The organism is Cutibacterium sp. 37298 (genome assembly GCF_023838685.1).
GTDB classification, from domain to species: Bacteria; Actinomycetota; Actinomycetes; order Propionibacteriales; family Propionibacteriaceae; genus Cutibacterium; species Cutibacterium acnes.
Genome location: NZ_JAJNRJ010000002.1, coordinates 744,294 through 801,964 on the forward strand (window position 1 = coordinate 744,294; position 57,671 = coordinate 801,964).

The window sequence follows — 57,671 nt, forward strand, 5'->3', positions numbered from 1 at the left end:
TGATCATGCCGAGCCCCATCGACCTGAAGATTTACCGCGACTGTGTACGTGCCATGTTGGATGACCCGAGAACGTTGTACACCGCATCGTCGGTAAGTGGCCTGGGGTTCACCTACCCTCCCTTCGCGGCAATCGCCCTCATTCCTTTAGCCTTAATCCCGTCCCTTACGGTAACAGTCCTCCACTATGCCGTCAGTGCGATCGCCCTCGTCGTCATGATTGACCTGATCTGGCAACGCTGCGGGCACACGTCTCGCCCATTCCTGACGGCCGTCCTCGTCGGAGTCTTGAACTTCAGCGAGCCCATCGGGAAAACTTTTGTCTATGGGCAGGTTAACCTCCAGCTAGCCCTTCTCGTCATTGTTGACGTCTTCCTTCTACCCCGAAAGTGGCGCGGAGTGGGGATTGGAGTGGCCACCGGGTTCAAGCTCACTCCGGGCATCTTCGCCCTCTGGTACCTCGTTACAGGTCAGTTTAAAGCAGCACTTCGAGCCGCCGCAGCTGGTCTGGCCACGATCGCCATCGGGTTCGCGGCGATGCCTACAGCATCCTGGGAGTACTGGACCCACTACATGGTCACACCTAACCGTCTGGGCGGGCTCACCTGGGCGGGCAATCAATCGCTTTCGGGCCTGTTGCTGCGCTTAGGACACGGCAATCACACCCTCGTATGGCTAGTTCTGGTTGCGCTGTGCTGCGTACTCGCCGGGGTCGCATCGCGACGGTTGTGGCAAGGAGGCGGAGCTGACCACGTGTGGTCCCTGCTATGCGCCGGACTGTGCGGATGTCTGGTGAGCCCCGTGTCGTGGTCGCACCACTGGGTATGGGGGTCCTTAATCATCGTCGCCGGACTAGCCGACCGTCGTCGTTGCCGGCAGGTTCTAGCCCTCATCTGGGCTTTAGCCACACTGACATGGATGGTCTGGTGGTTCCCTGCCGGCCATAACCGAGAACTCGCCGCGACATGGTGGCAGAAGATTCTCACGGACGCCTACGAACTCGTCGGCGTCGCCACCCTCGTCGTCCTGGCGTGGAATCGTCGTCGATGTGAGTCGGGCGTGTTAGCCCCACGCGCATAAACAGGCAGAAGACGAACAGATGGAATCCACGACGCCTCCATCCCGGGCCAGGAACATACCCATGGCATCGAACGCGTGGGAATCACCCGACGGACGCTGTCCCCACGCCATCCCGGTTTCCGACGATCGGACTTCGCCTCGTCGACGCCTCAGGCATGTGACGACCTCGCTTGGCTAACCTCTGGACTCAAGCCGCCATACCCGAAGAGAATGTGGTATCGAAAAGCAATGGCTGGCAGTAGCGGAGACCGTGGAGCAATGTGTGAAAGCGTTACCCGTCTAGATCGCCATAAGCCTTGCCGTTCAGAAATCCGGTGACGTCGTCCAGCATGGCCTGTTGCCACCATGCCCAGTCGTGTCCTCCTTCGTGGATGACTAGCGGCACCGTCCAGTTCGCGACATCGTGCAACGCTCGCGTGAGAGTGGCCGCATCGGAGGCCATGTCGCCCTCGTACCGTCCAGCGTGAAGTCGTACCCGTGCGTTGTGGACACCGACGCGGGACGCTGCTGCAGCCAAGGACTCAGTGAAGGCACCTGTCTGGTAACGCCACAAGGATACCGACTGCGCTGAGACCGAACTGCACAGTTCTGGAGCTTCAGCGAAGGCGAACAACGCGGTCAGACCACCAAAACTGGCTCCAGTGAGAATCGTCCGACGCGGATCCGGGTCGATCCGCCAGTACTCCCCCGTCGTGGGGTCGGTCAATCCTTGACGATGCAGGGTCGGTAACAGCTTCTCAACTATCCATGCCGCCTGGCCCCCGGGGACACCAAGTTGTTCAGCCCGGTTGGGCCAAGCGTCGATAAAAACTGCGATGACCGGGGGCAGACGCCCCTCGCGTGTGGCCGTGGCCAGCAGACCCGGTGTGTCGAGCACGTCGAGATGAGCCTGCGCGTCAGTGAGGACCACCAAGGGCATGTGGCTCGCCTCAGGGCGGCCCTCGTCGGGTTGGAACCCGACCGCACACCACCGTGCTCGCGGCGAATCCTTAGTCAGCCGTATCTCGTGCAGGACAGAGGTTGCTGAGCGCTGACGTGATCGGATATGACGTGCGGACGCGTCGACGATATGACCGCAGCAAGTTGATAGCCCTTTCAATCCCCGTGTCCACCATGGTGGCGGACCGGGCACACGATGTTCGACAAAGGCCGCCGTAGCACACAACTCCGAAGGCACCCATAGGGCGCCGGAAAACCAACCGTCTCCCTCCGGTACCAGATCGAGACCATCATGGGGCACGGGATACCACCAGCCATTGATCTGCACCGCGACAGCGTGAGCCGTGGGAGCTCGATGCTGCCAGTGGACGAGGACGACATCACCTTGCTCGGCGACGATCCGAGCACCTTCGTGACGGGGCCGCCGACCCAGTACTGGATGGTCGTCATCACGCTGGACGCGGATCTCCTGACGTGGCGCAGCAGGTTTGGGTCGCGGGAACCACTGTTGATCAGTCATAGTGGCACCACCAGGGGACGACCCGTCACCGGGTGATTGATCACGACGACGTCATGGTGGTACACCTGCCCGACAAGGCTGGGGGTGAGGACATCGTGCGGAGTCCCTTCTGCATAAAGACGCCCGTGGTGGAACACGACCACCCGGTCACTGTAGCGAGCCGCGAGCGACAGGTCGTGCAGGACGACGAGGACCAACGAACCCTGCCTAGCGAGCCGCAAGGCACATGCCATGATGGCTTCCTGGTGGCGCAGGTCGAGCGCCGCCGTTGGCTCATCCAGTAACACGACCTGCGTGGTTTGAGCCAGGACACGGGCGAAGACGGTACGGGCCAGTTCACCACCGGACAAGGTGGTGACGTCTCGTTGCGCAAGCCCGTCAACAGCAACCTGCTGCATGCACTGTTCGATGAGCGGTTCGTCGTCGCCGACGGGATACGGAGCCCGTCCCATGCCAACGACCTCTCGTACGGTGAACGCGAACGCCTGCTCGTGATGTTGGGTCATGACTGCGCGCCGCTGTGCGAGCTGACGAGCCGGCCAGTACGCGACAGCCCGACCATCAAGGAGTACCCGGCCGCTAGTGGGCTGCTGGTCGCCCGCCACGAGCGAGAGAAAAGTGGACTTACCCGCCCCATTCGGGCCGACCAAGGCCACGAGCTCGCCACCGTGAGCCGTGAAGTCGATGTCGTGGAGGAGAGTGGTTGAGCCGATCATGAACGTGGCTGCCTCCACGCGCAGGCACGGATCGTGGGGATTTCGATCGTTCACGACTGTGCCTCCTTGGTACGCAACACCACGATCAGGAAGAACGGCGCCCCCAATGCCGCAGTGAACAGACCAATGGGCACCTCGTCAGGAGGAGCGATGGTGCGCGACAGGGTGTCAGCAAACACAATCAACAGCGCTCCCAGGACGGCCGAGACCGGCAACACTCTGCGGTGCGGGGGGCCGCAGAGCAGTCTCGCCAAGTGCGGCACGACAAGACCAATGAACCCGATAGTTCCTGTGAATGCAACGCTGGTACCAGTCAACAAGGCTGTCATCGCGATGACGATCTTGCGTGTCCTGGCCACGTCCAGCCCGAGATGGCGCGCCTGTCGATCCCCCAAGGACAACAGGTCAAGGTGTCTGGCCAACAGCGTCAGGACGATGCAGCAGCCAATGATGACCGGGGCAGCAACCGCGAGTTTGATCCAATCGAGGTGTCCCAATGACCCCATCTGCCAGAAGACCACGGTCTGAAGTTCGTCGTCGTCGGCCGCATACGTGAGAAAGCCGGTAACGGCTGCGGCAGCCGAGCCAATAGCGATACCGACTAACAACAGTCGAGCCGTCCCAGAACCCGCGCGCGGACGTGCCAGTGCATAGATCACAGATGTCACGAGAAGTCCTCCGAGGAAAGCAGCCGCCGGCACCACCCACGCCACGGCGATTCCCGACAGCGACAGCAGCAGGACGATCGCGGCCACAGCTCCCATCGACGCTCCCCCGCTCACCCCGATTATCCCGGGGCCGGCCAGTGGATTGCGTAACAGACTCTGCAACGACGCACCGGAAACGGCCAGTGCGGCGCCAACCAGTACGCCGAAGAGCACACGTGGCAAGCGCAGTGTCATCACCACCGTGGTCTCCAACTGCGGTTGAGGTTGCCCCACACCGAGGACCTCATGGACGATGACCCGCATAATCGCCCCTACCCCCAGGCCGACGGGTCCGGTACCCACGGAGACGATCATCATGACCACCAACAGTGCTACCCCGATGGGGATGACAACCCGCAGCGGGACACGGCTCACCCGACCCATCACCTTTTCAGACGGGCCCTTGCCGTCCCTCACCGCGACAACGCATCCAGTGCACGGGCCAAGGCGATGGCCCCGGCGCCAACCCCTACCCCACTGACCTTGATCTGCTCGCTGGGCATCACGAAAACATGGTTCTTTCTACCTGCCGGCGTTTGCGCCAAAGTGGGGAACGCCTTCAGATAACCTTCCAACCCACCCCACCGCTTAAGATCACCGTCACCTGTGAGGATGACGTCAGGCTTCATGGAGAGCAGTCCTTCGTCGGTGAATTTCACCGAGTACCCACGCAGTCCTGCTCTGACTCCGACACTCGTGGCACCACAGGCCGCAATCATCTCCGCCGATGCCGTCCCCATCCCCATCACCGCATTGGCACCACCTGCCCCACTCGCGGTGACTGCCAGGATTCGCAGCCGGTGTCCCTGGCGAGCACGGGTAATGGCGGCGGCCTCAGCCAGCTGTCGCTCGACAGCACCGGCAAGCTTGTCACCGGCCTTCGGGTCGCCCAGGAAAGTTGCGACGGCACGGATCTTTCCACCGATTGGCTGCCGATCATTGACGACCGCTGCATCGACTCCAGCCTCACGGAACTTGGCGGCAGCCCTGCCATGCCGCATTGGGTTGTTGCCGATGAACAAGGTCCCATCGATCGACAGGAGTCCCTCCATCCCCGTTTTCTTGCTAAAACCGTAATGCTTGGGCGCATTGACGGCGGCCTCGGCGACGCTATTGGTGGGGGCCGCATAGATCAACTTCCGCCACCCAAGTGCAGCGAGAATGTCGGCCACGTCCTCGCCTCCGACAATGATTCTGTTCGCATTCTTGATGGTCACTCGTCGACCTGTTCCATCGGTCGTGGTGACTGGCAACCTGAGCGTAGCTTTTGCCACAGGGATGTCCGATCCCGCGACCCAGGTCCAACCTTGCGGAAGGCGCATCGCAGCGGGCGCCGAGAGGTTCCCGTGGCTGGATGAGGAAGATTCGCGCACTGCAGATTGCCTTTGGGACCTGCAACCGGCTAGACATGAGGAAATCAAGGCGACAGGCAAGCCCGCGACAAGCGTCCGACGAGCAATTGCAGGGTCCATGTGGGGCACGAGCAATCTCCCTTTCATAACAATATAACTATGGTTAGCCTAAACTTATATTAGAGAGGATTAGGGTGGCCAACACACCAATGACGAGGTGAACCCCCACTCGACTCTCCGCAATCTCAGCGAGTCGGTAGAGCAACGAGCTAGGACGAATCCGAGGGCCCTGAACCGACCTAACAACGTCGCGCTCACAAGGACATGACCCGCATCGAAGGCCAGATGAATCGTCAAGGCACCCTGTACGCATAAGTAACCGAGACCACCTAGGAGTGAGCGCGTCCCACGTACAATCATCAACAACATCTCGCGGACACCCATCCGATCGATGTGATCGGACGAATGCCCGCGAGAACTCGGCTCAGGTTCGGCGAAACCCGTCAGACTCCCGTACTCGGCAGCGCCGGACGTGGCCCGTGCGACGGGGTCGACGTGGGCGTGGGATACCCCGGACGCCCGTGATCGTCACCCGTGCTCGATCCAGACGTCGGTGCAGCCGTGAACGTAGGAGTCGGCGTCGGGACCGGTTTGAGCTCCCGATCGACCACCGTCATCTCGCGAATGACCGGAGCCGGTGAGCCGGCGGCCAGCATGAGACGCACTTCCTCAACGTTCGTACCTGCCGGCACCGCGAAGGCGTGGAAAGGCGCGCCGTCACTGATCGTCCCGATGGTCGTCCAGGTCTGGCCAGAGCGCACCTGGATCTCACCGCGGGCGGTCCCCACGACGATGGCCTGACGCGGGGTGACCCCTTTGGCGGGCACGAAGCTCACGAAGTCGCCAGCTTTGACGGGAGTAGCGGCACGGAAAGCTGTCGAAACGTCTCCATCGAAGGCCAGAGCCACGCTCGAACCCTCAGCGGCTTTAACGTTGGTTGAGTACACGCCGACAGGCGGGGTCACCTCGAACTCGCGAATCTTGACCCACTGAGCCCCTGGGTTGGCGTCGGTGGCCCGGACTCGAACATAGCGAGCCTGGACCGGCGCCTCGAAGGTGTGCTTGATGAGCGGGGCCGAGTCGAAGTTCCCGGCGGCCGTCCACGTCGATCCGTCCACCGAGTACTCCAGGGCGGCATGGTAGAACATGTCACCGGTCGCCGTGTCATCATCGGCCTGGTGGACGGCGACCTGACCGATCGGCTTGACCGATCCCAGGTCAACCTGGACGTAACTTCCCTTCTCCGGCGAGACGTTGGTCCAGTAAAGAGTCGACAGGTTTCCATCAACCATCCGGCTCGGGGAATTGGCCTCCCACTGTCCCATGGACGAGGACGCGGTGCCGCTGTAGGCCTTCGCTGAAGCCGGACGAGCCCCGATGAACGCGGCGAACTGCGCGCTGGCTTTCTTAGCGAAAGCGTCGAAGACACCGTCCCCCACCGAGGGAACGATAACGGCCTTGTGAAGGACCCCGTCGCTACCCTGATCATCGACGGTGGGTCGCTTGGCCAGGTCAACCTGTTTCTGCGCCGCGAGGTACTCGTTCGTTGCCTTAGCACCGTCACCAGCATCTATAGCGTCGAGCATCGTCACGAAGTGCTGGCCGGCACGCGCCCACTGCGAGGCCGCGTTGATCCACGGTCTGGTGTCCTGGAAGAACCCCTGCTGCCTCATACCCGCCAGAGCTTCGGGCAACCTGACGATCGCAGCCAAGCGGTCCTTGAGGGAGCTATCCACGGAACCCTTATCGCGGACAGCCCAGAAGGCGTCGATCGCAGCGGTCAAGGCAGGAGCGTGGGTGTCGGGGGTACGGTAAGGCCAACTCTGGTTGAGATCAGCGAAAACGCGCAGCGCAGCACGGGTAGCCTTGTCACCGCCGGCGAGTTCGTCAAGTACCGCTGACATCGACGCCTTGGCATCGTAGGTGGTCGGATTCCACGTGTAGTCGCCATAGTTAGCCAGAGCGGGCATCGAAGCATAGGGCTCAATCATGGGGTTCGAGGTGATGCCGTCGATGTGCTTGTACAGGTTAGGATCGCGATTGGTGAGCGGATTGAGGAAGAGCCGGTTGCGCCGCCCATCATTGACTGGGAAGTTGTCCCAGATGTACAGGTGCTTGGTGTGGTAGGACTGCGCCGCACGCGCCACCGAAGACTCAGTGATGGACGGCGAAAACACCCCCTCACCAGTCCACTGGACGCGAATGTCCTTGTCTAGGCGAGTGCCAAACTCAGCCTTGTAGGGATCCTCCCCCGAACCACTGTAGTTCGTGGGCACCGTCTGGAGTGGGGGCAGACCATTCTTCTTGACGTACTCAGTCTCGAGCCGGTTGAGGTAATCAGCCTGGGCGTCGGCGATCCACTTCCCGTCACCATTGTTGGGATACTTCTGCCGGTCGGCGTCGCAGTGGAACTTAGGTTCGATGTCGTCCAGGGCAATGTAGAAGGACCTCACACCCAAGGAACGGAGCTGGTCGAACTTGGCAATCGTAGCCTTGAAGTCGGCATCCGAGGAGTAGCAGATGTCGTTGCCCGGCGACAGTGCGAAGGTAAAGTCAACGTGATTGGCATTGGCCCCCTCGACGAGTTCCTTCATACGCGCGAGGTCGTCGCCACTGTAGAGGGTGCGCCACTTAGCGCGCAGCAGCAGGTCGTCCTTGGGCGTGTAGATGTAGGTGTTCATCTTATGGCGGCCGTAGAAGGTGAACTGGTCCAGCCTCGCCTGGTGCGACCATGGGATGCCGTAGAAGCCTTCGATGCCACCACGGATCGGCATGAGCGGCCAGTCACGCACCGTTACCGAGGCCACTTTGTCATGACGCACGAGCTGGCGCAGGGTCTGTACAGCATAGAAAGTGCCCCGAGCGTCCTTGCCCTGAAGGGCAATGACGTTATGACCGGAACGGCGCCCGGAGGCAATGACGTAGCCGTCAGCTGGCAGAGTGGCGGCCTTGCTGCCCCCGAGGGAGGCAACGAGCCCGTCGATGCCCGGTGTCGTCTCGGCCGTGCCGACCCACACCTGGTCACCAGAGGCGTCCGGGGTTCGGGACACGCTCACCTGCGCTCCTGGTAGGTCGCGTAGAACACTCACCACCTGCTCGACGGCCTTCGCGTCTGCGTCAGCCCCGGCAACCACCGTAACCTTCCCCGACAACGACATGTCGGCACCAGCCGAAGTCATCTCCTGTGGGTTGGGCAGGACGGAAGGTAGAGTCGAGGCTGTCGGTTGGGCACCGTCGGCAGCCCGAGCCTGAGGAGTAGTCACTACAGCCATGGATCCCACCACCAAGGCAGTGAAGCAGACCGCGATCCTCCGGGCGAGCCTGGGCCGGCCGACGCCGCCGGGTGTCGATCTCAACATGGGTGATCCCTTTCATGAGGTGGTGCCGTCATTGGCACCTTGGGTTAAGTCGGACGTCCTATGTCCGATGACGAGCGACTGGCCCTTGACTTGGCTCATCGCCAATGTGAACGTGTACAGCACTGTTGCGACCCCTCCCCGCAAGCGAGAGGAGGTTCGAAATGCCCCGAGGTGGGCCGCCCGAGGGCGGCCCCGTCCGTCACTGGACGTTGAGCAGGGCGGCCCCCGGTTCGACGGTCTGGACCTCGACCGGCGTCACCGACTCCGGTGCTACGTCAAGGACGACAACAGGACACATGGCCGAGCGGCCTCCGGCGACGACCTCGCTCGGGTTCCAGGAGATGAGGGGGGTACCGACAGCAACCTGGTCACCTTCAGTGGCGTGGAGAAGGAAACCACGACCGTCGAGCTGCACGGTGTCGATGCCCAGGTGGACGAGCACACCGAATCCCTCGGCCTGGATGACGAAAGCGTGTGGATGGAGCTTGACGATCCGTCCGGCGATGGGGGCGACGACCGTCACCTCAGCCTCACCGATCGGGACAATGGCGACCCCGGGACCGACGAGTCCCTGGGCGAAGACCGGGTCCGGCACGTCCGCGAGAGGATGGACATCCCCGGCCATGGGCGAGGAGATCGGCGTCATCAGCGCAGGTCCTCGATATCCTCGACGAGGGTGTCGGCCTCAGGACCGACGACGACCTGAACGGAGGTGCCCTGCTGAACCACCCCGAAGGCACCAGCGGCCTTGAGCGCAGACTCGTCAACGAGGCTCGGATCGTCCACCTCGACGCGCAGTCGGGTAATGCAAGCCTCAAGGTCGTCAATATTGTCGTCCCCGCCGAGGGCTGCCAGGATTTGTTCTGCCTTGCTCATGATGTCTCCTTATTCTGGTTCGAGATGAGCTCCGCCATGGAGGACCTTCGAACGGATACTGACCCACGTCCCAAGTGGTCCAGACAACTAACACTGAACTCCATCAGACGTCCGAATGTCAAGATTCGGTCAGGATTCGCGATCTTCTTCCCATAAGTCCTCCAGGTCTGAAGCCAGCAGGTCGGCGTCCGGGCCGACGATAACCTGAACGCTATGTCCTTGCACGGTGACCCCGTGCGCTCCAGCCCGGCGCAAAGCTTGCTCATCGACCTGCTCGCAACGATGAACCTGACACCGTAGCCGGGTTACGCATGGCTCGATCGACACGACATTGTCGACTCCGCCCAAGGCCGCCAAGATGTGCTCGACACGCTTCATCGTGAACCTCCTCGAGGTGGATACAGGGTTCTGTGTGGACCAGAGATCGGAACCCATAGTTTGTAACGATCCCCTCGGTACCAAGATCGGGAATAAGAGATCGCGGTGTCATCGGCGTAGGTACGACGGTTGATAGCCAATACAGCCGACCCGACGGGAATCTGCAGGTGCTCGCAGACCAGCGCGTCACCGCTGACAGCCTCGATCGCGTCCTCGCCCCACGTAGGAACTAGCCCAGCTGCCGCCATCGCCCCATAAATACTCGTCGGAACGCCGTGTGTCAGCAGATCTGGCATCACTCGGACAGCGATCCAGGTCTTCTCAACCGCCATCGGAACGCCATCAGCCAACCGCACACGGTAGACGTAATAGACTGGCTCCCCCGACTCGATCCCCAACCACACAGCGACATCAGGAGTAGCCGACAGCTCTTCACCGCGCAGCACCCTGGTGCCTGGAATCATGCCGCGCTGACGCATCTCCTCACTAAAGGACGAGATGCGCGACTGCACATCCACTTTGGGAGCCCTGACATAGGTACCGCTGCCGCGACGACGCTCCAGCATCCCGCTGCTCACCAGCGAATCAACGGCCTGACGAACCGTCATGCGCGAGATACCGAAACGCTCGGCAAGCTCGCGCTCACTAGGCACGACATCTCCGACCGACAAGCGGGTGTCGATAAGCTCGACGAGGTAGTCCCGCACGGTCACGTATTTCATGTGTGAATTATGCCCCGAGCACAGTGCCACCTAACACCGATCAGGGCGAAAGCCTCGCAATAGTGACGTTCACAAACTCTGCACGTTGTCTTGACATGGCCGCCTCAGTGGTCTGTACTTCGGCGAGTGGTCCATACCACCCCTTGGACATGAGCACTCACTGCGGAGGAACTCCTATGGCGAAAGACGCTGTTGCCACCAGCACCAAGAAAAAACGGCAGATACCCGGGTTCTCCCAGATGCAGCGCATCGGGCGCTCCCTCATGCTCCCGATCGCGTCCCTGCCGGTTGCCGCGCTGCTAATGCGGTTCGGGTCTGCTGACGTTCTCGGAGCGGACGGACTCGCCAAGCACGCATCATGGATGCAGCCGGTCGCTGACGTGTTAGCCGGTGCAGGCGGCGCAATCTTCGACAACCTGCCTCTCATCTTTGCTCTGGGTGTGGCCGTCGGGTACGCCAAGAAGGCCGACGGATCGACCGCCTTGGCAGCCCTCGTCGGCTACCTCACCTTCACCGGTGCAGGCACCTCGGACAAGACCCAAGGAGGCGTGCTGCACGCCCTCGCTCCGTACTTCTCGCAAAAGACCGGAGTCATCAATTACGGCGTCCTCGGCGGCATCGTCATCGGTCTCATCGCGGCCAAGATGTACGAGAAATACCGCCGTACCAAGCTGCCAACGTACCTAGCCTTCTTTGGCGGCCGCCGCTTCGTGCCAATTGTCACCGCCGCCGCTTCCGTCGTCGCCGGCGTCATCATGGCTATCATTTACCCGGCCTTCGACTGGCTGTTCAATAAGCAGGTCGGCGGTTTCATCATGGCCCACGGGTCCAACCCAGGAACGGGATTCGTATTCGGCACCATCAACCGTCTCCTCATCCCCTTCGGCCTGCACCACCTGCTCAATTCGCTGCCGTGGTTCCAGCTCGGCAATTGCACCAACGCCGCCGGCGAGACTCTGCACGGTGACATCACCTGCTTCTTCAGTGGTGCGTCCGGCACGAATGCCTGGACCGGTTCTTGCATGACTGGCTTCTTCCCGATCATGATGTTCGCCCTGCCGGGAGCCGCCCTCGCGATCTACCACACGGCCAAGCCAGAGCGTAAGAAGCTCACTGGTGGCGTCATGATCTCAGTAGCGCTGACGGCCTTCCTCACCGGTATCACCGAGCCCCTCGAGTATGCCTTCGCCTACGTCGCCTTCCCGCTGTACCTGGTGCACGCTCTACTCACCGGGTCCTCCCTGGCGCTGTGCAACGCCTTGGGCATCAAGGACGGATTCGGTTTCTCGGCAGGTCTGACTGACTACATCATCAACTTCGGACGAGCCTCGGAGCTTTCTGGTGGCCCCGGCAAAGTGCTCCTGCTCATCCTCATCGGTGTGGTCTACGCCGTCATCTACTACGTCGTCTTCCGCTTCGCCATCACCAAGTGGAACCTGCGCACTCCCGGTCGCGAAGACGAGGGTGACGACACCACCGGTAGGGCCAGTGTCTTCGATGAGGCCCAACTAGCTGCCAGTGAGTCCACCGGTAAGGCAGACGCCCAAAAAGAGGGACGAATCTGATCCCTTCGAGTTCCCTACTCTCATGATGGCGCCCCTGGTTGAATACTGAGGGCGCCATCATAATGCGTCATAAACCACTCAGTCACTCTGCGGAGCTGGCATTAAACGCCGAAATATTTGATCGAGGATGACGCCGATGATAATCGCCCCAATAATCCCCACAGTGGCAGCAAGAATGTGATTGTTGCCCAAGAAACTGGCTGCTCCAGCACCAATGGCGGTGGCATAGCTGGCCCATAACACTCCGGCTAGGGCGTCGATAGGTAGGAAAACCCGATACGAAAAACGAGTGGCCCCAGCCATCGTATTGACGACGACGCGGCCCCCAGGGATGTATCGGGCTACCAAGATGCACAGCGGACCTCGAACCCTCAATTGATGGGTCGCCCATGCAACCGTCTTCTGCCGCTTCGGCCCACCGGTAAAGAGCTTAGTGTGGCCGAGCTGGCGTCCCACCCAATATGCAATATTGTCTCCGCAGATCGCGCCCGCAGCAGCTACCGGGATGATGAGCCACCGCGACGGATGACCAATTGCTGCCAAGGCGACGACGAGAGATTCGCTAGGAACCGGCGGGAAAAACCCATCGACGACGCATAGCCCCCACAACGCCCCAATAACCCAAGGATGTGGGGCACTGGCCGCAATGACGCCGTTGATACTCGCCATCCATGCGGTCAGATTCATGTCTGCCAGTCTTCCACCCGGACTCAACCAGCCATATCGTGGTCGGCAACCGCCTTTCGGTAAACCGTCTCCAACTGATCAACGACCGGAGCGGCCGCGAATCGGGAGCGGGCGTACCCAGCGATCTGTTCGTGATCCCATGACCTAGCCAATACCTGACGCAGCCCTTCCGTCAGGGCGTCAACGTCACTGATTGGGACTACCACGCCGTTGGAACCGTCAATGAACTCTTGAGGTCCACCGCAAGCCGTCGTCAGGACAGGCAAGCCGGCTGCCAGGGCCTCGGCGCAAGCGACACCGAAGGTCTCAGCATGGGAAGCCAAAGCAAAGGCGTCAGCCCCGGCGAGCTCCTCAGCGATACGGTCCCGCGATTGGGGACCCAGTAGGACGACGCGTGGATTATCGGCGGCAATGGCCTCCAGTTGGTGCCGCTGCGGTCCATCTCCGATGATTCTCAACTGAACCTCGGGAAGACGCTCAACAGCCTGAGCTAACTCAATCATGCCCTTTCCCGGGTTGAGGGTGGCGACGCTGACGACGATCGTCCCCTCATGTCGTCGATCAGGACGGTCAAACAGCTCGACGTCAACGATGTTGGGAACCACCGTTGAGGTCACGCCATGTCCAGCCAGCCTGTCGCAGAGCCCCTGGGATACGCTAATCACCGCGTCTGCCCGGTCACCCGCGATAATGATGTCTTCGTTGAGACGCTGATCCGGGTGAGCTAGGTGAGAATCGTGCTCGGTCCACACCAGCGGTTCCGGAAAGCCAGCCCGGGCGGCAGCAGCGGCAAATCTGGCGAAATGGGCATGGACGACGTCAGGGATGCCCCATTCTGAGGTCACAACGCGGTGCAGGTGCCGGGCCGCAATGGCATGGACTCGGTGATCTATGCGCGCAGAGGCCGCTCCCAAGGGCACGTCCAGCCTCACCACCGTCATACCGTCATTGCGATCTACGGCATGCTCTACCCGTGTCCCAAACTTCCGCCAGTGACGAACCGAACGGGCATCAAGAACGGCCAGGATGACCTCGTGACCTTGCTGATGTAGAGCTACGGCCTGGTCATACTCGAAGATCCCCCGCAACGGAGCCTCGGGGCTCGGAATCCCCCGAGACAAAACCATGACGCGCATATATCTCACTTGCGATTGACGACAACAGTACCGAGCACGAGATCGTCCAGTCCGCGACGTTCGGCACCAATAACAACAGCGGGAATGACGAGGCATTTCATGGCGGTCCGAGCGACTGCTCGCCACCACCCTACCGGGCCGAGATCGTCGAGGCGGACGACCGCCACACGGGCCGCGATCTGGCCGAAGGAACCGCCTGTCATGGCGGTAAGTAGGACGGACTCGACGAAGAACACCGCCATCGGCATCCACATAGGCCAGCCTCCGCCCCGGATGACTACTGGGCCAAAGATGGCGCTGGCCAGTACCATAGAAGCGCCCCAGTCGATGATGAGGGCACCGATGCGTTTGCCCCAACTGGCCAGCGAACCGCGCCCCTCAGCGGGCAGCCCGATCGAGACTCCTGGGGCTGCCTCGGTTCCACTCACCCGGTGAATCCTACCGGCACGACCTGTTACACGCTCGAAACACAACAGTGACGGTCGAGCAACCCATACGAACTACCGTAAGCACATCACCAGTCATGTTGATGGAGGAAAGATGTTCGAAGGTCCCGACGACCTGCTTGCCTATGTCAAGAAGGAGGGCATCGAGATGATCGATGTCCGCTTCTGTGACCTTATCGGTATCATGCAGCACTTCACCGTTCCCGCCCGAGAGTTCGACAAGGACCAGTACGAGAACGGTCTGGCCTTCGACGGATCCTCTATTCGGGGTTTCCAGAAGATTAACGAGTCGGACATGGCCCTACTACCCGATCCAACGACCGCCTGGGTCGACCCTTTCCGCGAGCGCAAAACCCTTATCGTGAATTTCAACGTCCATGACCCCATTACGAAGGAGGCCTACAGCCGCGATCCGCGCAACATCGCGCGCAAGGCCGAGGCTTACCTCGCATCCACCGGGCTCGGCGATACTGCCTTCTTCGCCCCTGAAGCTGAGTTTTACGTCTTCGACGACATTCGCTTCGACACCCGTCAGAACACCTCGTACTACTCCATCGATTCCGAGGCTGGAGCGTGGAACACTGGACGTACCGAAGATGGCGGCAACCGCGGATACAAGGTGAAATACAAGGGCGGATATTTCCCGGTCGCCCCGACCGACCACTTTGGTGATCTGCGTGACGAAATCGTCACCATCATGGAGAGCCTTGGCATGAAGGTCGAGCGTGCCCACCATGAGGTCGGCACAGCAGGTCAGGCCGAGATCAATTGGCGTTTCGACACTCTGTCGCGCAGCGCTGACGATGTCATGAAGTTTAAGTACATCGTCAAGAATGTCGCCTGGCAGCACGGCAAGACGGCCACTTTCATGCCGAAGCCGATCTTCGGAGACAACGGCTCGGGCATGCATGTTCACTCTTCGATCTGGAAGGGCGGCGAACCGCTGTTCTTCGACGAGTCCGGATACGCCCAACTCTCTGACATGGCCCGGTACTACATCGGCGGCATCCTCAAGCACGCACCGTCGCTGCTGGCGTTCACTAACCCCTCAGCCAACTCGTACCACCGTCTGGTACCGGGCTTCGAGGCCCCAGTCAATCTGGTGTACTCGCAGCGCAACCGCTCCGCCTGCATGCGTATCCCGATCACCGGCCCGAACCCGAAAGCCAAGCGCGTCGAATTCCGTTGCCCAGATCCGTCTGCCAACCCTTACATGGCCTTCGCCGCCCTGCTACTGGCCGGCCTGGACGGCATCCAGAACAAGATCGAGCCTCCTGCGCCGGTCGACAAGGACATCTACGAGCTCCCTCCCGAGGAGCATGCCGCCATGGATCACGTGCCGGGCAGCCTGGGAGCGGTCCTCGACAATCTCGAGGCCGACCACGAGTTTCTTCTTGCCGGTGATGTGTTCACCCCGGATCTCATCGAGACCTGGGTCGAACTCAAGCGTGGCGACCTGGCTGCCCTGCAACAACGTCCGCACCCCTACGAGTTCGACCTGTACTACGACATCTGAGTCGATCCACTCGCCAGGGGCGCAACTACGGTTGCGCCCCTGGCGACGTAGTAAAACAAGCCTCGAATTACACACCCGTAATTCAGTCCGGCCACCTCACTGCGGCTTCAGGCACTAGAACGGCGTCGGAGCCACCGGGTCCTGTCGAAGATTCTCCACTTAAAGCGTAGGAGCTCCCTAAGTCTAGACATCCCACCAGCATCGCCGTTGTCGCCCCCACTTTAGCTTCCAGCCGCCATGCTCCGCGGTGCTCACAGTCGCCATTGGAATGCCAGGACAACTCCCAACTCGTGACCTTCCCGGGAGCTACTCGCTTTGTCCTGGCCTTGGGGTCATAAGGTTGCCACGCCACTGGCACTCGGACTCCAGCCTCGGTGGTCTGGCGAAGTTGTGGCATGACAGGCAGGGTCATCACTGAAGACCCACAATTACGGATCGTCAGCATCGTTATCCGTGCGCCCAGAGCCACATCGACATCACTAAACGCCATAGCGGCCTTCTCACCTCGGCGACACGTCAACGCTCCTTGCGCTCCACCAACGCTGGTCACTCGTTGCGCCGTGGCACTGATCATCCGTTGCGGCAGAGTGCTGGTCTGTGGACGCGGTGAATACCTCGGCGTCGACATCACTGATGAGGTGGGCACAACGGCCTCAGGCACCGCAGGGGTAGTTCTGGAGCACCCAGCTATGGCTGCTACGGCTGCGACAACCGCCACCACACGCCTCATCTTCATCGCAGCGCCATAGTCACGATAGGCCAGAAAAACCGATACAAGAACCAGCATGATGCCGTTGATCCATGGCCGCGACACTAGCATGGCGATGTGTTCTCGCAGCATCGCGCTAGGCAGGAAGTAGGTCGCCGTCGATGCACCAAGAACTCGTGACTCAAAAAGATGTTCTCGCCGGTATTCGTAGCTTAGTTCTCCACAACGACACACTCGCGAGAAATTCCGTGCTCGACCAAATACTCAGCCATTGCTTCACGCATCGGGACGTCGATCGACCAGCCAGGCATAAAACGCGAGGAGAACCACGCACAGGGCAAGCCCAATCACCATCTCACCCCGCCCCATCGCGTTAACAACTCGCCTATCATCCCGAAACCCTGCCACGCACCGACTGCGAAGGGACCGAGCTGACATCTAGTTGCCTGGCTATATCGGACACGATTGGGAGCCTTCTTGCAACAGTCATGCACACCATCATCGTCACGGGTCGGCGAACGGCCATAGCCTCAGCTACCGTGAAGCTATGGCAGACCATTCCTCTCGCACCTCTATCCCGCAATTCTGCAGCGACCAGATCACTGTCAGCCAGGTACGCGCCACTCTGGATCAGTGGTATCCGCCATCCCTGGCAGAATCGTGGGACTCCCCCGGTCTGGTATGCGGAGATCCCGACGACACCGTCAAGCGGATCGTTTGCGCCCTGGAAGCCACTGACACCGTCGTTGATGCCGCCATCGAGGCCCACGCCGATATGCTTGTCGTTCACCATCCTCTTCTGATGCGGGGCACCACGTCGGTGGCAGCGGATACCCCCAAGGGACGCATCGTTCACCGGCTTATTCGCCACCGCATTGCCCTCATGAGTGCCCATACCAACGCCGACGCCGCAGTCGGCGGGGTCAATGACGTGCTCGCTCGGTTGTTGGGGGTGACCGTCGAGCGTCCCCTGGAACCGGCAGCACAGCCAGTCGACCTGTGGGGAGTCCAAGTACCAGTCGATGCCGCTGAGGCACTGCGCAATGCCCTCTTCGGGGCGGGGGCGGGGCAATTTGACGGCTACGACCTGTGCAGTTTCGAAACAGTGGGGCGTGGCCAGTTCCGCCCCCTCAACGGGTCTCATCCGGCCCTCGGCACCACCAACCAGATTGAAACCGTCGAGGAAGTACGCATCCATGTCGTCGCGCCGACCGTCATACGCTCCACGGTACGCAAGGCCCTTGTTGATGCTCACCCCTATGAGGTGCCCGCCTACGATGTGAAAACCATCGACTCTGGATCCCGCCCTGGCGCTGCCACGCCAGGAATCGGGCGCGTCGGGCACCTCGACGAGCCAATGACCCTCCGCAGTTTTACCCAGCGCGTATCCGAACGGCTCCCCCGCACTGTGTGGGGGGTGCGAGCCGCAGGTAACCCGGATCAGCTCGTTACCACAATCGCTCTATGTTCTGGTGCCGGAGACTCTCTCCTCGACGCCGCGGCAGCCAGCGGTGCTGACGTCTACCTCACTAGCGACCTGCGTCACCACCCGGCTGACGAGCATCTTCGCGCCAACGGCCCTGCCCTCATCGACACCGCCCACTGGGCATCTGAGTCTCCCTGGTGCGCCGACGTTGCACGCCGCCTCCATGACGAACTAGGGCTCCCCTGCCAGGATCTAGGTATCCGAACTGACCCGTGGACCATTGGAACGACAGTGGCACAATAGAGGGACGTGACAAGCACTGATCCCCACGACTACCGAGACGACATTCGTCATGACCGCGAATTCGTTAACGACACCGAAGCGGTCATCCGGTTGGGATCAATGTTGCTGTCTTCCGGCACCGGCTCCTATCGAGTAAAGAGAGCCATGTCCGATGCCGGGCTTGCCCTGGGCATTGACCGACTTGATGCCAGCGTCAGCCTTACCGAGATCACCGCAACTGCCCACCGCGGGGACAACTTCCGCACTGTCGCACGCGAGGTCTACCGGGTGCGCGTCGACTCCTCGCGTATCGCCGCCCTTGAGGATCTTGCCCATAACCTGCCGGCTGGCACGACCGGGCGCGAGCTGGAATCACGATTGGATGACATTTCACGTACGGTGCGTCCCAAGTGGGCAGAATGGCAAACGGTTCTCGCTGGTGGCGTCGCATGCGCTGGATTCGCCATCCTCAATAAGTTCTCTCTTGCTGACTCTCTCGTAGTACTCGCGGCGGCGTCAGTCGGCCAGTTCGTGCGCGGCCGGCTCAACCGTCGTTGGCTCAATCAATTCGGAATCGCAGCTCTGGCCTCGGCCGCAGCCTGTTTGATCTACCTCATGTTGTCAGATCTGCTGACTAATACTGGCCTGCATACCATCCACGGCCCGGGCTACGTCGCCTCTCTACTGTTCCTCGTACCAGGCTTCCCCATGATCACTTCGATCCTTGACATGGTTCGTATGGACTTCACGGCGGGTTTAAGTCGGGCAACCTATTCCGTCGGTCTTATCCTTGCCGCGACTATGTCTGCCTGGGTATTCTCAGCGGCTACTGGCCTGCAACCGCTGCCTGCTCAGACGGTTTTCCCGTACCCCTGGGCGTGGTTTGCCTATGCGGTAGCGACAGCATGCGGAGTCGCCGGATTCGCCATCCTCTTCAATTCCTCACCGTGCACGGTGGCATGGGCTGCAGCTCTAGGAGCTTGTGGGAACCTCTGCCGCCTCGCCCTTGTCGGCGTCAACCTTCCGGCCCAGTTGGCGGCTGGAGTTGGTGGCATAGTCATTGGTTTTCTCGCAAGCCCGCTATCGGTCCGAACCAAGTTGCCACGCATTACATTGACAGTTCCGGCCTGCGTCATCATGGTCCCCGGCGCATCGATGTACCGCACTGTTTACTGGCTTAACGGACAGGATATGACGAAGGCACTGACCTTCGGCGTCGACGCCGTCCTCACCGTCATTCTCATCGCATGCGGATTGGCGGTAGCTCGTATGTGCACAGATCCTGCGTGGGCCCGAAACCTACCGGTCCCCAGTCCCCACGCCTTCAAATTCTCCGAGGACAATCACTGATTCCAAAACACCGCGTCGACGACCCGTGATGCGCGTCGACAATGCCGCAAATGATCCTCGACGAGGTGCTCAGATGCTCCTTGACCCATTCCCGAGGCCTTAGCGATGACGTCGAGATCCGTTGAGTCCGACGGAATAACGTCACTCGGACGGCCCCTCACCACCATGATCGCGTTACGCAATCGGCTCGCCGCCAACCATGAGTCGCACAGTTTGGCGTGCTGATCCTCGTCAATGTAACCAGCCGCCAAGGCGGCGTCGAGGGCGTCAATCGTCGAGGTGGTGCGTAAAGCTGGGTCATGGCCGGCATGCTGCAATTGAATGATCTGGGCTGTCCACTCAATATCGGATAGTCCTCCGGGCCCTAGTTTGAGGTGCCGCCTCGGGTCCACTCCACGAGGAATCCGCTCCGATTCCATCCGCGCCTTAAGCTTGCGAATTTCAGCCAGCTGACTTCCCGTCAGACCGTCAGCGGGGTAGCGCACCTGATCGACACATTCCAACAGCTCAGTCGTCAACTCCCGGTCGCCGGCACCGTGGCTAGCCCGCAGCAGGGCCTGGGATTCCCACGTGCTTGACCACTTTCCGTAGTATTTCCGATAGCTCTCCAGGCTCCGTACCATCGGACCGGACCGTCCTTCCGGGCGCAGATCGGCATCCAAAACCACAGCGGGGTCCGCGCCGTGTTTGCCGAGCAGATTACGTAGCTTGGTGACAATTTTCAGCGCCTTCTCCCCGACTCCCGGCCCGTCACCGACGACGAACAGGCAATCAGCGTCGGACGCGTATGACAGCTCCTGACCGCCCCAACGGCCCATCGCGACGATTCCGATCGGCGGGGCGTCCTCGACCTCCCGCGACACCGCGGTCAAGGCAGCATCGATAGTCGCCCCGGTGAGATCGGTCAAAGCCTGGCCGATACGCCGAATGCCAGTGACGTTGAGGATATCGGCGACAAGGATCCGGAAAAGCTCGCGACGTCGTACTGCCCGGATCGCCCTAACCGCTTCCTCGACGTCATGGTGACGTCGCGCCACAGCATTCATTTGTCGGGCGAGATCCTCCCGGCCTAACGGAGTGAGGTCGTCATCGACGAGCACCTGGACGGTCTCCGGTGCACGGGTCAGCACGTCGACGGCATATCGCGACGTCGACAACACCACCGCTAATCGCTGAGCCATCGCCCCTTCGTCACGCAGGGCTCTGAGGTACCACGGGGACTCCCCCAGCGCCTCAGATACTTGACGGAAAGCCAGCAACCCATGGTCGGGACTGGGGCCGTCAGCCAGCCACGCGAGCATCGCCGGCATGAGCGCGGTCTGAATACGTACCGCTCGGCTGGTGCCGCTGGTGAGCGCTTCGATATGACGCAGTCCGGCGTCCTCGTCGTGAAATCCCAGTGCATTTAGACGCACCTTCGCAGCCTCCGCACTCATCCGCAGATCCTGGGTGGGAATGCGCGCTACTGCCTCGACTACCGGCGAGTAGAAAACCTGGCCATGGGCCCGCAACACCGCCTTCGACGTCGCTGTCCAGACCCTGCGGACTTCGTCTGCGGTATGTAGGCCGACGGCACGTGCTAGACGACGCAAACCGTCCTCATCGTCAGGGAGAAGATGGGTACGTCGCAGCCGGAACATCTGCACGCGATGCTCCATAACGCGCTCTAACCGGTATGCCTCCTTAAGGCGTTCAGCCGCGCCTCGCGAGATATACCCGCCCGCAGCTAGGGCTCGCAGGGCCGGCAAGGTGGCGCGTACCCTCAGCGACTCGTCCTGACGCCCGTGTACCAACTGCAACAGTTGTGCGGTGAATTCGACGTCTCTCAGCCCCCCGGCACCAAGCTTGATTTCGCGGCCTTTGTCCTTAGCAGCAATGAGAGAGACCACTCTGGTGCGCATTGCGCGGGTTTCTGGTACGAATCCTTCAGCCTCTCCCACCTGCCACACCATCGGGGAAACCATTTCAATAAATCGCTGACCCAAGTCCAGATCGCCGGCCATCGGACGGGCCTTGAGCAAGGCTTGGAACTCCCAGTTCTTCGCCCATTTCTCGTAATATGTGCGCATTGAATCCATGGTGCGCACCAACGGTCCGGCATTGCCCTCTGGACGCAGAGCAGCGTCTACCTGCCAGATTGACCCAGCCCCCGAGTGGGCCGAGCACATTCTCGCCACGGAGGCTGCCAGTTTAGTCGCGATAGTCACCGCGCTGGCGCCTGAAACATCGTCATTGGCCGGTTCAGCGACATATATGACGTCGACGTCAGAAATGTAGTTAAGTTCCTGAGCCCCGCACTTTCCCATCGCGATAATGGCTAGCCGAACATCGGCATGATCAGGGCAGTCGGCTCGGGCTAAGGCCAGGGCCGCAGCGACAATACCGTCAGCCAGATCGGCTAGTTCAGCTGCGACATCCTCAATAATCTCGGTTGGGTCGTCAGCGCTGACATCTCGCGACGCAATCCGCACTAAATGGCGCCGATTCGCCAATCTCAGCCGATCTGATGCCGGACCGGTCGGCGCCCCGGCAACCATAAACTCACCTTCTTTATGCGCACCTACGACCTCAAGCAGATCGTCACGGATCTCGTCGTGACCAAGGCGAACCGGATCGCGGATGACCTCCGCGAGGTCGTCAGGGTGGGCAATAAGGTGGCGGCCCAATTCACTGGATGCGCCCAAGAGTCGAACCAACCGGCAGGCGGAAGCGTCATGATCGAGCAATTCGCCGAGGCACTGCGCGGAGTCCTGTGCAAGTTCAGCAAGGACGTTGAGGACTAGGTCCGGGTCACAGCACGTCTCAAGGTTATGCTCCCAATCCGCCAGTCGATTGGGGTCGGCCCCTATGTACTCCGCGATTCGGTGATGGTTGGCTGAGGCCGCATCAGTGTCCATCACTCCCAGACGCAGTAGGTCTATCGTGACACTCGACTTGCGATCCACCGCGACCACCTCCTCGGTGGCACATTAGCCGACGAGGGGCACCGACGTGTTGCCCAGTCGTCACGTCAGCGTCGAGTGGGTGTACGGTCCGTGCAACCCGATACCCCTAGTCTTGTTGAGGTGACGATCATGGCAGCACGCGCGGAGCGCAGCGTGAAGCGGTTGGCGACCACGTGGGTAGCGACCGCCCGCTGTCTACTGCCTCAACCCAACACTGACCCCCTTGGCCCCGGTGAGGCTCAACTGTGGGGTCGCCACCACATTGCCCATCTCATGGTGATTTTCACCGACACCCTGCAAACGGTGACGACGCCGACGACCATCAGACCGATGACCTTGGCACGGGTGATCGACGAGCGTCGCAAAGCCACCGATATCCTGGCAGCCATCGGCCATGAAGTGATTGCCGACGACACCGCTAGCCGTCTTGCCAGTCAGGCCCAGCGTCTTCTGGATAACGTGGAGTCGGTATTGCTCGCCACCCCCGGGCCGCCTGCGACAGTAGATTCTCTTGTGGGACCAGTACGCGTGACCGACCAACTGCGAGCCACCCTGCTCGCCATGGCTGCTATGGGGTTGCACGACGGCATCGATATTCCGTCTGGGGCGATTATTGAAAGCTGCCGCACCTTATCAGCCGTTCTCGATGAAACCCACGGTGGTCGCACGATCGAGCTTCGGGTACCACCTGCGTGCGCGGTTCAATTGGCGGCCATTGAGTCGGGCCCCAACCACCACCGGGGCACTCCGCCCAATGTGGCCGAGACCGACCCTGTCACCTTCCTGCAGTTGGCAACTGGCTTCTCACACTGGCCAGAAATGCGCTCAGCAGGACGGGTTCAGGCGTCTGGATCCCACGTCGACGACGTTGCTGGCGTGTTCCCAGTCGTTGATATGGCCGGGGTTTTCCGCGACATTTTTGCCGACGACTAGACGCCAGTTCCAACCTGTTTAGAGATGTGGCAGGTAACGATCAAGCTCGAACTGGCTGACCTGCCGGTTGTACTCCTCAAATTCCGCCCTCTTATTGCGTAAGAAATAGTCATAGACGTGTTCGCCGAGGGTCTCAGCCACGAGCTCGGACTCCTCCATGCAGCGGATCGCAGCACCCAGACTTTGCGGCAGCTGCTTGATCCCCAGTGCGTGACGCTCGCGAGCTGACAACTGCCATACGTCGTCGGATGCCTCCTCCGGAAGCGGTAGCTCCTTCTCGATGCCGTCCAAACCAGCAGCAAGTACCAAGGAATACGCCAGATATGGGTTGGCAGCAGAATCGATAGAACGCAACTCCACCCGAGCTGAGGAAGCCTTGTCGGGCTTATACATCGGAATACGAACCAGTGCTGAACGGTTATTGCGACCCCAGCAAATGTAGTTGGGTGCTTCTCCCCCACCGGAAAGCCGACGGTAGGAGTTAACCCACTGGTTCGTCACGGCGATAATCTCCGGGGCATGGTGCAAAAGACCGGCGACGAAATACTTCGCAACCGGCGACATGCGAGCCTCGTCAGCCGCGTCATAGAAGGCATTGGTGTCCCCCTCAAAGAGGGAGACGTGAGAATGCATACCTGACCCGGCGTGATCGGTAAATGGTTTAGGCATGAAGGTGGCCTTGATCCCTTTGAGGGAGGCGATCTCCCGGATGACTACCCGGAAGGTCATGATGTTGTCGGCCATCGTCAGCGCATCGGCGTAACGAAGGTCAATTTCGTGCTGTCCGGGAGCGGCTTCGTGGTGGCTGAACTCTACCGAGATACCCATCTGCTCCAGGACGTTGATGGCGTCGCGACGGAAGTCGGTGCCCGCTCCCAAGGTGGTGTGGTCGAAGTAGCCACCGTTGTCCAGCGCCACCGGGGATTCCCCAGGATGATGCTCATCGTTAAGCAGGTAGAACTCAATCTCTGGGTGAACATAGAAGGTAAAACCCATTTCTGCGGCGCGACCCATCGTCCTCTTGAGGACGTGACGAGGATCAGCTGCAGAGGAGGTTCCGTCAGGATTGGTGATATCGCAGAACATCCTGGCCGTGCTGGTGCCAGAGCGCCATGGCAGAATTTGGAAGGTGGCCGGGTCGGGGTGGGCGACCATATCTGCCTCGTAGACGCGGGCATACCCCTCGATAGCTGAGCCGTCGAAGCCCACGCCCTCAACGAAAGCTCCCTCAACTTCAGCCGGGGCGATGGCAACAGATTTCAGGGATCCCAGCACGTCCGTGAACCACAGCCTCACGAAGCGGATGTTGCGTTCCTCCATGGAACGCAGGACGAATTCAGTCTGCCTGCTCACCTTTCCAGTGTGCCCGTTGTGTGTTTCGAGCTGGTAACAAGGTCGCTCATGGCTTCGGTAGACTGCCGATATGGCTTCGGGTCCTCAAGCGGGGTGGTATCGAGATCCTGACGGCACACCGGATCGCTATCGCTGGTTTGACGGCGAGCGGTGGACCGACCGCACTACCACCTCCCCGGATTCTGCCCCGCAACAAGGCAGAACAGGCCACCGAGGACATGACAACGGTCGCAGCTCTAGTTGGCTCTGGGCAATGATCATCGTCATCCTCGTCGTCGCTGTCGTTGTTGCGTTCGCCTTACATCGCGGCACATCTTCAGATCACAACGCCGAGCCTGATCTCAACTCGTCGTCTCCGACGGTCTCGGCCTGGAACGAGAAGTCGACCACCCCGTCTGCCAGTTCCTCTGCTGTCACCTGCCCGCGAGGCCAACGCCCTGGAAATCAGGATTCCAACGACGGCCGTCTGCATGGCGGTGGCGTCTCGGTGGAGTCCATACCGAGCTGGCGTCATGAAAACCTCACCCTGCCATGGGTCATGGGGCAGTCAGCACAGATCGACGACGTCTATCCCGGATGGATGAGCGTGTCCGGAGTTGGTGGCTTGCCGGTTGCCGAGGGGTTCTCTGATCCTCAGACGGCCGCAACAATGATGATGGATTGCTTCGCCAGTTCCGACTATTACGCGGGGTACACCGGAGAGAAGGAAATCCGCTCGGAGGCCCTCACCATCGACGGTCATCCAGCATGGTGGAAGCGCAGTGAGGTCTACGTCTCGCTGCCCAACCTGCCCCAGGTGCGCGGCGATGTTGTTGACGTTGTGGTCGTGAACACGGGCCAAACCGACTTCCTCGGGATGTACTTCAATTCCGCCACGATCGGCGACTCAACCCGTCAGACCCTGGTAGATCACGCCCGGCAGTCCCTCAAAGTGGATTGACGGTTCAGTCGTCATCCTCGTCGTCGCTCAAGCGCGGATCGTTCTCCTAAGCATCGTTTCGCGCTGCCACTGTGTCTAGCACCTCGGCCTGGGGGTTGGTAGGAGCCAAGATGATTCACCGCCTTGCATTCAAACCCCTCGACAGTGTGGTGTCTGAGACACCAGAAATACTCACCCTGCTCGGCCAGGAGACCCCCTTCATGTGGGTTCGACGGCGGCGCCCTGGTGTAGCCGTATAACCCTCAAGATTGCCGTCACCTCCGTAGCGTCGTCATGGCGGCCCTCATTGCCCTGCACCGCTCCTGATACATACTTGGCATTTATAGACGAAGAAGAGAGACACGAACCACAGCACGCTCACACGACCTAGACTGGACCGACGTGAGTGCCATCAAGCCGTATCCCCAGAGTCCTCGTCGTCATGTCCCCGGAAACATTGCCCGTCCCCCCTACGTCGGCCTGGGCGACGTCCCGGAAACCTATGATGGCTCCCACGTGCAGTCAGCCGAGACGATCGCTGCCATGGAAGAGGCCGGACGGATCGCTTGTGGTGCCATGTACGAGGCCGGAAAAGCCGTAGAGCCCGGAGTCACCACCGACGAACTCGACCGCATCGCTCACGAATACATGTGCGACCACGGCGCCTACCCATCGACCCTCGATTACCGTAACTACCCCAAATCGTGTTGCACCAGCGTCAACGAAGTTATCTGTCACGGCATCCCTGACTCGCGCCCACTCGAGGACGGCGACATCGTCAAGATCGACGTCACCGCTTACAAGAACGGCGTGCACGGCGACAACTGCTACACCTTCGGTTGCGGCAACGTTGACCAAGCATCTCTAGACCTCATCGACCATACTCAGCAGGCAATGAACCGCGCCATTAAGGCCGTTAAACCCGGCCGCTCGATTTCCATCATCGGCCGGATCATCGAGAACTACGCCAAGCGTTTCAGCTATGGCGTGGTGCGTGACTACACCGGCCACGGTGTTCACAGCGCCTTCCACTCCGGTCTCGTCGTCTTCCACTACGACGAACCGCGCTATGACGTCACCCTCGAGGAGGGCATGACGCTAACCATCGAGCCGATGCTCACCCTGGGAGACCAGTCCAACCATCAGTGGGACGACGGCTGGACAGTCCTCACCAATGATGGTTCGCGGTGCGCTCAGTTCGAGCAAACCCTCGTCGTCGAGAAGGATGGAGCGCGAATCCTCACCACCCTGGAGTGACGATCTTCAAGGTTTGACGGCTGCCCGGGCCCGGCGAGCTCGCTGTATCGCCGGGTCTGGGATGGTAACGGCACCCGCCACAGCGCGGGTACATTCCCCACGCGGATGCGAGAGCACATCGGTAGTTGGCCCCTCCCCGACGATGCGGTCCCGACTGAGCGCCTTGACGTGCACCAACACGGTGAAGTAAAACGCGTCCCAACGGCAATGACATAGTCGCACGCCTATGCACCCTCTTCCCCAAGGTCTGGCCCGGTGGGATGGTGCTTCGCACCTGCGAGTCACCCACCAATACGATGGTTATCTCATTACGCGAGATATAAGTTCATATGTCGTGCAGCGGGGGTAATCGTTACTCACGTCATATCGTTACGGGACCCCGATCATTTTCGTCAGCCAGCGGGTCGCGGAAGGTGAACCAGCGGCGCCGGAAGAATTCCGACGGCGTAGTCTTTTCTATCGGATTTGTCGGACGAAGGGATGGAACGCGCCATCCCGGTTCCCACCAAGCGGTCGGAATGAACGGCACCACTGGAGGTCACTGTGGACACTATCCCACCCCGTACGTACAATAACTCAAACTTCCCCGAAGGTCTGCCCGCCGTCAGCCTGTCGGACGAGGAGCGAGCCCGTCAGCAACGATGGACACCACTGCGCGTGACGATCTGGATCCTCATCTCCGCGATCGCCGGGCTGGGCTGGTGGATGCTCGCCGTACGACGCGGCGAAACGGTCAACGGCATCTGGTTCGTCTTCGCGGCCATCGGTTCGTATTTCATCGGCTACCGGTTCTACGCCAAGTACATTCAGGACAAGCTCGTCCATCCCGATGACAGCCGGGCCACCCCCGCCGAGTATGACTGCAATGGACGAGATTTCGTCCCCACGGATCGCCGCATTCTCTACGGCCACCACTTCGCCGCTATCGCTGGTGCCGGCCCCCTCGTTGGCCCGGTACTCTCAGCTCAGATGGGCTACCTCCCAAGCACGATCTGGATCATCGTCGGGGTCATCTTGGCAGGAGCCGTCCAGGATTACCTTATTCTCGTCATCTCGATGAGACGCGGTGGACGGTCCCTCGGACAGATGGCCAGAGAGGAATTGGGGCGCTTCGGAGGCATCGCGGCGCTCATCGCCACTCTCACGATCATGCTCATCATCGTGGCCATCCTGGCTATGGTCGTCGTCAACTCCCTGGCCGCCTCCTCATGGGGTGTGTGGAGCGTCGGACTGACTATCCCCATCGCCCTGCTCATGGGCTTCTACCTGCGTTATCTGCGCCCTGGCAAAGTACTTGAGGTCTCGATCATCGGCATCGTCCTGCTCGTGCTGGCCATCGCCTCGGGGACCTGGATCGAGAACACTGCCGTTGCCAGTGCTCTCCACTTGAGCAAGCCGTTTTTGGCCTGGGCCATCATCATCTACGGATTCATCGCCGCAGTACTCCCCGTATGGATGCTGCTGGCTCCCCGTGACTACTTGTCTACCTTCATGAAGGTCGGCGTGATCGCGATGTTGGCGATCTCGATCGTCATCGTCCGCCCGGTCATCAGCGTGCCAGCAATGACGGTCTATGCCACCAACGGTGCGGGCCCCGTGTTCTCCGGAAAACTCTTCCCCTTCCTCTTCGTAACTATCGCGTGTGGAGCGCTATCGGGATTCCACGCCACGATCTCCTCTGGAACCACCCCAAAACTCATCGAAAAGGAATCCCAGGCACGTCTCATCGGCTACGGCGGCATGCTCATGGAGTCCTTCGTAGCAATCATGGCTCTGGTGGCCGCCCTGTCGGTGGACCGGGGCATTTACTTCGCTATGAATTCCCCAGCCGGTGCGACCGGCAATACCGTCAAGTCCGCCGTCGCTTACGTCAATTCTTTGGGCTTATCGGGTGTGCACGCCAACGCCAACACTCTCACGACGACAGCCAAGCTCGTCGGCGAAACATCGATCGTCAGTCGAACCGGTGGCGCCCCCACCCTGGCTGTTGGTCTAGCGACGATCATGCACAAGATCTTTGGCGGCGAGGCCATGATGAGCTTCTGGTACCACTTCGCGATCATGGTGGCTGGCTGGGGCTCGATTCTGCTCATGGGCGTCACCGACCCGTTGGGTGGCATCAACACTCTCTTCCCGCTCTTCGGCATTGCCAACCAGCTGCTGGCAGCTGTCGCCCTGTCGATCTGCTTGGTGATCTTCGCCCGGGCTGGTCACACGTGGCGGCTGCTCATCATCTTCGTACCGATGCTCTTCACCGCCATTATCACGGTTTACGGGTCTTGGTTGAAGATCTTCTCCCCCGACCCGAAGCTCGGTTACTGGGCCAATCACATGACCTACAAGCGAGCCATCGCTGACGACAAGACCTCGCTGGGGCAAGCCAAGAACATTGACGAGATGCACACCGTCGTTGGCAACACCGCCATTCAAGGAACGATGTCGATCATCTTCGTCGTCTGCGCCCTCATCGTCATGATGGTGGCCTGTATCCGCACTGTTCAGGCGCTGCGTGGTCACAACATCATCGACACCGAAGACCCAGCCAAGCCGTCCAAGATCTTCGCTCCCAGTGGTCTCATGCCCACCAAGGCTGAGAGGGATCTGCAGGTTGAGTGGGACGCCTTCTACGAGAAGCACCCTGAGCTTGACCTGGAAAGTGTCCACAAGGACAAGGAGCACGCGTGACCATCGCACCCCAACATCAACCAACCGACCCATTGTGGCGACGATGCTGGTCGTCTCTGAGATGGTGGGTACGCGGCGTCACCGGCGCCGACGCCTACGACAATTATCTTGAGTGGCGTCGTCGCACCCGTCACGAGCCGATGTCGGAGAAGGCATTCTGGCGTGACCAGTGTGATCGTCAGGATCGCAATCCACAAGCACGGTGTTGCTGACCCCTGCTTACTGACACCTTGCCCATCGGGCCCATCACTGACGGGAGGGGCCGATGAGGTCCTCGACGATGCGATCGAGGTTGTCAGCAGTCAGCTGGATGCACCTGCCGTCTGGCCACACGACAATGAGCGGGGCGTAGTTGCAAGGGAACATGCACCCGGTCACCGTAACGAGGATCTCAGTATCAAGAGCATGGGCTAGCTTGTCCTTCAGTCGAGCGTGCAGGTCGGCTGCTCCGGCTGCATTGCAGCGCGGCCCGCGGCATGCCAGCAGGTGGTGTCTGAAGGGTGGGAACTCCTGCCAGGCCGGGCTGCGCAATGGGGCTTCGGACCCGGTAACGGCCCGCCACTCATTCGATATCGTCTGCCCAGGCCGCACCGCCCCAGCATGGACGACAACGTTTGGCCCGTCCGTATGGTCACGAACCCACTGCCCTGCTACCCGGCGCAACCAAGACAGCGGCACAGGCCCATCCTCGCTACTCCAACCGACGAGTTCGATTCGGGTGTCATCGATCGAGTCAAGAACATCAATGAGCGTCGGACCGGGACCCTGTAGGTGAGCAGTACAGTCGGCTGCCACCTGCTGGGTCATCGCTCGGTCCAAGTCAATGGCGTCGTCCCATCGGAGGGATACTGCGATACGCGTCGTCATGTCTGCAGCCCGTTCCAGGTGAAGCCGCGCCTCGAGGAGGACCAAACCTCACCGTCGACACCAAAGTGGTCACGGACAAGGCCAGGCGTCAGCACTGTGCTCGCCGGTCCGCCAGCAACCATGCGACCCGAGTCGAGCACGATGAGGTCGTCGGCGTAGGCGGCAGCCAAGTCGAGGTCATGAATGACGGTGACCGTCGTCAGGCCGAGTCCTCGGACCCGCTCCAGGAGGTCGATCTGGTGTGGCAAGTCAAGGTGATTTGTCGGCTCGTCAAGAAATAAGATCTCGGGCTCCTGTGCCAAGGCACGAGCCAGCTGTACCCGTTGCCTCTCGCCTCCTGACAGGGAAGACCATGCCCTATCAGTAAGCTCGGAGACCCCGGTCGTCGCCATGGCCTTCTCGACAACGGCATCGTCATGTCCCTGTCTGCGACTGAAATTGCCCATTCGCCATCGGCCCAGATGCGGGATGCGGCCAAGCTGGACGACATCGCGCACCGTCAGTTCGACATGGGCCGACGGATTCTGCTCCAAAAGCGCCATCATCCTGGAGCGCTCCTTGGCGCCGATCCGGGCGAGGTCACGCTTGCCCAGCCACACTCGTCCCATGCCTGGCTTGCGGAGCCCCGCGAGCAAGTGGAGCAGGGTCGTCTTGCCGGATCCGTTGAGGCCGATAATCATCGTCATCATCTGAGGCCGAACGTCCACACTGACCCCTGACAGGATCGTCTTTTCATCCACGCTCCAACCAAGAGCCTCGGCCCTCAGCACTGCTGACGTTGTCACCGTTGTCATGATCTCGAGGCCTGTCGACGCAAAAGCACGACTAGCACCGGGGCCCCGACGATCGCGGTGATGACACCCACCGGGATTTCGGTATCGGGACGTAAACATCGTGCAGCGGTGTCTGACCACACCATGAGCAGCGCTCCGGCCAGGGCAGATATCGGCAGAAGACGAACGTGACGCGAACCAGTCCAGAATCTCACGATATGGGGAACCGTGAGCCCGACGAAGCCGATGGGTCCAGCGAACGCCACGCTGAGAGCCGTCAGCAGAGCCGTGCTGACCATGATTGCCCAGCGGACGGTGTTCACCGGAACACCCAACGACATCGCACTGATGTCTCCAAATGCGAAGGCGTCAAGGACGTGGCACAAAGCCATCCCGACGACCAGCGCCGGCACGGTGGCAACAACCAGCGTGATCGTCGATCCCCACCTCAGCCCGGCGAAGGACCCAAGGGTCCATGACAGAGCTGAACGGGCCGCATTCGACTCCCCGAAGATCATGATCATCACCGACACCGCTGCTCCGCACAACTGGCCCACGGCCACACCGGCCAAAATTGTCCGACCGGCAGGCAATTCCCCTGATCTGCCCGTGGCCATCGTTAGCACCATGACCAAGGCTACGACGGCTCCAATGAAGGATGCCAGGGTCATAAGGACCGACTGCCCGAGGGTGCTGGAAATCCCGACGATCAGGACGAAGACCGCCCCGACCGACGCACCGCTGGAGATACCGAGTAGGTACGGATCAGCCAGATCGTTGCCGGTCAAGGTCTGCAACACCGCGCCGCACATCGCCAACAAGGCACCGACGGCCATCGATCCGATGACACGCGGGGCCCTCATTTGCCATACGATCTGGTCGTTGAGGACCGTCACGTCAGCTCCTTCAATGAGCCGAAAGCGTCGCGCCACCACCCGCGCCACGTCGGAAACCGGAACCCGAACTGCCCCGATCCCCAGGACTACGAGGGCACTGCCGATCAGGGCAGCAACGACAATGCCGAGCAGGAGCCAACTGCGCCAGCGGCTCACTTCCCGGTAACCCTGGCCAGGCCGTCGTTGAGAGTCTTTGCTCCGTCAACCAGCTCGGCGCCAGGGGTAGTCTGGGAAAACGGCACGGTGACGAATTTGTTCTCTTTAACCGCCTTCATCTGGCTGAGAACGGGGTCCTTCTTCAGATAGGCGATCTTGTCCTTGGCTGTCGACCAGTCGGCGTCTGCAACGACGATGACATCGGGGTTAGAACCAACGATCTTCTCCCACGAACCGTCAGCCCAGCCCCCATCGAGGTTCGCAAACAGATTCTTGGCCCCGACAGCGTCCATGAGCAGCTGTGGGCCGCCATGGCCAGCGCCGATGAACGGAACCTTGTCACCCGAGTCGAACCACACTATCGAGGTCCCATTGCCGTGTTTGTTACCGGTGACCTCTTTGAGGGACGTGCGCTGTTCAGCGATGACCTTGTCGGCGGCATCTTTCTGCCCGATAAGGGTTCCAACCTCTCGCATCTCCTTCCACACATTCTCCCACGTGGCCTCAGCTGACGGGGTGCCTTTAGGGCATCCAAAGGGGCTGATATATGTGGCGATTCCCTGCTTCTTCAACTCCTCACGTGTTCCCACCGCCTTGTCGGTGAAAGCACTCGAATACGAGGACACCGCCAGATCGGGTTTGGCAGACAGGAAGGTCTCCTTGGACGGGTACTTTTTGGCGAGCACCTTGACCGAGTCGTAAGCCTTCTTCCATTTCTTCGGAATCCCGCTGTCAAGATACGCGGTCCCCGCGAGCTTGGACTCACCACCGATAGCCAGCACGTCCTCGGTGGCCCCTTGATTAAGAGTCACGGCCCGGGTCGCCGGCTTGTCGAGGGTAACCTTCTGGCCACAGTTGGTGATGGTGATAGGTCCAGCGTTGGACTGGGACGCCGACACTGAAGAAGAAGCTGACGAGTCCTTGGGGGCGCCGGCACATCCGGCAAGCATGATGACGGGGAGCATCGAAACCGCGACAGCTCGGCGAAGGGATTTCGGGGTGGCAGGCATGGCGAAACTAGCTTTCTGTGATCAGCGTGCGCGGCCGGGCAACAACAGGGCGTCGTCAGGTGGTCTTCGGGCTCGACTTCGTCTCCGTTCCCGGCGCCTTCCCAGTGCGCATGGCGCCAGTGGTTCAAGTCGGGGCGGATCAGTCATACCGCTGCGCGTCAGCTCCGGCTTTTCACCGGATTCCAGCGCTGGTGTGGTCACCAGCAACCTGACGCGAGGATTTTAGCACCCCCTTCGCATACCGGTATCCAGGGCCTCCACGACAGCGGCACCGATGACGATCGCGTTCACCGAGCGCGGCGTTTTCGGCAGCTTCCACATGGGGATCAGACCATATCGATGCACTGGCGATCCCTTCATACGCGAGCCGCCGATATGGCCCCCGAGTGAGGCCCCTCTGTTCGCGCTGACGCATGCCGCTCTGCGCAGCCTGCCAGCGCTTCCCGCAACCTCACCACACGTTTGCCGGGTTCGGGGCTGGCGACGTGAGCCGTGTCACAAGTTCACGAGCTGGCTCACCCGTCCGCGAGAGACGCCCATGATCACAGCAGAGTCGGATACCGAGTAGCCAGCTGCACGCAGATGTTGAGCTGCGGCACGGGTAGCCTCGCGCGCCTGTGCAACCTCGTCGGCAAGTGCTCCGATCTCGGGAAGCCGACAAAGATCGCGCGTCAGATCGATGAACAGGATGAATACTTCATGATTACGTCATCGCAACATCTCTACACAGCCGTAGATACTTAGTATAGAAAGGCCCACAGTTCGTCCCGCGCCTCCTCGAGCACCGTACTCACGTCTTCCAGTTCCCGGGTCTGCCATTCATGATCCTTCACTGATGACAACACCAGACAGTTTTTCTGGCTCTTGGGAATATCCGCGCTGGCGAAGATAGTGAATGCCCGATCATGGTTGGCCATGAACGACTTCCCGTCCAACGTATTCACATAGGCGGTGCCGCCTTCACCCTTCGCGATGAAACTCACCTGACATTCCCCGCCCTGCCGGGTAAAGATATGAGCCTCCGGGGAAACCGCGAGCCCGGTCTCCCCGGCGCAACGAATGACCTTCTCCTTGAAGGTCTTCGGATGCAGCACGTACAAACTGTCGGCCTGTACCTGCCTGGACGCCACGACAAGCATTGTCTCGCCAAGGTGAGCGGCATCCGTAGTGGCGGCGATCTCCCAGTCATGAGTTTCGGCCATCACCACCTGCAGATCTCCGACCACGGCCTGCCAAGACAGGCTCACGCCCGACGAGCCAACGTTGGCCCCGAACATGTCGAGCCAATCGCAGACGAACCTCCGATCACTCACCAAGTAGTGATCCTCACCGAAACGGGAGACATACATCAAGACTGGGGTATCGCCGCGGAGATCGTATGGGCGAACTACTCGACCTCCCCGGCAAGTCCCTCGGGTAGGTGTTCCCACACCACAAGCCAGTCCTTAAGACCCCTCAATCTTTGCCATGGATGATCCATGCGACGATCATGTGTAGGTAGATAGGACAGGCCTGCGCCACGGGCAGGAGAACAGGGCAGTCAGACAACTGGTTAGGGTCGATTGGGCTCTTGCATCGCTTGGACAAGCCTGACCGCCCCCTCAGCCAGGGGCAAGACCGCACCGATCCCAGCAACCGCCCAATGCCCCGACAGGATCGCAAAGATGACAATTCCTAAGCATGTGACAGTAACGGCGGCATGAGTCCAGATGCCGACAGCAGTCCCAAGCTTCACCAGTTTAGTGTTCTGATGCTGATACTCAGTTTGAGCCTGAGTTGCCGCCACTTCAACCTCATGGGAACGCTCAGCCATGACGAAGATTCTCTCAGCATAGCTGGCGTCGATCTCCTTGTATCCTGCGAGGATTTGTGGAGGTGGTAGGGGGCCTTGGAATCTCAGCGCCTGGACGAGGGTTGACTCGCTTTGGTTGACGTGGTTGCCATTGCCATCTCCCGACACAGATGACCCCCCACACTCTCCCAAGCCCTCTGAGTGATGTGGTAAGCGCTGACCGTCTGCGGCTCCGGCTGACGGCCGAGAGCCTGCGGGTCCGCGAGAGTCACTAAACGCGCCCCGCGAAGCATTGCTTTCCCGAAGCTCATCGCCGTCGTGCTCATGCCTTGACTGTATGTCATCGTCATCGTGAATTCCAGGCCCCCTCATGCGTCGTGCCACTCCTCATCGTCTTTGTCCTCTTCGCTAACCTCATCCTGCTCGGGGGTACAGTTGTCCTTCGGAGACCGAGTGGTACACGTGGCCCGCTTCACATCCTCACACCCTGCCACCTCTAGCGGATTCTTCTGGGCGTCCGACTGCCGGTCATCACTGCTACCTCCTTGGACTACTGCTCGAATCAGCTCGTTAAGAGCCGCTCGAGTTCGTGGGCCAACTTGCGAAATTGTCAAAGTCATCAAGGATCATTCCAGCGTTTGAATCATTGATAGTTGTGGACGACATCGCGCAACTCTGAAACATACTTGTAGATGTCATTCAATGAGAAAATCTGATGCTTCGTCCCCTTCTTGTCTGCGTCAAACGTTTCAAGATACTTGACTGATTCAGCATTGAAGTGGAATCGGCAGATGGGCTTTCTGTTGTTGTCGTCAAGGAGGACACCGAAGTACGTCTTCCTGTCACGCGCCACGACCCTGTTCAGATCAACCTCAGAGACCAGAATCGCCTTGACGATCATGAACGCCTCGAGCTCCTCCTGGGTGGTATGGATCTCTTCGACAGCCTCGGCAACGTCCTCACTCGGAACTCTGGGCTCCGGATCATGCGCGCCCTCGTTCAGCGCGATCTTGAGGCGGCTGTTGACCTGCTCGGAGATATACTGCCTCATGGCTTTGGCCACGATCTGCTCGAAAGCTGCTTGGATCTTGGCCGTGTAAGGATCCGTCGTAGACCCGTTTGGCAAGAAGCCTGATCATCTCCGGACTGGGAGAGGAAAACTCCTTGGCAACCTCGGCCTTGACCGAGGAGACGTACTTGAGTTCCTCCGCCGCGGCAAGGATCGAGTCAAGGTCGAATGATTCTCTGGTGAGCTTCTTAAGCTCAGGAAGCGCGTAGGAGTCGATCTCGAGCAAGTCGAGCCTCAGGAACGGCTTAGAGTCCATGACATTCGCCTTGTCGAGGTCGGTGTAGAAGAGCCAGTTTCGACCGTTCGTAAGCACGCCTATCTTGGCTGAGCATGCCGTGAAGTATCTGGTGAGCTGCGACGAGTTCTCCAGGCTGAGTGCCGCCCCGACCGACTTGGCCTCGATAAGCATCTGCACCGTGCCATCACGCATGATGGCGTAGTCGACCTTCTCGCCCCTCTTCGTGCCCACATCAGCGACAAACTCAGGGACGACCTCATGGGGGTTGAACACGTCATAACCGAGAACATTGGAAATGAACGGCATGACGAGGGCGTTCTTCGTTGCCTCCTCGGTCTCCAGAGTGTCGCCATAATCATGCAACTTCCCGGCGATATCCTCCAACGCCGATTCGATACTCATATCGGTTACCTCCTATGCCAATCCGGCACGGTTGTCGATGTAAAAACGCCCACCGTCTGTCAGGTGCGCAAGTCGTGTAAACAGAACGCCACCCACAAGGAAGCCCACCCCACACCAGATCACTGTGGGGGTCAATCGCAGGAGAGCCCACGGGTTGGACGAGTTCATCGCCCCACTCGTTTTCCATACGCTCTCGATCGGTGGGTGTGCCGGGGCTATAGGCCGCACAGCCTACAAACAATGACGAGTCCTTCGGGCGATCCCCTCCCACTTGTGGACTTTTATGAGCCCCAGATCGCTGGTCATCATTCCTACCCCCGCTTATCTTGAGGCAGACGAGAAGCTCAATCATCCGATCAATGGCTTCTCGCTCATCCCTGTCCAGTAGGTTCACCTCAGCCGGAAACGGGTACGGTATGCGCTTAACGACCTCGTCAACCGTCGCCTGGTCAGTGCTCTGATCCCCATCACGCATGGCGGTAAGCGTCGGAGCGTGGGGCCCGATCGCTTGGGCAAGGGGGCTCCATGACAGGCCTCTGCCTGACCTACGATCGACGACCTCAGCCGCTACTAGGACTTCATCCCAGTTGCTCGGTGCGCTCACGTCTACCTACTGTCCGCGTCGGTTCTACAGATCGTCTCATCGCAGCGAGACAACCTATCTACAAATTACACGACATGACATTGCTGTACCGTTTGTATTGCCGTCTACGCTGCTACATGTAGGGAGACAAACCCTTCGCATCGTCTAACGTCGTGTACAACAAACATCGATCGTCTACAGTTCCAAAAGTCAACGTGATCCGACAAGTGGATGAGGTTCGCTGTAAGAGTGATCAGCGCCTAACAGCCCCACTCGCGGGCGACCGCCGCGTGTCCGTGTCAGTAGCCTGGTAAACCGCGTCGGAGGCTCCCGCTCCACCATCAGGCTCTAAGCCGGGGCGCCCCGAATGCGTGCTCCCGCCACAGCCAGGCCATCGCTCAGGCACTTGGCCGCCCGGCTGAAGCAACCGTGATGCCTGCAACCTTGACTATCTCGCGAGCCATTGCAGCGTGACCAGCAGCCACACTTCAGAAGAAAGAAGGCCGCCCCCGCAGCGGCGGGGACGGCCAGAGCAATAACTGAAAGGGGAGCTATGCTCATCGCTCAGCCTAGCCCTTTCACCTAGCAGGATCAGCCTGTTCATGTCGTCACTATCGACGGTGATCCGTGATTCGTCCCGGCGGACCTGTGCAACGCGCCCGCTCCGCACCACCCATCACACAACGAAAGCCGACCCCGCACAAGGCGGGGTCGGCACGGAGCAAGTTTGATTCCATCATCGAACTACAGGACGCAGCGGCATGAGTGAACTCACTCCCATGTACGTTGCGCATGGGGTACCAGCTCTTGCCGCTCAGGACACAATTCCACTAGGAATTTATACGAACGGCACGCCGCCCCATAACTGACCAAAGCCACATCGTTTAACCTAGTCAGATCCATATTTTAGGGACGAGCCATCCTATAAGCCGGGTTCTGTAGCCCTACCGGGCCGGTGATCATCCATCTGTGAACACCATTGCTGGTGTCCTTCAGCCTTTCGGCTGCGCAGCCTACCCGAACGCTCAAGCGAGCAACCCCCAAACGCGTCCGCGACCTCACGGTCTTCTTGGCCTTGCTCCAGGTGGGGTTTGCCATGCCGTCACCGTCACCGATGACGCGGTGGGCTCTTACTCCGCCGTTTCACCCTCACCGGCTCGAAACCGGCAGTCTGTTCTCTGTGGCACTTTCCCGCGGGTCACCCCGGGTGGGCGTTACCCACCACCCTGCTCTATGGAGCCCGGACTTTCCTCGACAGCTCACCGCTGCCGCGATCACCCGGATGGCTCGTCCGATCGCTAATTCTACGGATATTCCCGCATCACCGCCACAAGAAGGGTCTCAGATGGACTCTCCAGTACGCACCAGGATGCGATCGCATTCCTCGCATCGCACCACTTCATCGTCACCAGCTGCCTCGTATCTGCGCAGGTCAGCGGCATTGGTGGCAATGCCGCATCCCTCGCATACCCCGTGCACCAGCTTTGCGCACCCCATACCGGTGCGCTCGCGCAGCAGTTCGTATAGCTTGAAAAGGTCGGTCGGAATGCCTCCTGCCTGAGTCTGGCGCACCCGTCGCAGTTCGTCCAGCTCATCGTCAATACCCTTGAGACCAGCGTCGCGGGATGCCAGTACAGTCCGAATGTGTCCGTCAAGCTCAATACGGCGTCGATCAGCGTCGGCATGGGCCCTCTCGGCATCCTCGACGGCCTGCATAGCGTCAAGCTCGTCGTCCTCCAATCGAGAGATGCGCCGCCCTAGGTGCTCGATTTCCTCGGTCAGGCCACGCAACGCTTTATGGTCGGTGATGGTGCCCGCATCCACGGTTTTCTGATTGCGCTCCATTCGGGCGCGAGCCGGTTCGAGGTCGCCCTCGATACGTTTCTGCTCCATTTTGGCGTCCGACAGAGCGGTGGATTTAGCGACGACCTCCTCCGCAAGCGTTCGCCGCTGCACTGCAAGGTCCTTGAGTTCGGCCAACTCGGGCAGAGTCCGACGACGATGCTCTGCTTGAGCGATACGCCGATCGGTCTGAGCAAGGTCCAGAAGCTTCCACTGATCCTGTGCCGCAGCTTTCACACTTGCCTCCTGCGTTCCGTGGCCCTGTTGACATGTGAGGCTCAGCCTACCTCCAGTCGGTATGGCGCTGAGCATATGTGCAATGACCTACCCTAGAGCGAGTTCGGGTTCCCTTACACCCAGCGTGAACTTCTGGCGGTAGCTATCCCCACTGATGCCGTCTATACGGCAACTAACTTTCGAACAATCCTGCCGCAACTCCTTATGAACATGGACATCAGCAGGTCTACGCTCCTTTTATCGCATACCCCGCACCTCTAAGAAAGGCTGATCAGTAATGACACCCCCTCCTCCCTAGCATTGCCATAGCAGCAGTTGCGCTTTCTTTACTAGCAGCGACGACCCCTGCGGCATCTACCCAAGAAAGCTTGGTGGGTAGGCGGGATGACGGCGCAACCACCACAGGACTAGGCGGGAGGAGCTACACCTATACTATTATACCGCCCGCGATAAGAAGCTTGCTAACAGCAACTATGTCAACAAAGGCCAGCGGATTGGTGATTGCACCATCGAGACCAAGGGTGGCACCTGCACAATCAGCTCTGGAATGTCAGCAACCAGGATCGTCCAGCTGACTCTCGGAGCCAGCAGGGACAATATCAGCGCTCAACTGTCCCTCTCTTCTGCTACTACACAAAGCGTTACGGTAGGATGCACTTCTCCTGCAATGACGGCAGGAACAGTATGGACGGCTTGGCCTAGGGGAAACTTGTGGCAGCATCGAATCAACAAGCGGGTTCACAAAAAGGGATCTGACGGAATGGATTACGGCGGCGAAACTAGCGGTCCTCTGAAGGCATTTGACCCCCGCGGACCAGAATCTCTTGCGGACTCAGATGAAAATCTTGAAACTCGCCTCATTGACGCTGGATACCATATTTTCTGCGACCGCCAGCTCCTGTACAAAAACACCCCATAATTCATCTCATGAAAATACTTCCTTAGCGATATATGATCTTGCCGGAAGGCCGATAATTGACGTCGGAATAAGGATCGAGAAGGATACTTCTCTCTACATACAAGACGCTTCTCCGATCGTCGGAATGAAACCTTCATATAGCGCATCTCAGCAGTCTTCGGATCAATGGACCATCCTAGCTGCCTGCGCAGATAAAGCATCCGTTGAAACATCTCACAAAATTCAGGTTTCAGTGATACCAAAACGAAAATATCTCCCTCCATAAGAAAGTCAATTTTTAGTCATAAATTTAACAATACAGTCGATTGCTCTGAGTAGAAAAATTCCTTCTGAATTCTAACCATCACTCAACGCGACGCCCTCACTGATCGGCCCGTTTGTCCGCAACCACCACGGCGAAGCCGTAATTCGATACCTGCCCTGTGAGGTCACGTTGGTCCGATAGGCAACGGGTACCTAACTAACCTGGGTGTAGAGGACCGGACTGGCCTGGGCAGAGGACCGGCATTGCGTCTGTGCGGCCCCATAAAAGCCCTCTGGGCCCCAAGACTTCCGTGTCACCGGGACCTACACTGGAGGGGATACTCAACAATCGGCGGAGGTCCGAATATGACCGAGACGAGGTCCACAGAGCTAAACGAACAACTGAAGCAAGCCGAAAAGCAAAAGGTCCCCAAGCGTCAGACCCCGTTCTCAAAAGCCTTCGTCGAGTTCATCCCTACCGACTGGGCCCCCTATCCCGACGAGCTGCCCGAACCGCTCAGCTCGGTACCTTCGGCTACCGCACACCGTGATGCCTTAGCCGCCCGCTTCGATAGCGATCGCCTGGTCATCCCCGCTGGCCATCTCATGCGTCGCAACAACGACTGCGATTACCCTTTCCGCCCCAACACCGCCTTCGCCTACTACTCGGGCTTAGGTACCGACAGGGAGCCCAACGCGGTCCTAGTCGTCGATACGACCGCGGAAACTCGCGATGTGCTGTACTTCAAGCCGCGTGCGCCCCGCACCGACCGCGAGTTCTATGCTGATCCAACCTACGGCGAAATGTGGGTTGGCCAGCGAGAGTCCCTTGAGGAAATGGCGGCCATGACGGGACTTGTCTGCCGTGACATCTCGCAACTCGACGACGCCCTGTCGACCGGAGACGCCACAGTGCGCGTTATTCGCGACGCCGACGAGACTGTCACCGCCACCGTCGACTCATTGCGTCCTCGGGGCTCTGAAGACGCCGACGACGAGTTCTACGAGTTTTCCTCAGCCGCCCGCTTCTGCAAAGACGATTGGGAGGTCGAGCAACTGCGGGATGCCTGCCGCAAATCCAAGGTGGGTTTTGAATCCATGATCGCTGAGATCCCGGAAGCCGTCCGCAAGGGGCGAGGCGAGCGTTGGATGGAAGGCACCTTCGGACGTGTCGCTCGTCATCTTGGCAATGAGGTGGGCTACGGCTCGATCTGCGCAGCCGGCGACCACGCCAACACGCTGCACTGGGTACGCAACGACGGCGACCTGCGCCCCGGCGAACTTATCCTTATCGACGCTGGGATCGAGGTCGACTCCCTTTACACCGCCGACATCACCCGCACCCTACCGATCTCGGGAACCTTCTCTCCCGCCCAGCGTCGCGTCTACGAGGCCGTCCTTGAGGCTCAGGACGCGGCAGCTGCCATCGCGAAAGGTGGCCACGACCATGCCGAGATCCATCAGGCCGCCATTCGCGTCATCTGCGAGTACCTGCACGAGTGGGGCATCCTTCCAGTCAGCGTCGAGGAGTCGCTGTCCCCCGAAGGCGGCCAGCATCGCCGGTGGATGGTTCACGGCACGTCGCACCACCTCGGTCTAGATGTCCACGACTGCAACCAGGCGCGTCGTCAGGATTACTCCGGACCGCTCAAGAAGGGTATGTGCGTCTCCGACGAGCCGGGTATCTACTTCAAACAGACTGACCTACTGGTCCCCGAGGAGTTCCGCGGCATCGGTGTGCGCATTGAGGACGACCTGTGCATCACTGACGGTGAGCCTGAGTGGCTGTCCAAGGATTGCCCGCGTCAGGTCGACGAGGTCGAGGCTTGGATGCAAGAGATCTGGGGACGCGCTTGCCACTGATCCAGTGTCGATGCGCGGTGTCCAGACTTCTCAGCCTCTGGCACTGCGCATCGTCGCCGTCATGGTCAGGCACAGGATGAGCACGGCGGGAATCGCGTGCAAGGTTCCCAGGCCGTGGCTGGATCCGTTAACGGCGATGAGCACCCCGACGACGAGCTCAATGACGATCAACACAGCGCAGAGAATGTCCCAGCCATTGCGACGCCCCCAGCGAGCCACGAGGAAAACGATCGCGAGCAGCATTCCGATTCCCATGATGGCCTGCTGAGCAATCCAGCCAGCGAAAGGTCCATCCCCGGCACCACGTACAAACATCGCCCAGCCCGTACAACGGGTCAGCGACCCGGAACCGGCCACCTGCACAGCGAAGAAGTGGCCGATAACGAGGAAGGCGACAGCTCCAATCCCAAGCTTGGTCCGCCCATTCCATCTCCACGACGACCGTGGCTTACGCGCAACAAAGTAAGCCCGCCACATAGCTCCCATCGAGATAATCGCGGCAAGCAGGTCGAAAGAGGCCTCAACCGAATTAATCCCCCACTTGATGGTCATCATGCCGAACACGCCGGACGTCAACGCCCCCAACAGAGCTACGATCGGGAGGGCAGCCAGCAGCTTGTCAGCATGTCGATACACCATGCCGACGATGACGCTGGCGAGCGCGAACAGACCCACCGAGGCCGAAATGACGCGATGGATGAACTCGACCCACGGCTGGGTAGCGTCCAACGGGGTGAGACGACCGACATAACAACCGGGCCAGTTCGGGCACGAGGCCGAGGCATCAGTGGCACACACCGTCGATCCCAGCGCCAACGTGACAGTGATGGCGACAGCAGTGACGGCGAAAAGAACCACGACCCCTCTCGGCACGGCGTTCTTAGTTGTGACGGTGTTGGTCATAACATTCCTCGATGATGCTGATCGCCGTTAGTCGGCACAGGTGCCGAAGGCGCGGACTGTCTGATACTGCCACCACCGCCGGGCACGCCCGTCGCCAGGCCCCCAAAAAACAAATCAGCCTTCGAAAGCCTTCGCCCTCATGAACGGCATATCAGACACCATCTCACGGGCCTGTGCAGCCACCTTGTGTTCAGCGAGCACCTCATAGTGGGTAGCCACAACTTGCTGGATAGAGTTAAAGTCCCTCTCTCCACCACTCATCGAGTACGTAATAGCGGCGGTAATCATGCCGATAACCACACCAACGATGAGTCCGGTCAGCAGCAGAGAGAGAACGGCCCCACCTGGGGTGAAGAACATCATCATGAGGCCGACGAGAAGGCCCATCCCGAGTCCTGACACCGCCCCTTGGCCGAGCACCGAGCCCCACGTGCGACGTCCGGTAACGCGCTCCACCGTTTTGAGGTCTGTCCCGACGATGCAGAGATTTTCGACCGGAAATTCCTTATCGGACAGCTGGTCGACAATCTTCTGGGCGGTCGCGTAGTCATCAACCACGACGACCGACTGCGGGTACTCCAGATTGAATATGGCACTCGCTCTGCCCGGGACCACACTTAGCATCACGGCTTCCTCCTTGAGGTAAGCATCAGTTTACGGGTAAGCACCGACAGCTTCTTGCTCTCGTCTCGCAGCGTTAATGTTTGCCGCCTGGGTATATTTTGCGGGGTGAACAGGTCCCAATCGGTATTCATCTCTCGGATTCGTGGCCTTCCTGTCATGGATGCCAGTGGCGACCAGGTCGGTAAGGTCAGGGATGTCGTCGTCCAGATGCGTACGCCGGGGCGCGCCCCGCTGGTGCGCGGGCTCGTCGTCGAGCTATTCGCCCGTCGACGTATCTTCGTCCCGATGGTCCGAGTGCACGCCATTGACGCGGTTCAGATCATGATCTCGGGAACCGTCAACACCCGAGTGTTCTCTCGCAGAGTCTCCGAGACCCTCGTCATCGAAGACCTCTTCGACCGCACTTTCCGCCGCAATGGCACGCCAGTATGGGTCATGGACGTTTCAATGGCTCCCGTGCGCAGCCGCGAGTGGGAGATTAATGAGGTGGCCCTCGCCGAATCTGGGCGCAGTCGATTCATCCGCAAGGCTCCCAGTAACCCGACCATCGTCGATTGGCGCGAAGTCCCCTCCCTCGTGCTCGCCTCGCGCCAGTCCACTGAGAGAACCATCGCCGAGATGCATGAGATGAAGCCAGCGGACATGGCCCGGGAACTTCACGACATGAACCCGCATCGCCGTGCAGAAGTCGCCATGGCCCTGGACGACGACCAGCTTGCCAACGCCATCGAGGAACTTCCCGAGGACGAGCAGGTTTCCCTCATCACCGTCCTCGACCCCGACCGCGCCGCCGACATCCTCGAAGAGATGGACCCCGACGACGCCGCCGACCTAATCAAAGAGCTCCCCGATACCACCGCCCACCAGTTGCTGGCGCGCATGGAGCCCGACGACGCCGACGACGTCCGCTCCCTGATGGCCTACGACGAGTTCACTGCGGGAGCCATGATGACCCCTGAGCCCGTCATCGTTGCCGCCGACGCGACTGTCGCTGACGCCTTGGCTTTGGTACGTAATGAAGACATCACACCAGCCGAGGCATCCATGGTCTTCGTGTGCCGTCCTCCCACCGAAACCCCTACCGGCCGTTACCTGGGAGCGGTACACGTGCAACGGCTCCTGCGCGAACCTCCTTCGACGATGGTCTCAGCGATCATCGACTCCGACCTTGAGCCCATGCACACCGATGCCCCGGTAGGCGCGGTGAGCCGCTACTTCGCTACCTATAACCTCGTCGTCGTTCCCGTCGTCAACGATGCGAACCAGCTGGTTGGGGCGGTAGCCGTTGACGACCTTCTTGACCATCTGCTACCCGCCGACTGGCGCGGCGACCAGATGGACGGCGAATTCGTGGAGGTGAACCATGGCTGATAACGATCAGTGGCTGCATGACGCTGACCGCCTCGACATCCCGGGACCACGCAAGGTCAAACGCCCTCGAGTACAGCTGGACTCCGAGAAGTTCGGGCAGTTCGCGGAGGCCACCGCGCGGTTTATGGGCACGGCAAAGTTCCTCGTCTACATGACGGTGATCGTATGCAGCTGGGTCATCTGGAATCTCGTAGCAATCTATAAGTTGCGCTTCGACCCGTACCCGTTCATCCTGCTCAATCTGTTCTTCTCTACCCAAGCTTCTTACTCCGCTCCCCTCATCCTGCTGGCGCAGAATCGCCAGGAGGACCGGGATCGGGTGTCGATGGCTGAGGATCGTCGGGTCGCCGCCCAGTCTCGTGCCGACATGGAGTTCCTGGCCCGGGAGGTCGCATCCATCCGGATGCAGATGGGCGAGTTGGCCACGCGCGATTATTTGCGCTCGGAGCTACGCGACGAGTTGCGCTCCCTGCTCGAGGAGATCGAGGCCTCACCGGCCTCCCACTAACTGACCCGGTTCGCGACGAGCGAGTTGTCGCATCGGGCCAACGGTGTGTAGACAAGTCAGCATGAGCACCGAGAACCCAGTGGTTAAGGCCATTGCCGATGCGTTATCGCACGTCAATGACCCCGAGATCAAACGCCCCATTACCGATCTCAACATGATTGATGAGATTACCGTCGACGAGCAGGGACGCGCTTTCGTCCGCATCCTGCTGACCGTCGCCGGGTGTCCCCTCAAGACCGAGCTACGTGAGCAGGCCACCGAGGCTGTGCGCAGCGTTGACGGGGTGACCAGTGTTTCCGTCGAACTCGGCACCATGACCGACGAACAGCGCGATGCTCTCAAAGTTCAGCTGCGCGGCGACGTCCCCGAACGCGTCATTCCCTTTGCCCAACCGGGGAACACCACCAAAGTCATCGCGGTTTCCTCGGGTAAAGGTGGCGTCGGCAAATCCTCTGTCACCGTCAACCTGGCCCTCGCCCTGGCTCAGCTCGGCCGCGAGGTTGGTCTGCTGGACGCCGACATCTACGGCCACTCGGTGCCTGACATGCTCGGCCTAGGGGATGCCCACCCCACTCCTCTTGATGACATGCTGCTTCCGGTTCCTGGACTTGGCATTAAGTCGATCAGCATCGGCATGATGAAGCCCAACAAGTCCGCCGTCATCGCTTGGCGCGGACCGATCCTCGACCGGGCGCTCACTCAGCTGCTGGCCGACGTTCACTGGGGCGATCTTGACTACCTCCTCATCGATCTTCCGCCTGGCACCGGCGACATCGCCATGAGTCTGGGACAGAAGCTGCCCAACGCTGAGGTACTTGTCGTCACCACCCCGCAGCAGGCCGCATCCGAGGTGGCTGAGCGTGCCGGCACGATGGCTGGAATCATGCAGCAACGGGTGTTAGGCGTCGTGGAGAACATGTCATGGCTGGAAGTGACCGCGCCAAAGTCCCGCGAGACCTTCCGCGTCGAACTGTTCGGCACCGGTGGCGGTCAAAAGGCTGCCGACGCACTGTCAGAACGTCTGGGCACCACGATCCCGTTGCTCGGCCAGATCCCACTCGACGTCGAACTGCGCAGCGGCGGTGACGACGGCGACCCGATCGTCATCGCCCACCCGGACTCGCCCGCAGCCGAAGCCATCACCGAACTCGCCAAGACCATTGACGCGCGCCCGCGTGGTCTGGTCGGTATAAATCTGGGGGTTCAACCCGTCAGTCACTGATTGAACGTACTCACGGGCCCGCTGGGGCGATCCTCGTGTGCTGTATCTTTAAGCCATGTATCACCATTCATGGCATTCCCCGGATGCACGACGCCGAGGCGTCACCCGGTGGGCGATCACCTTCATTGCTGCCCTTACTGCCGCCTGCATGGCACAGATGCCTGCACAGGCCTCGCCCCATACCAGCGACGCCGCTCCCCACATCGCAACGTCAAAGACCATCACCGGCGCCGGCCCCATCGGGCAGTCCGGCCGTTGGTACACCGACGGTCAGGGTCGCACCATCCTCACCGCCGGCGTCAACATGGTCTCTAAACGTCACCCATACAGTCTCGAAGCCGATGGATTCGATGACGCCGACGCTGCCTGGTTACAGAAGAACGGCTTCGATTCGGTGCGCCTGGGAGTCATATGGAAGGGGGTCGAGCCCAAGCCCGGAGAGTACGACGACGCCTACCTGGCCAGCATCACCCGCACAGTAAGAACACTTCGCGCTCACGGCATAATGACCCTCTTGGACGCTCACCAGGACATGTATAATGAGAAGTTCGAGGGTGAGGGAGCCCCCGACTGGGCCGTTCTCGACAAGGGAGCACCGAATCTGCTCAAGGTTGGCTTCCCCGCCAACCAGGTCTTCAACCTCGGACTCATCAAGGCTTACGACAGTTTCCTGGACAATGCCAAGGGCCCGGGCGGAGTGGGCTTGCAGGATCGTTACGCGGCCATGTGGAAGCACGTCGCACAGGTCGTCGGGCAGGAACCCGGCGTCATGGGATACGACATTATCAACGAGCCTTGGCCGGGACATCACTACCCCATCTGCTACGTTGCCTTCGGCTGGTGCGGCCGAGCGATGGTGTCCTTGGACACCTTGTACGAGAAAGTCGGCAGAGCCATCACCTCGGTCGACCCCGACGGCATCGTCACCTACGAGCCCTACTCAACGTGGAACATGGGGCTGGACAGCCGCCCAGCCCGCCCATCCTCACCGAAGGCTGCCATTTCTTGGCACGTCTACTGCCCCATGAACGCAATCTTCGGCTCCTACGTCGGGTGCAATCTCCCCGACACTCGCACCTTCCACAACGCCGACCAGGCAGCCCAGTTCAACAACTCAGCCTCCTTGCTCAGTGAATTCGGGGCCACCAAAGACCCCGGCACTCTCATGGGGGTCACCTCCAAGGCTCGCGCCCATCTGGTCGGCTGGCTGTACTGGACGTACAACGGAAACTCCGACCCGACAACCCAGAATGCTGCAGACGAGGAGCTCGTCCGTCATATCAACCGTCCGGGACCTGTCACCGACGAACAGGTGGACCACACCAAGCTCGCCATTCTGGCGGTACCGCACCTGCGCGCCGCTGCGGGCACCCCGACCTCGACGACCTGGGACCAGTCCACCCGGACGTACCAGGCCACGTGGACGGCTAAACGTGTCGCCGGTGACGGTGACTTCGCGGCAGGATCCGTCTCCGAGATCGCCGTCCCGGCTATCCACTACCCCAATGGTTACAAGGTCGAGGTGAAGGGCGCCAAGGTCATTTCCAAAGCCGGAGACACACGCCTGCAGGTCAGCTCCACCGGAGAAGGCCCGGTAAGCGTCACCATCACCCCTGCCGGTCAGGCCTAAGCCACTTGTGGCACGAACAACCTATGCCAGACGCCCCTTGACAAGATGGCATGCAGCACTCGTGGCACAAGGGGCCCGAACGTGATGTGGTGGGCCACCCAATACCAGGTGGCCCACCACATCACAGATAGGTCATCATGTAAGGAATCACATCAGGTGGCCTCGAGGTCAAAGGGGACGGGAACGGCCTCGTCATGAACGACTGAGGAGGGTGCCGAAACGGGAGTTTCTGGAAGGCCCTCGGAGTTACGAATGTCAGCCAAGCCCAAGTCGAGGTCGGAGCGGACGTCAGACAAATCAGCCTTAATTTCATCAATGTCGTCCTGCAAGCTATCCAGGACGTACTTGCGCACAAAATTCTGCGGCTTGAGGTCCTGGTAGTCCAGATCGGCGAACTGCGGACCCAGCTCGCTGCGAAGCTGATCGCGCGTGTTGTTCGCGATGTTCTTGAGGTAATGGTAAATGCGCGCCGCTTTGCGGGCCATCTCGGGCAGCTTGTCCGGCCCAAACATGAGCACAGCAATGACGATGAGTACCGCGATTTCCGCTGGACCTGCTGTGGACATGGCCTTTACCTTACCCCTGGCTTCGAGCTCCCAATGTCATGGCGAGGTTGTCACAGCTGAGTGCGATCCAACACACCGAAGAAAGTCTCAGCCTGCTCAGGAGTCGGCATCGTCTGAGGGGGACGCACCCTACCGACGGTAAACCCCTGGTGAGCCAGTCCCGCCTTAACCATGGTGGCCCCCTGAGCTGCAAAGACACCGGTAAGCACTGGCAGGATCTCCCGGTAGGTCGACAATGCCTCGTCAATTCGGCCGTCAACATATGCGTCGATGACCTCGTGCATGCGTCGACCGGTGAAATGGGTTGACGTGCCGACGAGGCCAACTCCACCCACTGACAGCAATGCCGGAGTGATGGCATCGTCACCGGAGTAGTAGGCCAGAGTGGTGCTGGCCATCACCGTCGCTGACTCAACCACAAGCCCCTTGGCGTCCTTGACGGCCACAATCCGTGCATGGTCGGCCAGTTCAATGAGGGTCTTCGTCTCAATCGGAGTACCGGTGCGTCCCGGAATGTCATAAAGCATGATCGGCAAGTCGGTGGCATCGGCAACAGCGGTGAAGTGCTCAATGATCCCAGCCTGTGAGGGCTTGGAGTAGTAGGGGGTGACGACAAGTAGACCGTCAGCTCCAGCCTCGGCAGCCTGGTGAGCCAGTTCGATGGTGTGAGCGGTGTCATTGGTTCCGACTCCGGCTACAACCGCAGCATCCGATCCGACAGCCTCGACGACAGCCTTAACGATCTCAGCCTTCTCAGAATCAGTCGTGGTCGGCGATTCCCCCGTCGTGCCGTTGACGACAATGCCGTCATTGTTTTGTTCCTCAACGAGCTTGTGCGCCAACTCGCCAGTCCGACGCAGGTCCACCGCCCCGTCGAACGTCATCGGAGTCACCATGGCCGTAAGCAGACGGCCAAAAACGGGAGCGGACATGCAAAACCTCCTTGTATAGCTGGTGCCCATGGTAGCCACGAGATGGCCTCAGCGGGATAGGCTGTTAGTGTGAGTCCAGCACAACCCAGACATCAAGTCCCCGACGCCCGGTCGTGGGAGTACGCCGACGGCTTCGTCGCACCCTCCCCGGCCCTACAGGAGGCCCGCGAAGCAGCCCGCGCTGATCAGTGGGAAGTGCTCGGCAACGGCACCACCGCCTTGCTGACCTTCTTGGCGCGCACCATGCAGGCCGGGAGCGTCGTCACCATCGGCACTGACGCCGGAGTCTCAGGGCTGGCCCTCTTGGAGGGCATGACCGATCATGGTGTCTTGACCAGCATCGATCCCGACGCTGAGCGTCAGGCTGCTGCCCGTAAGGTTCTGAGCCTGGCCCGTATCCGCTCTAATCAGGTGCGCCTCATCACCGGGACTCCGCTGGATGTGCTGCCTAAACTGCGTGATGGCGCCTACGACATAGTGCTCATCAATGGCGACCGACTTGAATACGTGGAATACGTCTCCCAGGCCCTACGCTTGCTGCGCCCCGGAGGCGTTGTTGTCGTTAACGACGCGCTGGCCAACAACCACATCGCTGATCCGGATAATGAGGACGATGACACCCTCATCATCCGCGAAACCCTCGACTCGGTGCTAGAGACCGAAGAATTCACCCCGGTGCTGCTACCTGTTGGTGAAGGTTTGCTGCTGGCCACGAAAAGTTGAGCTTGCGCGTCTGACGCAAGACAAAACGAATCGGCTCCCCGAAAAATGGGGAGCCGATTCGTGCGTCCTGAAGATCGCTGGATCAATAGGGAACCGTGATTCCTTTACCGACCACCGTCACACCGCCTGGGGAGACGGTGAATCCACGAGCACGGTCGTGGTCGTGGTCGACACCCACTTGGGCACCGTCAGGAACAATGACATTCTTGTCGAGGATCGCACGGTGGACCGTCGCATTGGAACCAATCGCCACATTGTTCATGACGATTGACTCATCGACTCGGGCCCACCGTTCGATGCGAGCCCGCGGGCCTAACACCGTGCGGTAAATGTCGGTGCCGGAAATGATGCACCCGGCAGAGACCAGGGTGTCGTCGCAGGACCCGCGCATCACGAACTTGGCACCGGGGGCCTGTTCCTGCATGGTCCAGATAGGCCAGTCCGGGTTGTACAGGTTGAACTCCGGCTCGACCGAGACCAGATCCATGTGCGCGTCGTGGTAAGCATCAATGGTGCCCACGTCCCGCCAGTAGTCGGCATCCTTCTCAGTGTTGCCAGGAACCTCGTTGTCACGAAAATCGTACACCTGCGCGTCAGCGGCGTTGACGAATCTCGGAATAACGTCGCCACCCATGTCGTGCCGCGAGTCGGCACTGTGGGCGTCGTCGTGGAGGGCCTGGACCAGGGCCTCGCGGCTGAAGATGTAGTTACCCATCGAGGCGAAAGACTCGTCCGAAGCGTCCGGCAGACCAGGCGGATCAGCCGGTTTTTCGAGGAACTCGGTGATCTTATGGTTCTGGTCAGCATCAATAATTCCGAAGGCAGAAGCGTCTTTGCGAGGCACTCGGATACCGGCGACGGTGCATCCCAGCCCGGAGTCGATGTGGTACTGCAACATGGCGTCGACATCCATCCGATAAATGTTGTCGGCGCCAAAGACCACAACGTAGTCGGGACTCTGGTCATTGATGAGGTTGAGGGACTGGTAGATGGCGTCAGCACTTCCCTGGTACCACCGCGGCCCAAGACGCTGCTGGGCCGGGACCGGGGTCACATAGGAGCCCAGCATGGTCGACATCCGCCAGGTGATGGAGATGTGACGGTCAAGTGAGTGAGACTTGTACTGGGTCAGCACAGCGATCTGAGTGAGCCCTGAATTCGCCAGATTAGACAGCACAAAGTCGATAAGACGGTAGGTACCACCAAAGGGAACGGCTGGTTTAGCCCGGTCCATCGTGAGAGGCATAAGGCGTTTGCCTTCGCCGCCAGCGAGGACGATGGATAGAACCTTAGGACGCGTCTTTGCCATGGTTCTCAATCTACCGTCACCGAACACCCATGCAGTCAATCATCACAAGGTCAGCTGCACAATGTCGACGAGAGTTTTCAGTCTGTTGGCCGCACCGCAACGCTACTACCCCACCGAGGCCGTCTTTGTGGGACGATCAAGCCATGTACGTGTCCGTCCTGACCCGCGAATATCCTCCTACCATCTATGGCGGCGCCGGCGTCCACGTCGCGCAACTCGTCCCCCAGCTTCGCGCCCTGATCGACGTCGATGTGCAGTGCATGGGACAGCCGCGTGAAGGAGCCACCGCCCACGCTGAGAACTATCCGGAAGGTGCGAACGGCGCGCTGCGGGCCTTCGGCGCAGACCTGTCCATGGTCGATGCCATCCCTGACGAGGTCGACCTCGTCCATTCCCACACGTGGTATGCCAATCTCGCTGGCTTGCTCGCCGGTGTTTTCCACGACGTCCCGCACGTCATCAGCGCTCACTCATTGGAGCCTGACCGTCCTTGGAAGGCAGAGCAGCTCGGTGGCGGTTACAGGCTGTCATCCTGGGCAGAAAAGACCGCCTACGACGCCGCAGACGCCATCATCGCAGTCTCTGAAGGCATGAGGGCCGACGTACTGCGGGCCTATCCCGAATTAGATCCTGACAAGGTGCATGTGGTGCGCAATGGGGTCAACACGGACGAGTTCCACCCCGTCACCGAGACCGATGTGTGCCGTGACATCGGGATGGACCCTGACCGACCTTCGGTGGTCTTCGTCGGGCGCATTACACGACAGAAGGGATTGGTCCACTTACTGCATGCCGCTACTGAGCTTGATCCTGAGACCCAGCTCGTTTTGCTGGCCGGCGCCCCGGATACCCCACAGATTGGAGAGGAGTTCAAAGCCGTCTTCGAGGAGGTTCGTTCCAGCCGCCGAGCGCCGGTTATCTGGGTGCCGGAGATGCTCCCCCGCTCGTCGGTTCGCCAGGTGCTCTCTGCCGCTACAGTCTTCGCCTGCCCTTCGGTCTATGAGCCACTGGGCATTGTCAACCTGGAGGCTATGGCCTGCGCTACGCCGGTAGTGGCATCTCGAGTTGGCGGTATACCGGAGGTTGTCGTCGACGGATCGACCGGGCATCTCGTCGACGGGGTCCCAACCGACTTGTCGACCCCAGAAGATGTCGCGACCTTCGAGTCCGCCTTCGCAGCCGCTATCAACGACCTCACTCGAAACATGGAACGCGCCAAAGCTTTCGGAACCGCTGGTCGTCAGCGTTGCATCGACGAATTTTCCTGGTCTCAAATCGCGGCGCAAACCGTCGAGGTCTACCAGACGGCAATCAAGCGTCACGGCTGATGGTTCGCCTTGTACAGGCGTGCCCGGCTCCTTCGAGCCGGGCACGATCGTTAGTCATCTGCGTCAGCCGACGACGTCCTTGAAACACGCGAGCAGTTCCTGGGCTTCGTCTGCGTTGAGTTCAACAACCAGCCGACCGCCACCTTCGACTGGAACGCGCATGATGATGCCACGGCCCTCCTTCGTGACCTCCATGGGACCGTCACCGGTACGGGGCTTCATAGCTGCCATGTCACTCTTCCTCAATCACTGGGCAGTGGTGCATCTTCCATTATTCCGTATCCGGGTCCGCGGCGTCAGGGATGGGCCTACCCGTATTCGTGAGATCGGGTCCTTGGCCGGTCTCCATCTGGGAAGCCAGACGGTCGAGGAGCTGATCCACCTGGCTCATTGAGTAGCCCCGTGGCACCACTGCGAAGCGAACTGAGCGCAGGCTCTCAGCACTCAGATCGCCCTCGGGAAAATCCGGGGCAGGACGGTCATCTACGACTGGCGGGACCTGTCCAAACTTCCCAGACCCCGCCATGACGGCGAGCCCGATGACGATGATGACGACAACAACAAGTAACCATGCCATGTCAGACCTCTCAACGAAAGAATTGGACGACAACCTCGGTTAGGTCATCGCGACGCTAACCACGTGTGCAGCGCCCGGTAGCACTCATCCAGTGAGCCAAGACGACAACACTCATCCACCTGATGAGCGCACAGCGCATTCCCCGGCCCGAAGTTAACAGCCGGTATTCCGAGTTGCCCGAAACGGGCAACGTCGGTCCACCCGTACTTAGGACCCGGTTCTCCGCCCACCGCAGCAACGAAAGACTTCGCCAACGGACGATCGAGCCCTGGTCTGGCGGGAGCCGACAGGTCAAGAACGTTCATCGGCCACTCATGGAAGAGATCCTCCATGTACTGCCGAGCCTGTTCGGTCGTCTTGTCGGGGGCGAACCGATAATTAATCTGAATAGTAGCGGTGGGGGGAATGACGTTACCGGCCACACCGGCGTCGAGCATCGTCGCATTGAGGCCCTCACGGAAGGTCAGCCCGTCAACCTCAACAAACGGGTCCCGTTCTTGCCAGCGGTTGAGACGCTCCAAAACGGCGGACAGATCATGGATCGCATTGTGCCCGATCCACGAACGAGCTGAATGGGCCGCCCGCCCCGGCACCTCAAGGGTGAAACGCATGGTTCCCTGACAACCACCCTCCACCCGGCCATCGGTGGGTTCCATGAGGATGGCGAAGTCACCGTCGATGAGGTCAGGGCGCCAAGAGGTAATCTTCTCCAGGCCGTTGTGCTCGGCCGCGATCTCCTCACACTCATAGAACGCCCAAGTGACATCCCTCACCGGATTCTCAAGGCTCGCAGCCAAGGCGAGCGCGACGGCGATACCGCCCTTCATGTCGCACGTGCCCCTACCCACGAGGTAATCCCCGTCCGACCGCTGCTCGATATAGGACGGCAAGTTCTCGACGACCGGAACGGTGTCGAGGTGACCAGCAATGACGACCCGTTCCGAACGCCCAAGGTGAGTACGGGCAACGACAGAGTTACCGAGTCTCGTCACCTCAAGATGCCGATGTGGTGCCAACGTCTCCTCCACAGCATCGGCAATAGGCGCCTCGTGCATGGACACCGACTCGATGTCGACGAGTCGACGGAAGAGCTCGTGCAGGTCGCCCGTGGGCTTCAAGTCCATGCCGGACACCCTACCAGTGTTGCCACCGACCAGTCCGAGGAAAACGTGCGAAAGACGCCCCTGAGATTGCTATGGTGAACGCACTTGACACATTACGCATTGCGGCATAGCGAGGTGACAAAATTGGTTCAACGAATGACGGCAAAAGGCCATCACCGACGTCAAAAACTCATCCGATCAGCAGCATCATTGTTGAACAGTGGTGGCCCTAGCGCCGTCACCATGAGAGCTGCAGCACGCATGGCAGATCTCTCACCCTCCTCTACCGTGTATTACTTTGATGACCACGAAGAACTCCTGGCTGAAGCTGCCAAACTCAATATTCGAGCGTGGGCTCACATCGCTGAAACGATTGCGGACGAGGCTGAAAACCATCGCCCCAAAACCGGGGTGGATGACGTGATCGAATACCTGATTCGAGCAATGATCACACGCCCAGCTCCTCTTCTCGGGCATTACCTCGAACTCATCTCAGCAGGAGACAACGAAACCATCTCCAACGCCTACCACGCCGGACGCGGCCGGCTGAACAATGCCATATCACGCATTCTCGCCGTCGCTAACCTCCCCTACTCAGCAGAGCTCGTGATCGCCGTCATTGACGGCGGAATCGTCACAGCGCTGTCTGAGGGACGCGATCCCCATGCAACCGTCGAAGTCCTTCTTCGCCAACTGATCAGCCTGCCGACATACAAAGCCCGGATGTCACAAGCCCCGCCCATAACAGACTGAGACGGAGTCCCCCCTAGACGACCTCACTGAGGTCACGCCCAGTGTGCTCATGCGAAGCGACCATGGCGCACAGGGACAGGAGCGAGACCGCTGTCAGGTACCACGCGGGTGCCAAACGTGAACCAGTCACCCCGATAACCCAAGTACAAACGGCAGACGCCGTACCTCCAAACACGGCATTCGCTAGATTCTGACTCACCGCGAAACCGGTGTATCGAAGTTCCGTCGGGAACGACTCGGCCAAGTAACTCGCCATCGTGCCATCATTGGCAGTGAGAAAAAGGCACAACACTCCCTCTGCAAGGCATGCCTTCCACAACTGCCCAGTTCCCATGACCATGAACAGAGGAACCGAAAAAAGGACGAAGCCCACACTGGCCACAACCAGCATGCGCTTTCTCCCTACATGATCAGAGAGCCAACCCATCACGAAGATTGCCAGCAGGTAGAACAAGAGGCTGATATTCACCGAGAGGAAGGACGCTCGAGAACTGAAACCTAGTTCATTCGACAGATATGTCGGCAGGTAAGTGAGGACGAGATAGAACCCCACCGCATTAAGCGATGCGACTCCGATGCTCACCAATAAAGATCGCTGGTGCTCACGCAAAAGTGTCTTCAATGGCCCAAGCCCCACGGCGGCTCCCGTTTCGCTCTCGCTGAGCTCCTGGTACACCGAGGAATCCTCGAGCTCGAGCCACACGTGGCGAGCCAACAGACCCAGTGGTCCGGCCGCCAGAAAAGGCAACCGCCATCCCCACGTTCCCACCGCCCCTTGCGGCAAACAGCCTGCGATCATCGCAGCGCTCAAGGATCCCATGAGCAGACCCGCCGCCGTCGAAGCTGGGACGATGGACACGTAGCATCCGCGGCGGTAGGCAGGTGCATATTCGGCCAAGAACGTGGCCGCCCCTGCATACTCCCCGGATGCGGAGAAACCTTGAACCATTCGACACACGAGCAGGCCGATGGGTGCGAACGCCCCTGCCACGGCGAAAGAAGGCAAACAACCGATAAGGAAGGATGCGACGGCCATCATGAGGATGGAGACTGAAAGGGACCATCTGCGACCGTATTTGTCCCCCCAGCACCCCCAGAGCACCGCTCCAATCGGGCGGAGTAGGAAGGACAGGGCGAATATGGCGAATGTCTGAACAAGAGCGTCCCTACTTGTTCCTTGGGGGAAGAACACTCTGGAGATTATCACTGCCAAATATGAATACGTGGCATAGTCGAACCACTCCACGAAGTTCCCGAGAAACGAGGCAACAATGACCTTCCTGACGACCCTCGAGCGGTCCTCCGACATCAACAC

53 protein-coding genes, 1 other RNA gene, 5 pseudogenes and 1 riboswitch are annotated in these 57,671 nt (G+C 60.1%); of the genes and pseudogenes, 20 read left to right on the forward strand and 39 right to left on the reverse strand.

Annotated elements, in window-relative coordinates:
• The first annotated feature begins 5 nt into the window (after positions 1–5).
• On the forward strand, positions 6–1,079 hold the full coding sequence (locus LRP59_RS07935; RefSeq protein WP_156190485.1) for a glycosyltransferase 87 family protein: 1,074 nt from the start codon (positions 6–8) through the stop codon (positions 1,077–1,079).
• Between the two features lie 271 nt (positions 1,080–1,350).
• Here the strand turns inward: LRP59_RS07935 and LRP59_RS07940 are convergent, their stop codons facing one another.
• The 9 genes from LRP59_RS07940 to LRP59_RS07980 form a co-directional block, all read right to left on the reverse strand.
• On the reverse strand, positions 1,351–2,538 hold the full coding sequence (locus LRP59_RS07940) for an esterase family protein (RefSeq protein WP_014604519.1): 1,188 nt from the start codon (positions 2,536–2,538) through the stop codon (positions 1,351–1,353).
• The gene (locus LRP59_RS07945) at positions 2,535–3,308 is read right to left on the reverse strand and encodes a heme ABC transporter ATP-binding protein (RefSeq protein ID WP_002514009.1); all 774 of its coding nucleotides are present in this window, start codon (positions 3,306–3,308) and stop codon (positions 2,535–2,537) included. Before LRP59_RS07945 ends, LRP59_RS07940 begins: the two co-directional genes overlap by 4 nt.
• Positions 3,305–4,345 carry an iron ABC transporter permease gene (locus LRP59_RS07950; RefSeq protein ID WP_236887495.1) on the reverse strand — a complete coding sequence of 347 codons (1,041 nt, stop codon included), beginning with the start codon at positions 4,343–4,345 and terminating at the stop codon, positions 3,305–3,307. The genes LRP59_RS07945 and LRP59_RS07950 overlap by 4 nt, the downstream gene beginning before the upstream one ends.
• 29 nt (positions 4,346–4,374) lie before the next feature.
• Positions 4,375–5,178 carry an ABC transporter substrate-binding protein gene (locus LRP59_RS07955; RefSeq protein ID WP_023269197.1) on the reverse strand — a complete coding sequence of 268 codons (804 nt, stop codon included), beginning with the start codon at positions 5,176–5,178 and terminating at the stop codon, positions 4,375–4,377.
• Positions 5,179–5,816: 638 nt separating this feature from the next.
• On the reverse strand, positions 5,817–8,732 hold the full coding sequence (locus LRP59_RS07960) for a beta-N-acetylglucosaminidase domain-containing protein (protein WP_002521898.1): 2,916 nt from the start codon (positions 8,730–8,732) through the stop codon (positions 5,817–5,819).
• A 199-nt stretch (positions 8,733–8,931) separates the two neighbouring features.
• On the reverse strand, positions 8,932–9,378 hold the full coding sequence (locus LRP59_RS07965; RefSeq protein WP_002514013.1) for a PTS glucose transporter subunit IIA: 447 nt from the start codon (positions 9,376–9,378) through the stop codon (positions 8,932–8,934).
• Positions 9,378–9,608, reverse strand: coding sequence for a glucose PTS transporter subunit EIIB (locus LRP59_RS07970; RefSeq protein WP_002514014.1), 231 nt, complete (start codon positions 9,606–9,608; stop codon positions 9,378–9,380). The genes LRP59_RS07965 and LRP59_RS07970 overlap by 1 nt, the downstream gene beginning before the upstream one ends.
• Before the next feature lie 129 nt (positions 9,609–9,737).
• The gene (locus LRP59_RS07975) at positions 9,738–9,986 is read right to left on the reverse strand and encodes a glucose PTS transporter subunit EIIB (protein WP_002514015.1); all 249 of its coding nucleotides are present in this window, start codon (positions 9,984–9,986) and stop codon (positions 9,738–9,740) included.
• A complete protein-coding gene (locus LRP59_RS07980; protein WP_002521900.1) occupies positions 9,983–10,708 on the reverse strand; it encodes a GntR family transcriptional regulator in 726 nt (241 codons plus the stop codon). Before LRP59_RS07980 ends, LRP59_RS07975 begins: the two co-directional genes overlap by 4 nt.
• A 176-nt stretch (positions 10,709–10,884) precedes the next feature.
• Between LRP59_RS07980 and LRP59_RS07985 the strand changes: the two genes are divergently transcribed.
• On the forward strand, positions 10,885–12,273 hold the full coding sequence (locus LRP59_RS07985) for a PTS transporter subunit EIIC (RefSeq protein WP_002514017.1): 1,389 nt from the start codon (positions 10,885–10,887) through the stop codon (positions 12,271–12,273).
• Between the two features lie 78 nt (positions 12,274–12,351).
• Here LRP59_RS07985 and LRP59_RS07990 read toward each other — a convergent pair whose 3' ends face one another.
• From LRP59_RS07990 to LRP59_RS08000, 3 genes are read right to left on the reverse strand one after another with little or no spacing between them, the layout of a single operon-like run.
• Entirely contained in the window at positions 12,352–12,960 is a 609-nt protein-coding gene (locus LRP59_RS07990; protein WP_002514018.1) for a DedA family protein, read from the reverse strand.
• A 23-nt stretch (positions 12,961–12,983) separates the two neighbouring features.
• The gene (locus LRP59_RS07995; RefSeq protein ID WP_002514019.1) at positions 12,984–14,096 is read right to left on the reverse strand and encodes a glycosyltransferase; all 1,113 of its coding nucleotides are present in this window, start codon (positions 14,094–14,096) and stop codon (positions 12,984–12,986) included.
• Between the two features lie 5 nt (positions 14,097–14,101).
• On the reverse strand, positions 14,102–14,524 hold the full coding sequence (locus tag LRP59_RS08000) for an RDD family protein (protein WP_002514020.1): 423 nt from the start codon (positions 14,522–14,524) through the stop codon (positions 14,102–14,104).
• A 112-nt stretch (positions 14,525–14,636) separates the two neighbouring features.
• Between LRP59_RS08000 and glnA the strand changes: the two genes are divergently transcribed.
• Positions 14,637–16,058 (forward strand): type I glutamate--ammonia ligase, encoded by a 1,422-nt coding sequence (glnA, locus tag LRP59_RS08005; protein WP_002514021.1) that lies wholly within the window; start codon positions 14,637–14,639, stop codon positions 16,056–16,058.
• Positions 16,059–16,140: 82 nt separating this feature from the next.
• On the opposite strand, the gene LRP59_RS08010 is transcribed toward glnA, so the two are convergent.
• The 3 genes and pseudogenes from LRP59_RS08010 to LRP59_RS08020 all read right to left on the reverse strand — a co-directional run bounded on the left by LRP59_RS08010 (position 16,141) and on the right by LRP59_RS08020 (position 17,293).
• A complete protein-coding gene (locus LRP59_RS08010) occupies positions 16,141–16,548 on the reverse strand; it encodes a hypothetical protein (RefSeq protein ID WP_032499647.1) in 408 nt (135 codons plus the stop codon).
• Positions 16,549–16,790: 242 nt separating this feature from the next.
• Positions 16,791–17,045: pseudogene (locus LRP59_RS08015) on the reverse strand (ElyC/SanA/YdcF family protein); the annotation flags it as partial.
• 110 nt (positions 17,046–17,155) lie between these two features.
• Entirely contained in the window at positions 17,156–17,293 is a 138-nt protein-coding gene (locus LRP59_RS08020) for a hypothetical protein (protein WP_023269200.1), read from the reverse strand.
• Positions 17,294–17,314: 21 nt separating this feature from the next.
• Here LRP59_RS08020 and LRP59_RS08025 point away from each other — a divergent pair, with 21 nt between their 5' ends.
• Together LRP59_RS08025 and LRP59_RS08030 are read left to right on the forward strand one after the other, a co-directional pair.
• Complete coding sequence (locus LRP59_RS08025) at positions 17,315–18,496, forward strand: Nif3-like dinuclear metal center hexameric protein (RefSeq protein WP_002514025.1); 1,182 nt, start codon at positions 17,315–17,317, stop codon at positions 18,494–18,496.
• Positions 18,497–18,502: 6 nt separating this feature from the next.
• Positions 18,503–19,825 carry a threonine/serine exporter ThrE family protein gene (locus LRP59_RS08030; RefSeq protein WP_002514026.1) on the forward strand — a complete coding sequence of 441 codons (1,323 nt, stop codon included), beginning with the start codon at positions 18,503–18,505 and terminating at the stop codon, positions 19,823–19,825.
• On the opposite strand, the gene LRP59_RS08035 is transcribed toward LRP59_RS08030, so the two are convergent.
• A complete protein-coding gene (locus tag LRP59_RS08035; RefSeq protein ID WP_002514027.1) occupies positions 19,819–22,770 on the reverse strand; it encodes a bifunctional [glutamine synthetase] adenylyltransferase/[glutamine synthetase]-adenylyl-L-tyrosine phosphorylase in 2,952 nt (983 codons plus the stop codon). The two genes, LRP59_RS08030 and LRP59_RS08035, sit on opposite strands and share 7 nt — an antisense overlap.
• Positions 22,771–22,899: 129 nt before the next feature.
• On the opposite strand from LRP59_RS08035, the gene LRP59_RS08040 reads away from it, so the two are divergent.
• Positions 22,900–23,703 (forward strand): sterol carrier family protein, encoded by an 804-nt coding sequence (locus LRP59_RS08040; RefSeq protein ID WP_002521909.1) that lies wholly within the window; start codon positions 22,900–22,902, stop codon positions 23,701–23,703.
• An 18-nt stretch (positions 23,704–23,721) separates the two neighbouring features.
• Here LRP59_RS08040 and LRP59_RS08045 read toward each other — a convergent pair whose 3' ends face one another.
• Positions 23,722–25,023 (reverse strand): glutamine synthetase family protein, encoded by a 1,302-nt coding sequence (locus LRP59_RS08045; protein WP_002521910.1) that lies wholly within the window; start codon positions 25,021–25,023, stop codon positions 23,722–23,724.
• Between the two features lie 103 nt (positions 25,024–25,126).
• Here LRP59_RS08045 and LRP59_RS08050 point away from each other — a divergent pair.
• From LRP59_RS08050 to map, 4 genes and pseudogenes are all read left to right on the forward strand, one after another.
• A pseudogene (locus LRP59_RS08050) lies at positions 25,127–25,198 on the forward strand (hypothetical protein); the annotation flags it as partial.
• Positions 25,199–25,594: 396 nt separating this feature from the next.
• A complete protein-coding gene (locus tag LRP59_RS08055; RefSeq protein ID WP_032499696.1) occupies positions 25,595–25,996 on the forward strand; it encodes a hypothetical protein in 402 nt (133 codons plus the stop codon).
• Positions 25,997–26,145: 149 nt separating this feature from the next.
• Positions 26,146–26,366: pseudogene (locus LRP59_RS08060) on the forward strand (hypothetical protein).
• A 152-nt stretch (positions 26,367–26,518) separates the two neighbouring features.
• The gene (gene map / locus LRP59_RS08065) at positions 26,519–27,232 is read left to right on the forward strand and encodes a type I methionyl aminopeptidase (RefSeq protein ID WP_156190482.1); all 714 of its coding nucleotides are present in this window, start codon (positions 26,519–26,521) and stop codon (positions 27,230–27,232) included.
• A gap of 6 nt (positions 27,233–27,238) precedes the next feature.
• On the opposite strand, the gene LRP59_RS08070 is transcribed toward map, so the two are convergent.
• Positions 27,239–27,412 carry a hypothetical protein gene (locus tag LRP59_RS08070; RefSeq protein ID WP_002514034.1) on the reverse strand — a complete coding sequence of 58 codons (174 nt, stop codon included), beginning with the start codon at positions 27,410–27,412 and terminating at the stop codon, positions 27,239–27,241.
• A gap of 363 nt (positions 27,413–27,775) precedes the next feature.
• On the opposite strand from LRP59_RS08070, the gene LRP59_RS08075 reads away from it, so the two are divergent.
• Together LRP59_RS08075 and LRP59_RS08080 are read left to right on the forward strand one after the other, a co-directional pair.
• Positions 27,776–29,917 (forward strand): carbon starvation CstA family protein, encoded by a 2,142-nt coding sequence (locus tag LRP59_RS08075; protein ID WP_002514035.1) that lies wholly within the window; start codon positions 27,776–27,778, stop codon positions 29,915–29,917.
• A complete protein-coding gene (locus LRP59_RS08080) occupies positions 29,914–30,129 on the forward strand; it encodes a YbdD/YjiX family protein (protein ID WP_002514036.1) in 216 nt (71 codons plus the stop codon). Before LRP59_RS08075 ends, LRP59_RS08080 begins: the two co-directional genes overlap by 4 nt.
• 34 nt (positions 30,130–30,163) lie before the next feature.
• On the opposite strand, the gene LRP59_RS08085 is transcribed toward LRP59_RS08080, so the two are convergent.
• The 12 genes and pseudogenes from LRP59_RS08085 to LRP59_RS08140 form a co-directional block, all read right to left on the reverse strand.
• Positions 30,164–30,784, reverse strand: a complete 621-nt coding sequence (locus LRP59_RS08085) for a ferredoxin (protein WP_002514037.1) — start codon at positions 30,782–30,784, stop codon at positions 30,164–30,166.
• On the reverse strand, positions 30,781–31,578 hold the full coding sequence (locus LRP59_RS08090; protein ID WP_002514038.1) for an ABC transporter ATP-binding protein: 798 nt from the start codon (positions 31,576–31,578) through the stop codon (positions 30,781–30,783). Before LRP59_RS08090 ends, LRP59_RS08085 begins: the two co-directional genes overlap by 4 nt.
• Positions 31,575–32,609, reverse strand: a complete 1,035-nt coding sequence (locus tag LRP59_RS08095; RefSeq protein WP_002514039.1) for an iron ABC transporter permease — start codon at positions 32,607–32,609, stop codon at positions 31,575–31,577. Before LRP59_RS08095 ends, LRP59_RS08090 begins: the two co-directional genes overlap by 4 nt.
• Positions 32,606–33,619, reverse strand: a complete 1,014-nt coding sequence (locus LRP59_RS08100; protein ID WP_002514040.1) for an ABC transporter substrate-binding protein — start codon at positions 33,617–33,619, stop codon at positions 32,606–32,608. Before LRP59_RS08100 ends, LRP59_RS08095 begins: the two co-directional genes overlap by 4 nt.
• A gap of 40 nt (positions 33,620–33,659) precedes the next feature.
• A riboswitch (cobalamin riboswitch) is annotated at positions 33,660–33,846 on the reverse strand.
• A gap of 268 nt (positions 33,847–34,114) precedes the next feature.
• Positions 34,115–34,285: pseudogene (locus LRP59_RS08105) on the reverse strand (helix-turn-helix domain-containing protein); the annotation flags it as partial.
• A gap of 74 nt (positions 34,286–34,359) precedes the next feature.
• Positions 34,360–34,932 carry a hypothetical protein gene (locus LRP59_RS08110; RefSeq protein WP_014604526.1) on the reverse strand — a complete coding sequence of 191 codons (573 nt, stop codon included), beginning with the start codon at positions 34,930–34,932 and terminating at the stop codon, positions 34,360–34,362.
• A gap of 239 nt (positions 34,933–35,171) precedes the next feature.
• Entirely contained in the window at positions 35,172–35,579 is a 408-nt protein-coding gene (locus tag LRP59_RS08115) for a DUF2335 domain-containing protein (RefSeq protein WP_002514043.1), read from the reverse strand.
• A 475-nt stretch (positions 35,580–36,054) separates the two neighbouring features.
• A complete protein-coding gene (locus tag LRP59_RS08120; protein WP_230612257.1) occupies positions 36,055–36,474 on the reverse strand; it encodes a hypothetical protein in 420 nt (139 codons plus the stop codon).
• Positions 36,395–37,120, reverse strand: a complete 726-nt coding sequence (locus LRP59_RS08125) for a type I restriction endonuclease (protein WP_002514046.1) — start codon at positions 37,118–37,120, stop codon at positions 36,395–36,397. The genes LRP59_RS08120 and LRP59_RS08125 overlap by 80 nt, the downstream gene beginning before the upstream one ends.
• Before the next feature lie 1,492 nt (positions 37,121–38,612).
• An RNA gene (rnpB, locus tag LRP59_RS08130) (RNase P RNA component class A) lies at positions 38,613–38,993 on the reverse strand.
• Between the two features lie 51 nt (positions 38,994–39,044).
• Positions 39,045–39,782, reverse strand: a complete 738-nt coding sequence (locus LRP59_RS08135; RefSeq protein WP_002514049.1) for a zinc ribbon domain-containing protein — start codon at positions 39,780–39,782, stop codon at positions 39,045–39,047.
• A 550-nt stretch (positions 39,783–40,332) separates the two neighbouring features.
• A pseudogene (locus tag LRP59_RS08140) lies at positions 40,333–40,688 on the reverse strand (hypothetical protein).
• Between the two features lie 622 nt (positions 40,689–41,310).
• Here LRP59_RS08140 and LRP59_RS08145 point away from each other — a divergent pair.
• Positions 41,311–42,807, forward strand: a complete 1,497-nt coding sequence (locus tag LRP59_RS08145; RefSeq protein ID WP_002514050.1) for an aminopeptidase P family protein — start codon at positions 41,311–41,313, stop codon at positions 42,805–42,807.
• 30 nt (positions 42,808–42,837) lie between these two features.
• Here the strand turns inward: LRP59_RS08145 and LRP59_RS08150 are convergent, their stop codons facing one another.
• A complete protein-coding gene (locus LRP59_RS08150) occupies positions 42,838–43,710 on the reverse strand; it encodes a heme A synthase (RefSeq protein ID WP_002514051.1) in 873 nt (290 codons plus the stop codon).
• A 114-nt stretch (positions 43,711–43,824) separates the two neighbouring features.
• Positions 43,825–44,334, reverse strand: coding sequence for a general stress protein (locus LRP59_RS08155; protein ID WP_002514052.1), 510 nt, complete (start codon positions 44,332–44,334; stop codon positions 43,825–43,827).
• A gap of 105 nt (positions 44,335–44,439) precedes the next feature.
• On the opposite strand from LRP59_RS08155, the gene LRP59_RS08160 reads away from it, so the two are divergent.
• The 4 genes from LRP59_RS08160 (at position 44,440) to LRP59_RS08175 (ending at position 49,065) form a co-directional block, all read left to right on the forward strand.
• The gene (locus tag LRP59_RS08160; protein ID WP_002515179.1) at positions 44,440–45,705 is read left to right on the forward strand and encodes a magnesium transporter MgtE N-terminal domain-containing protein; all 1,266 of its coding nucleotides are present in this window, start codon (positions 44,440–44,442) and stop codon (positions 45,703–45,705) included.
• Positions 45,698–46,213 (forward strand): DUF1003 domain-containing protein, encoded by a 516-nt coding sequence (locus tag LRP59_RS08165; protein ID WP_002514054.1) that lies wholly within the window; start codon positions 45,698–45,700, stop codon positions 46,211–46,213. The genes LRP59_RS08160 and LRP59_RS08165 overlap by 8 nt, the downstream gene beginning before the upstream one ends.
• Positions 46,214–46,274: 61 nt before the next feature.
• Positions 46,275–47,435 (forward strand): Mrp/NBP35 family ATP-binding protein, encoded by a 1,161-nt coding sequence (locus LRP59_RS08170; RefSeq protein WP_148378281.1) that lies wholly within the window; start codon positions 46,275–46,277, stop codon positions 47,433–47,435.
• A 148-nt stretch (positions 47,436–47,583) separates the two neighbouring features.
• Positions 47,584–49,065, forward strand: coding sequence for a cellulase family glycosylhydrolase (locus LRP59_RS08175; RefSeq protein WP_002533435.1), 1,482 nt, complete (start codon positions 47,584–47,586; stop codon positions 49,063–49,065).
• A 152-nt stretch (positions 49,066–49,217) separates the two neighbouring features.
• Here the strand turns inward: LRP59_RS08175 and LRP59_RS08180 are convergent, their stop codons facing one another.
• Complete coding sequence (locus tag LRP59_RS08180; RefSeq protein WP_002514057.1) at positions 49,218–49,631, reverse strand: sec-independent translocase; 414 nt, start codon at positions 49,629–49,631, stop codon at positions 49,218–49,220.
• A gap of 50 nt (positions 49,632–49,681) precedes the next feature.
• Positions 49,682–50,563, reverse strand: coding sequence for a 4-hydroxy-tetrahydrodipicolinate synthase (gene dapA / locus LRP59_RS08185; RefSeq protein ID WP_002514058.1), 882 nt, complete (start codon positions 50,561–50,563; stop codon positions 49,682–49,684).
• 69 nt (positions 50,564–50,632) lie between these two features.
• Between dapA and LRP59_RS08190 the strand changes: the two genes are divergently transcribed.
• A complete protein-coding gene (locus tag LRP59_RS08190; protein ID WP_002514059.1) occupies positions 50,633–51,286 on the forward strand; it encodes an O-methyltransferase in 654 nt (217 codons plus the stop codon).
• A gap of 82 nt (positions 51,287–51,368) precedes the next feature.
• Here LRP59_RS08190 and glgC read toward each other — a convergent pair whose 3' ends face one another.
• Positions 51,369–52,595 carry a glucose-1-phosphate adenylyltransferase gene (gene glgC / locus LRP59_RS08195; protein ID WP_002515129.1) on the reverse strand — a complete coding sequence of 409 codons (1,227 nt, stop codon included), beginning with the start codon at positions 52,593–52,595 and terminating at the stop codon, positions 51,369–51,371.
• 143 nt (positions 52,596–52,738) lie between these two features.
• Between glgC and glgA the strand changes: the two genes are divergently transcribed.
• Positions 52,739–53,923 (forward strand): glycogen synthase, encoded by a 1,185-nt coding sequence (gene glgA / locus LRP59_RS08200; RefSeq protein ID WP_002514061.1) that lies wholly within the window; start codon positions 52,739–52,741, stop codon positions 53,921–53,923.
• Positions 53,924–53,986: 63 nt separating this feature from the next.
• Here glgA and LRP59_RS08205 read toward each other — a convergent pair whose 3' ends face one another.
• Genes LRP59_RS08205 through dapE form a run of 3 tightly spaced genes read right to left on the reverse strand, consistent with a single transcriptional unit; the run spans position 53,987 to position 55,624 of the window.
• A complete protein-coding gene (locus LRP59_RS08205; protein ID WP_002514062.1) occupies positions 53,987–54,154 on the reverse strand; it encodes a DUF3117 domain-containing protein in 168 nt (55 codons plus the stop codon).
• Between the two features lie 40 nt (positions 54,155–54,194).
• Positions 54,195–54,500, reverse strand: a complete 306-nt coding sequence (locus LRP59_RS08210; protein ID WP_002514063.1) for a DivIVA domain-containing protein — start codon at positions 54,498–54,500, stop codon at positions 54,195–54,197.
• A 44-nt stretch (positions 54,501–54,544) separates the two neighbouring features.
• Positions 54,545–55,624, reverse strand: a complete 1,080-nt coding sequence (dapE, locus tag LRP59_RS08215; RefSeq protein WP_002533432.1) for a succinyl-diaminopimelate desuccinylase — start codon at positions 55,622–55,624, stop codon at positions 54,545–54,547.
• Between the two features lie 123 nt (positions 55,625–55,747).
• Between dapE and LRP59_RS08220 the strand changes: the two genes are divergently transcribed.
• A complete protein-coding gene (locus LRP59_RS08220) occupies positions 55,748–56,356 on the forward strand; it encodes a TetR/AcrR family transcriptional regulator (RefSeq protein WP_002514065.1) in 609 nt (202 codons plus the stop codon).
• 13 nt (positions 56,357–56,369) lie between these two features.
• Here the strand turns inward: LRP59_RS08220 and LRP59_RS08225 are convergent, their stop codons facing one another.
• Positions 56,370–57,665 carry an MFS transporter gene (locus tag LRP59_RS08225; RefSeq protein WP_148378279.1) on the reverse strand — a complete coding sequence of 432 codons (1,296 nt, stop codon included), beginning with the start codon at positions 57,663–57,665 and terminating at the stop codon, positions 56,370–56,372.
• Between the last annotated feature and the right edge of the window lie 6 nt (positions 57,666–57,671).

Bases quoted from the DNA above. Each gene is read 5' to 3' on its own strand.
- LRP59_RS08165 (WP_002514054.1), top strand. From the start codon at position 45,698: ATGGCTGATAACGATCAGTGGCTGCATGACGCTGACCGCCTCGACATC.
- LRP59_RS07960 (WP_002521898.1), bottom strand. From the start codon at position 8,732: ATGTTGAGATCGACACCCGGCGGCGTCGGCCGGCCCAGGCTCGCCCGG.
- glnA (WP_002514021.1), top strand. From the start codon at position 14,637: ATGTTCGAAGGTCCCGACGACCTGCTTGCCTATGTCAAGAAGGAGGGC.
- LRP59_RS08100 (WP_002514040.1), bottom strand. From the start codon at position 33,619: ATGCCTGCCACCCCGAAATCCCTTCGCCGAGCTGTCGCGGTTTCGATG.
- LRP59_RS07990 (WP_002514018.1), bottom strand. From the start codon at position 12,960: ATGAATCTGACCGCATGGATGGCGAGTATCAACGGCGTCATTGCGGCC.
- LRP59_RS07950 (WP_236887495.1), bottom strand. From the start codon at position 4,345: ATGGGTCGGGTGAGCCGTGTCCCGCTGCGGGTTGTCATCCCCATCGGG.
- LRP59_RS08170 (WP_148378281.1), top strand. From the start codon at position 46,275: ATGAGCACCGAGAACCCAGTGGTTAAGGCCATTGCCGATGCGTTATCG.
- glgC (WP_002515129.1), bottom strand. From the start codon at position 52,595: ATGGCAAAGACGCGTCCTAAGGTTCTATCCATCGTCCTCGCTGGCGGC.
- LRP59_RS08010 (WP_032499647.1), bottom strand. From the start codon at position 16,548: ATGGCGTTTAGTGATGTCGATGTGGCTCTGGGCGCACGGATAACGATG.
- dapE (WP_002533432.1), bottom strand. From the start codon at position 55,624: ATGGACTTGAAGCCCACGGGCGACCTGCACGAGCTCTTCCGTCGACTC.
- LRP59_RS07975 (WP_002514015.1), bottom strand. From the start codon at position 9,986: ATGAAGCGTGTCGAGCACATCTTGGCGGCCTTGGGCGGAGTCGACAAT.
- LRP59_RS08085 (WP_002514037.1), bottom strand. From the start codon at position 30,784: ATGACGACGCGTATCGCAGTATCCCTCCGATGGGACGACGCCATTGAC.
- LRP59_RS07980 (WP_002521900.1), bottom strand. From the start codon at position 10,708: ATGAAATACGTGACCGTGCGGGACTACCTCGTCGAGCTTATCGACACC.
- LRP59_RS08025 (WP_002514025.1), top strand. From the start codon at position 17,315: ATGGCAGACCATTCCTCTCGCACCTCTATCCCGCAATTCTGCAGCGAC.
- LRP59_RS08210 (WP_002514063.1), bottom strand. From the start codon at position 54,500: ATGGCATGGTTACTTGTTGTTGTCGTCATCATCGTCATCGGGCTCGCC.
- LRP59_RS08225 (WP_148378279.1), bottom strand. From the start codon at position 57,665: ATGTCGGAGGACCGCTCGAGGGTCGTCAGGAAGGTCATTGTTGCCTCG.
- LRP59_RS07935 (WP_156190485.1), top strand. From the start codon at position 6: ATGCCGAGCCCCATCGACCTGAAGATTTACCGCGACTGTGTACGTGCC.
- LRP59_RS07970 (WP_002514014.1), bottom strand. From the start codon at position 9,608: ATGAGCAAGGCAGAACAAATCCTGGCAGCCCTCGGCGGGGACGACAAT.
- LRP59_RS08045 (WP_002521910.1), bottom strand. From the start codon at position 25,023: ATGGAGGAACGCAACATCCGCTTCGTGAGGCTGTGGTTCACGGACGTG.
- LRP59_RS07940 (WP_014604519.1), bottom strand. From the start codon at position 2,538: ATGACTGATCAACAGTGGTTCCCGCGACCCAAACCTGCTGCGCCACGT.
- LRP59_RS08180 (WP_002514057.1), bottom strand. From the start codon at position 49,631: ATGTCCACAGCAGGTCCAGCGGAAATCGCGGTACTCATCGTCATTGCT.
- LRP59_RS08205 (WP_002514062.1), bottom strand. From the start codon at position 54,154: ATGGCAGCTATGAAGCCCCGTACCGGTGACGGTCCCATGGAGGTCACG.
- LRP59_RS07995 (WP_002514019.1), bottom strand. From the start codon at position 14,096: ATGCGCGTCATGGTTTTGTCTCGGGGGATTCCGAGCCCCGAGGCTCCG.
- LRP59_RS08155 (WP_002514052.1), bottom strand. From the start codon at position 44,334: ATGCTAAGTGTGGTCCCGGGCAGAGCGAGTGCCATATTCAATCTGGAG.
- LRP59_RS08055 (WP_032499696.1), top strand. From the start codon at position 25,595: ATGGGGCAGTCAGCACAGATCGACGACGTCTATCCCGGATGGATGAGC.
- LRP59_RS08145 (WP_002514050.1), top strand. From the start codon at position 41,311: ATGACCGAGACGAGGTCCACAGAGCTAAACGAACAACTGAAGCAAGCC.
- glgA (WP_002514061.1), top strand. From the start codon at position 52,739: ATGTACGTGTCCGTCCTGACCCGCGAATATCCTCCTACCATCTATGGC.
- dapA (WP_002514058.1), bottom strand. From the start codon at position 50,563: ATGTCCGCTCCCGTTTTTGGCCGTCTGCTTACGGCCATGGTGACTCCG.
- LRP59_RS08040 (WP_002521909.1), top strand. From the start codon at position 22,900: ATGGCAGCACGCGCGGAGCGCAGCGTGAAGCGGTTGGCGACCACGTGG.
- LRP59_RS07985 (WP_002514017.1), top strand. From the start codon at position 10,885: ATGGCGAAAGACGCTGTTGCCACCAGCACCAAGAAAAAACGGCAGATA.
- LRP59_RS07965 (WP_002514013.1), bottom strand. From the start codon at position 9,378: ATGACGCCGATCTCCTCGCCCATGGCCGGGGATGTCCATCCTCTCGCG.
- LRP59_RS08020 (WP_023269200.1), bottom strand. From the start codon at position 17,293: ATGGCCGTTCGCCGACCCGTGACGATGATGGTGTGCATGACTGTTGCA.
- LRP59_RS08125 (WP_002514046.1), bottom strand. From the start codon at position 37,120: ATGAGTATCGAATCGGCGTTGGAGGATATCGCCGGGAAGTTGCATGAT.
- LRP59_RS08175 (WP_002533435.1), top strand. From the start codon at position 47,584: ATGGCACAGATGCCTGCACAGGCCTCGCCCCATACCAGCGACGCCGCT.
- LRP59_RS08150 (WP_002514051.1), bottom strand. From the start codon at position 43,710: ATGACCAACACCGTCACAACTAAGAACGCCGTGCCGAGAGGGGTCGTG.
- LRP59_RS08090 (WP_002514038.1), bottom strand. From the start codon at position 31,578: ATGACAACGGTGACAACGTCAGCAGTGCTGAGGGCCGAGGCTCTTGGT.
- map (WP_156190482.1), top strand. From the start codon at position 26,519: ATGGAAGAGGCCGGACGGATCGCTTGTGGTGCCATGTACGAGGCCGGA.